The organism is Mycolicibacter hiberniae (genome assembly GCF_010729485.1).
Taxonomy (GTDB): domain Bacteria; phylum Actinomycetota; class Actinomycetes; order Mycobacteriales; family Mycobacteriaceae; genus Mycobacterium; species Mycobacterium hiberniae.
The window spans coordinates 1,488,304-1,545,250 of the sequence record NZ_AP022609.1; the positions used below are offsets into that span (position 1 = coordinate 1,488,304).

Consider the following 56,947-nt stretch of genomic DNA (forward strand, 5'->3'; position numbering starts at 1 on the left):
ATGGGTCCGCATGCCCGGCGTGCACTTCGCCCCCCAGGCCTGCACATACCTGGGCGAACCGGCGGATTTCGTGGCCGACATCGCGTTGAGCTACCTCGGCGACATGCAGTTGGAGCTGATCGCGCCGGTGCGCGGCCGCAGCCTCTACGACGACTTCCTCCAGGACGGCCGCGGGCCGGGCCTGCACCATGTCTGCATCGAGGCCGCCGACCCCGACGACTTCGAGGCTATGCTTAACGACGCCGCCGAGCAGGGCGCCCAGCTGGTCGCCCGGGGCGTGATGCCCGGGGGCATGTGTTTCGCCTATGTCTCAGCTCCGGACGCCGGCATCCCCTATCTGGAGATCGCCTACATCCCCGCCGAGATCCGGTCGGTCTTCGACTACATCAAACAGCAGCAACGGTGAGTACTGCGTCAGTGACGAGGAGGAAGCGGCGCCCATGAGCACCCAGATCCCGGAACCCACGAGGGCCGAGGCGGTTTCGGCGTGGTCCGACGAAGTCGATGTCGTGGTGATCGGCTTCGGCATCGGTGGCGGCTGCGCGGCGGTCAGCGCGGCGGCGGCCGGGGCCCGGGTGCTGGTGCTGGAACGGGCGGCCGAGGCCGGCGGCACCACCGCCATGGCGGGCGGGCACTTCTACCTCGGCGGAGGCACCGCCGTGCAGGAGGCCACCGGGCATGCCGACTCCGCCGAGGAGATGTACAAGTACCTGGTCGCGGTGTCTCGCGAGCCCGAACACGACAAGATCCGGGCCTACTGCGACGGCAGCGTCGAGCATTTCAATTGGCTTGAGGACCTGGGCATCGCGTTCGAACGCAGCTATTACCCGGAGAAGGCGGTGATTCAGCCCAACACCGAGGGGCTGATGTACACCGGCAACGAGAAGGTGTGGCCGTTTCTCAACGAGGCTGTGCCGGCGCCGCGCGGACACAAGGTTCCGGTGCCCGGCGACACCCAGGGTGCCAAGATGGCAATCGACCTGCTGCTCAAGCGGGCCGACCGGCTCGGGGTGCAGATCCGCTACGAAACCGGCGCCACCGGCCTGGTCACCGACGACTCCGGCGCTGTCGTGGGAGTCACCTGGAAGCATTTCGGCGAAAGCGGTGCCATCAAAGCGAAATCGGTGGTGATCGCCGCCGGCGGCTTCGTGATGAACCCGGAGATGGTCGCCCAATACACGCCGAAGCTGGCGGAGAAGCCGTTCGTGCTGGGCAACACCTACGACGACGGCCTGGGTATCCGGATGGGGATGTCGGTGGGCGGGGCCACCAAGCACATGGACCAGATGTTCATCACCGCACCGGTCTACCCGCCCTCGATCCTGCTCACCGGAATCATCGTGAACAAGGAGGGTAAGCGCTTCGTCGCCGAAGACTCTTACCACTCGCGCACCTCAGGTTTCGTCATGGACCAACCCGACAGCGCGGCCTTCCTGATCGTCGACGAGGCCCACATGCGCAAGCCGCAGGTGCCCTTGGTGCCGCTGATCGACGGCTGGGAGACGGTGCCGGAAATGGAAGCCGCACTGGGTATTCCCGAGGGAAACCTGGTGGCGACCCTGGACCGTTACAACACCTTCGCGGCCCGCGGCGAGGACCCGGACTTTCACAAGCAGCCGCCGTTTCTGGCTCCGCAGGACAGCGGCCCGTGGGGGGCGTTCGACCTGTCGCTGGGAAAGGCGATCTACGCCGGCTTCACCATCGGCGGGCTGGCGACATCGGTGGACGGCGAAGTGCTGCGCGGCGACGGCCGGCCCGTACCGGGCCTCTACGCCGCGGGGGCGTGTGCGGCCAACATCGCCCAGGACGGCAAGGGCTACGCCAGTGGGACCCAACTGGGCGAAGGGTCGTTCTTCGGCCGGCGCGCCGGGGTGCACGCGGCGACTCGCTAGCGTTTTGTCTCGCGAGCAGACGCAGAATCGCCCTGTCGGAACAGATTTGGGGCGATTCTGCGTCTGCTCGCGGTGGAGTGCGGCTGGCGGGCTACACCGGGACGAGGTCCCACCGGCCCTGGCCGCGCAGCTCCAGCACATGGTGATGGTGCTGGCGCAGCGTGTGCCGATGGCTGACGCTCACCACAATGGTGTCGGGCAGTTCGGCGCGCAGCAGGCGGTACAGGGTCATCTCCAGGCCTTCGTCGAGCGCCGACGTCGACTCGTCGAGGAACGCCGCTTTGGGCCGGGTCAACAGAATCCGGGCGAAAGCCACCCGCTGCTGCTCACCGGGGGAGAGCACCTTGACCCAGTCTTCGACGTCGTCGAGCCGGTCGAGCAGATTGGGCAGTGACACCTTGACCAGCGTCTCGGCGATCTCGGCGTCGGTGACCTCGCCGGCGGCCAGCGGGTAGCACACCACCGAGCGCAGATCGCCCAGCGGGATGTAGGGCAGCTGCGAGATGAACATCGTGGCGTTGGCCGCATCCGGACGCCGCAGGGTGCCCGACGCGTACGGCCACAGTTGGGCCAGGCTGCGCAGCAGCGTGGTCTTGCCGCTGCCCGACGGACCCGAGATCATCAGCGCGTCGCCGACAGCCAGGTGCACATCGAGCGCTTCGACCAGGGGAACTCCGTCGGGCTTGCGCACCTCGACGCCCTCGAGGGTCACGGTGTCGTCCGGGCTGGGTTTGACCAGCAGCTCGGGAAGCCCGCGCGCCTCGCGGTTGGCCTCCACCAGCCCGTGCAGACGGATGATCGAGGCCCGGTAGCCCGCGAAGTTGTCGTAGGCGTTGCGGAAGAACGACAGCGAGTCGGAGATGTTGCCGAACGCCGTCGCGGTCTGCGCCACACCACCGAACATGATCTGCCCGGAGAACAGCCGCGGTGCCTGGATCACCCAGGGCAGCGGCACGATCGCCTGGCTCACCGACAGGTTCCAGCCGGCGAATCCGATGGTGCGGTTCACGAACTGCAGATAGTTGGCGATGATCGCGCGGAACCGGGTCCGCAGCTGGATCCGTTCCGCGAGCTCGCCCCGGTAGAACGCCACGGACTCGGCGGCGTCACGCACTCGCACCAGCGCATACCGGAAGGCGGCGTTGGTGAGCTCGTTGCGGAAGCTCAGCCGGATCAGGGGACGGCCGATCCAGAACGCGACGATGGTCGCGACGGCGACATAGACCAGGACGATCAGGAACATCGCGCGCGGAATGTCGACCCCGAAGACCGTCAGGGTGCCCGACAGATTCCACAGGATGGCCGTGAAGGACACCACCGTGACCATGGACTGCACGGCGCCGAACAGCAGGGTGCTGCCGGTGCCGTTGGCCGGTGCGTTGGCGTTCGCGCCGTTACCCGCGGTGAAGATGTCGATGTCCTGCTGAATCCGCTGGTCGGGGTTGTCGACGGCGCCTTCGAGGGCTTCTCCCACGGCGGGGTCCAGCGGGGGCTTGATGAAATGCGCCCGGTAGTAGGCGCGGCCGGACAACCAGTCCCCGGTCAGCCGTTCGGTGAGCCAGATGCGCCAGTTCACCATGAAGTGCTGGGTCAGGTAGATGTCGAGCATCACCCGTGCCACGTGCAGCACCGCCATCAGGCTGAAGATGCCGATCGACACCCAGAAGCCGTGCACGCCGGACTGTTTGACGGCCTCGTCGTTGCCGGCGGCGCCCTGGAACGCGGTCTGCAGCGACGAGTACATGTCGTTGCCCTGGTAGCTGAACAGCACGTTGAGCCGGACGGCGGTGATCACCGAGAGCAGCAGCACGCCCAGCATCAGCCAGACCCGCAGGCTGTCGCGGCCGGTGAAGTACGCGCCGCTGATCTCCCAGAACTGGCGTCCCCACCGGGTGGTGACGCGCAGTACGGCCGCCACCGCCACAACACCGATGGCGCTGATGGTCCAGGCCAGGGCGATCCACACCAGCGATTCGGGCAATGCCTGCGCCCAGTCGATGGATGGAGTGAACAGCTTCGAATCCACTGCTGAAGTCTCCTTGCCGCCCCTACCGCCGCAACCGCGTCGGGGCCGGTATCCGAATCGAGAAATCCCGTGCGAAACCTACCCCAGCTGTGCCCCGTCGCGCCGGATAAGCAATGCCGCACCCCCGGTGCCCCCGGCCTCGCGGCGACGGCCACCGCGTACCGTTGTGCTGTGGCTAACACCTCCAAGACTGTCTCCGGAACGCGATCCAAGTCGGGTCGGCTCAGCGGGAAATTCTGGAAACTGCTGGGCGCCAGCACTGAGAAGAACCAGAGTCGCTCGATGGCCGAGGTCACGGCGGCCGCCGAATACGCCGACAAGGCCGCGGGGCTCGACGACGAACAACTGCGCAAAGCCGCGCAACTGCTCAAACTCAAAGATCTGGCCGACTCGCCAGACATCCCGCAGTTCTTGGCGATCGCCCGCGAGGCCGCCGAGCGCAGCATCGGGATGCGCCCGTTCGACGTCCAGCTGCAGGGGGCGCTGCGGATGCTGGCCGGGGATGTGGTCGAGATGGCCACCGGTGAGGGCAAGACGCTGTCCGGTGCGATCGCTGCCGCCGGCTACGCCATCGGCGGCCGGCACGTGCACGTGGTCACCATCAACGACTACCTGGCCCGGCGCGACGCCGAATGGATGGGGCCGCTGCTGGCCGCGCTCGGCGTCTCCGTCGGATGGATCACCGAGGACTCCACCGCGGCCGAGCGGCGCGCGGCCTACCAGTGCGACGTCACCTACGCCTCGATCAACGAGATCGGCTTCGACGTCCTGCGCGACCAGCTGGTCACCGACGTCGAGGACCTGGTCTCGCCCAACCCCGACGTCGCACTGATCGACGAGGCCGACTCGGTGCTGGTCGACGAAGCGCTGGTGCCGCTGGTGCTGGCCGGCACCACCCACCGGGAGAAGCCCCGGATGGAGATCGTCGAGCTGGTCGGCCGCCTCACGCCGGGCCGGGACTACGACTCCGACGAGGACCGGCGCAACATCCACCTCACCGAGGCCGGCGCACGCAAGGTCGAGAAGGCGCTCGGCGGCATCGACCTGTACTCCGAGGAGCACGTGGTCTCCACGCTGACCGAGATCAACGTGGCCCTGCACGCCCACGTGCTGCTGCAGCGCGATGTGCACTACATCGTCCGCGACGGCAAGGTGCAGCTGATCAACGCCTCCCGCGGCCGGATCGCCGCCCTGCAGCGCTGGCCGGACGGCCTGCAGGCCGCGGTGGAGGCCAAGGAGGGCATCGAGACCACCGAGACCGGCGAGGTGCTCGACACCATCACGGTGCAGGCCCTGGTCAACCGGTATCCGACCGTGTGCGGCATGACCGGGACGGCGCTGGCGGCCGGCGAGCAGCTGCGCCAGTTCTACCAGCTGGGCGTCTCACCCATCCCGCCGAACATGCCCAACATCCGCGAAGACGAGGCCGACCGGGTCTACATCACCGCCGCGGCCAAGAACGACGCCATCGTCGCCCACATCGTCGAGGTGCACGCCACCGGGCAGCCGGTGCTGGTCGGAACCCATGACGTCGCCGAATCCGAGGAACTCTGCGAGCGGCTGCGCAGGCGCGGTGTCCCGGCGGTGGTCCTCAACGCCAAGAACGACGCCGAGGAGGCCACGGTGATCGCCGAGGCCGGCAACCTCGGGGTGGTCACCGTCTCCACGCAGATGGCCGGCCGGGGCACCGACATCCGGCTGGGCGGATCGGACGAGACCGACCACGACCAGATCGTCGAACTCGGCGGCCTGCACGTGATCGGCACCGGCCGCCAGCACACCCAGCGACTCGACAACCAGCTGCGCGGCCGGGCCGGCCGCCAGGGTGACCCGGGGTCGTCGGTGTTCTTCTCCAGCTGGGAGGACGACGTCGCCGCGACCAACCTGGAAGCCAACAAGCTGCCGACGGAGACCGACGAGGACGGCCGGATCCTGAGCCCCAAGGCCGCCGGGCTGCTCGATCACGCGCAGCGCATCGCCGAGGGCAAGCTCCTCGACATCCACGCCAACACCTGGCGCTACAACCAGCTGATCGCCCAGCAGCGCGCCATCATCGTGGAGCGCCGCAACACGCTGCTGTCCACCCCGGCGGCCCGCGAGGAGCTGGCCGAGCTCACCCCGAAGCGTTACGCCGAACTGACCAAGCAGCTGGGGGAGGACGCCGAGGCCAAGCTGGAGAAGATCTGCCGGCTGATCATGCTGTATCACCTGGACCGCGGCTGGGCCGACCACCTGGCCTACCTGGCCGACATCCGCGAGAGCATCCACCTGCGCGCGCTGGGCCGCCAGAACCCGCTCGACGAGTTCCACCGGTTGGCCCTGGACGCGTTCGCCTCGCTGGCCGCCGACGCCATCGAGGCATCCCAGCAGACCCTGGAGACCTCGGACGCGATCGAGTCCGAGCCCGGTGTCGACCTGTCGAAGCTGGCGCGGCCCACCTCGACGTGGACCTACATGGTTCGGGACAACCCGCTCAGCGACGACAGCATGGATGCGCTGAGTCTGCCCGGGATCTTCCGCTAGGGGGCCGGGATGCCTGCCGCGTCGGGCTCCGAGCAAACCCAAGACCGGGTGCTGACGGTCCCCAACGTCGTCAGCCTGGCCCGTCTGGTTCTGATCGGCGTCTTCCTCTACCTGCTGCTGGTCGCCCGTGCGGACGGACCGGCGGTGGCGATCCTGATGCTCAGCGGTGCCTCGGACTGGGTCGACGGCAAACTGGCTCGGCTGCTGAATCAGTCCTCGGCGCTGGGCGCCCTGCTGGACCCGGCCATCGACCGGCTCTACATGATCGCCATTCCGCTCGCCTTCGGGGTGCGTGGACTGGTGCCCTGGGCGGTGATCGCCACGCTGCTGGTCCGCGACCTGCTGCTGGCCGCGACCCTGCCGGTGCTGCGCAGCCGCGGACTGACGGCGCTGCCGGTGACCTATGTCGGCAAGGCGGGCACCTTCGCGCTGATGTCGGCGTTCCCGTTGATCCTGCTGGGGCAGTGGGACACGCTGGCCAGCCGGGTGGTGCTCTCGGCGGGCTGGGGTTTCCTGATCTGGGGTCTGGGCATGTACCTGTGGGCTTTCGTGCTGTACCTGCTGCAGGTGCGGCTGGTGGTGCGCACCATGCCGAAGGTCTCCGGTGGCTGAGCCGTTCTTCGCGCTCAGCGGCTACGACGCCCAGGGCGCCTCGGGCGCCCACGCGGCGGGGCCGCAGCGGTTCGCGGTGCCGTCCCTGCTGCGCTCGCTGCTGTCCGAACACCTCGATCCGGGCTATGCCGCGGCGGCCGCCCGGCGCCAGCACCGTGCCGGGCCCGCCACCGCCGGCACCCGGATGGCCGGCTGGGTCTGGGAGGCCGTGGCGGCGCTGCTGCTGGCGTCGGTCTTCGCCCTGGCCGTCGCGCAGGCCCGCCTGGTGGCGCCCGGCGAGCGCGATGCCCAACAGGTGCTGGCGACCAACGTGCGGGCAGCTGAGGGCGCCACCGGCAAGCTGGTCGACAAACGCGACGGCTACGCCAACCGCGTCGACGAACTGCGCCGGCACCGGCTGGCCGACGACGCCCAGGGACGCGGCGTGCTGGCCGGTCTCGACGCGCTCAGCCTGGAAAGCGGGAGCACCCGGGTGACCGGTCCCGGGGTCACCATCACGGTGACCGATCCCGGCGCCGGGCGAAACCTCTCCGATGCCTCCAAACAGCGGGTGTCGGGCAGCCAGCAGATCATCTTGGACCGCGACCTGCAGTTGGTGGTCAACTCGCTGTGGGCCAGCGGCGCCGAGGCGATCGCCGTCGGCGACGTGCGCATCGGCCCCAATGTCACGATCCGGCAGGCCGGCGGTGCCATCCTGGTCGACAACAAGCCCATCAGCAGTCCCTACACCGTGCAGGCCATCGGAGCGCCCCGGGAACTGCGCAACGCCTTCGACCGCAGCCCCGGGCTCTACCGGTTGCGGCTGCTGGAGGCGTCTTACGGGGTGGTGGTTCGCGTCGACGGCCGCAGCACCGGCGACATCACCCTGCCGGCCGGATCGGTGCGAGATGTCCGGTTCGCCCGACAACTAGGGGCGTCGTGACGCAAGCTTGCGCTGCGGGATGCGGTGTCGCCGGAGTGGTTGCCCGTCAGGGGCGGGGTCGGGAGGCTGGAGTGATTCTTCGATGATCGGTATCGCGGCGCTGATCGCCGGCATCGTGCTGGGTCTGGTCTTTCACCCCAGCGTTCCCGAGGTGGTGCAGCCGTATCTGCCGATAGCCGTCGTGGCGGCGCTCGACGCCGTGTTCGGCGGCCTGCGCGCCTACCTCGAGCGCATCTTCGACGCGAAGGTGTTCGTGGTGTCGTTCGTGTTCAACGTGCTGGTCGCGGCCCTGATTGTGTATCTCGGGGACCAGCTGGGGGTCGGCACCCAGCTCTCGACGGCGATCATCGTGGTGCTGGGAATCCGCATCTTCGGCAACGCCGCAGCGCTGCGGCGGCGACTGTTCGGGGCCTGAGGTCCATGAGTAGCACCGATCCGGCGCCGCACGGCAGGCACGAGTTGCCGCAGCCGGCCCACGGGGATGGCGGACCGCCCGGGCGCGGCCGCTCCGGACCACTGTTCAGCGTGCTGGGGTTGCTGCTGTGCCTGCTGCTGGGAGTGGCGATTGCCACCCAAGTCCGGCAGCACGACTCCGAGGACGCCCTGGAGGCGGCCCGGCCCGCCGACCTGCTGGTGCTGCTGGATTCGTTGCGTCAGCGCGAGGCCACGCTCAACACCGAGATAGCCGAATTGCAGCAGACGCTCGACGCGCTGCAGGAGTCCGGCAGCAGCGACCAGGCCGCCATCGAAAACGCCCAGGCCCGGCTGTCGGCTCTGGCGATCATGATCGGCACCGTGGGAGCGGTCGGGCCGGGAGTGGTGATCACCGTCGACGATCCGGCCCGCGGTGTTGCCCCCGAGACGATGCTCGACGTGATCAACGAGCTGCGGGCGGCCGGCGCTGAGGCGATGGAGGTTCGCGACGCCACCAGGGCGGTGCGCATCGGGGTGGACTCGTGGGTGGCCGGCACGCCCGGCGCGCTGGAGTTCGACGGCACCGCGTTGACGCCCCCGTATTCGGTTCTGGCCATTGGAGATCCCCCGACTTTGGCCGCCGCCATGAACATTCCCGGCGGGGCCGTCGACAGTGTCAGGCGGCTGGGCGGCGCCACGGGAGTGCAGCAGACCGAGCATGTGGAGGTGACCGTGTTGCGGCAACCGAAACCGCGCCAATACGCTCAGCCAGTCAAGTGAGCCCGACCGCGCAAGGAGCACGATCACTGTGAGCTCGGAAAGTTTAGTTCCCGCCGACCTGTACTACACCGCTGAGCACGAGTGGGTCCGCCGCACCGGCCCGGACACCGTCCAGGTGGGCATCACCGATTTCGCGCAGGCCGCCCTGGGTGACGTCGTCTTCGTGCAGTTGCCCGCCGCGGGCACCGGGGTCAGCGCCGGCGAGCCGTTCGGCGAGGTGGAGTCCACCAAGTCGGTCTCGGACCTGTATGCCCCGATCACCGCGTCGGTGAGCGCGGTCAACGCCGAACTGGACGCCAACCCCCAACTGGTGAACTCCGACCCCTATGGCGCCGGCTGGCTGGTGGAACTTCAGGTGGCCAATGCGGATTCGGCGGCGCTGGAGCAGAGTCTGTCGGGATTGTTGTCCGCCGACGCCTACCGCGCGACGCTGTCGGAATGACGATTGTTAACCTGCCTGCCGGGACGCGCCGGGTATCCGGCGACACGATCCCGCGGTGCGGGGGACATGACGGTCCGCTGCGCGGTACGGTCGACTCAACGATTCAGGGTTGGGCGCAAGAGATGTCCGGCGGGCGCGACCAGGTAGCCACAACAGCGGCCAGTGAGGAGTAGCGGGTGACGCAGAAGGACCCGGCGACGGGGCAAGACCAGGCAGGCGACGAGGTCACGGTGGAAACCACATCGGTTTTCCGTGCTGACTTCCTCAGCGAACTCGACGCCCCCGCGCAGACGGGCGGCGAGAGCCTGACCTCAGGCGTGGAGGGGCTGCCTGCGGGTTCGGCGCTGCTGGTCGTCAAGCGGGGTCCCAACGCCGGATCGCGGTTCCTGCTCGACCAGCCGGTCACCGCGGCCGGCCGCCACCCCGACAGCGACATCTTCCTCGACGACGTCACGGTCAGCCGCCGGCACGCCGAGTTCCGGCTGGAGGGCAACGAGTTTCAGGTCGTCGACGTCGGCAGCCTCAACGGCACCTACGTCAACCGGGAGCCGGTCGACTCGGCCGTGCTGGTCAACGGTGACGAGGTGCAGGTGGGCAAGTTCCGTCTGGTGTTCCTGACCGGCCCGAAGACGGGTGAAGCCGAGGCCGGGCCGGGCAGCTAGTGGGCGCGCCCGACAGCCCTGAATTGGCCGGGATGTCGATCGGAGCGGTGCTCGACCTGCTCCGGAAGGATTTTCCCGATGTCACGGTCTCCAAGATTCGCTTCCTGGAAACCGAGGGGCTCGTCATGCCGCAGCGCTCGGCGTCCGGCTACCGCCGGTTCAGCGCCTATGACTGCGCCAGGTTGCGGTACGTGCTGACCGCGCAACGCGACCACTACCTGCCGTTGAAGGTGATCAAGGCGCGGCTGGACTCCGAACCGGACGGCGCGCTGCCCGCGCCGGACTCGCCCTACCCCGCGCCGCGCCTGGTCGCGGCGGACGGTTCGGCCGCCGGTCAGGCCGCGCTGCCCACGCCGCCCCGGCAGGTCCGGCTGAGCCGCGAGGATCTGCTGACGCGGTCGGGCGGCGATGACGCGCTGCTGACAGCTTTGGTCCGGTCCGGTGTGATCACCGCCGGGCCGGGTGGGCTGTTCGACGAGCACGCGGTCGTCATCGTCCAGTGCGCGCGGGGCCTGGCCGACTTCGGCGTGGAACCGCGGCACCTGCGGGCTTTCCGGTCCGCGGCCGACCGGCAATCCGACCTGATCGCCCAGATCGCCGGACCGCTGGTCAAGGGCGGCAAGGCGGGCGCCCGCGACCGGGCCGACGATTTGGCGCGTGAGGTCGCGGCGCTGGCGATCGCCCTGCACACCGCGCTGCTCAAGTCTGCGGTACACGACGTACTGCACGGCTGAGGACTAGACTTCCCTGGGCGGCTCGTTGCGCGGCACGCGGTTCTGGCGACCGGAGGTTTCGCGGCGAGTCATACTGGGACGCATAAGGACTTGGGACACCGGCGAGCGCGGAGGGCGACTGGAGATGGGTGAAGTACGCGTGGTCGGCATCCGCGTCGAGCAGCCGCAGAACCAGCCGGTGCTGCTGCTGCGTGAGGCTGACGGTGACCGATATCTCCCGATTTGGATCGGGCAGGCCGAAGCTGCCGCCATCGCCCTGGAGCAGCAGGGTGTGGAGCCGGCCCGGCCCCTGACCCACGACCTGATCCGTGACCTGATCGGCGCGCTCGGACATTCCCTCAAGGAGGTCCGAATCGTCGACCTGCAGGAGGGCACCTTCTACGCCGACCTGATCTTCGACCGCGACATCACCGTTTCGGCGCGCCCGTCGGATTCGGTGGCGATCGCGCTGCGGGTGGGCGTGCCGATCTATGTCGAGGAAGCGGTGCTGGCCGAGGCCGGCCTGCTGATTCCCGACGAGGGCGACGAAGAGAGCTCTGGCGCGGTACGCGAAGACGAGGTGGAGAAGTTCAAGGAATTCCTCGATAGCGTGTCGCCCGACGATTTCAAAGCAACCTGACCCGGCGCGGCGGCCTCAGCCTCGTCACAGATACGTCTCATCTCTCCGCGTCAACACGACACGCCCATCTGGAAGCGACGCGCGGAAATCGCAAGCGCCATACTTGAGCCACGGCGGGAACAACTGCACGGCAGCTCGTCGAACGGCGTATGCTCACGACCAACTCGGGCAAGAGCAAACGCGGCCACCGGCCAGCCAGTGGCAACGAGCGCGATCGGCGAGAGGAAGCATCGTGGGCGACCAACCGGGGCAGGATCAGCTGGACTTCACAGGTCAGTCCGACACGGGTGACCGCGACGTCCCCGCGGCTCCGGCCGCCGTCGAACAACCCGTTCAGGGCGGTCTGTTCCCCGACGACTCCGTTCCCGACGAGCTCGTCGGCTACCGCGGTCCCAGTGCCTGCCAGATCGCCGGCATCACCTACCGCCAGCTCGACTACTGGGCCCGCACCTCGCTGGTGGTGCCCTCCATCCGCGGCGCGGCCGGCTCGGGCAGCCAGCGGCTGTACTCGTTCAAAGACATCCTGGTGCTCAAGATCGTGAAGCGACTGCTCGACACCGGAATCTCGTTGCATAACATCCGGATCGCCGTCGACCACCTGCGGGAGCGCGGGGTGCAGGATCTCGCCAACATCACGCTGTTCTCCGACGGCACCACGGTCTACGAGTGCACTTCGGCCGAGGAAGTCGTGGACCTGCTGCAGGGCGGCCAGGGCGTGTTCGGCATCGCGGTATCCGGGGCGATGCGGGAGCTGACCGGGGTGATCTCGGAGTTCCCCGGCGAGCGCGCCGACGGCGGCGAGTCGATCGCCTCGCCGGAAGACGAGCTGGCCAGCCGTCGCAAGTTCCGCGACCGCAAAACCGGCTAGCGCCCCGCGGGCCAGGTTTTATCCGACGGCGCGTTCGGCCATCGGCGTGAGCACTTCGTGGGCGAAGCGGCGCAGGGCCGCGTCATCGCGAAAGTCCGGGTCGGTGGACGGCATCGAGACATAGGTGAGGAACAGCCGGGCGAATACGTCGGCCACCCAGCGCACCGACTGGCTGGGCCTGCCGGGGGAGTCGCCGTGCAGGTAATTGGCGATGAACGCCGACCCCATCGCCAGCAGGTCCGCGGAGTCGCCGGCCGGCGGCGACCCGAACTGCCCGGCCCGGCTCAGCATCGGGTGCTCGCGGGCGAAGGCCACGGCGGCCACAAAGGCCTCCGCGACACCATGCGGTTCGGGCGTGCTGTCGATGGCATGGGCCACCGTCGCGAGAAAGCGCTGCGTCTCCCGGTGGATCAGCGCCTGGATCAGATCCTCGCGCCGCGGATAGCGGCGGTAAGCCGTCATGCGCGACACGCCCGCGCGCCGGACCACATCCTCGATGGTGATGCGCCGCAGTCCCACCGTCGCGGCCTCCTGAACCGCCGCGTCGAGGATGCGCTCGGCGGTCGGGTCGGTGGCGCGCTCGCCGGGCGATCCGGCTACCGCCTGGCCGATCACGGTGACGAACTGCGACTCGATCATGGCGTGGCCGCGGTCGCGGCGCCGACACCATGGGCGCGCTCGACGGCCAACCGCGCGTAGGGCGGCGTCCCGAACGCCCACCGGATGCGGCGGGCGTCGAACTGCAGTGCCGGGCCGATGAGCCGCCGCGACAGCGCCGACGGGCGGTCGAAACCGATGAGTTCGCGCGCCCAGCTCGGCGCATAGCTCATGCCCGAATACATGGTGAATCGGTGCAGGCCGCGGTCGAGCGGGCCGGGCAGTTCGGGGAAGAAGGGGGAGGTGAGCAGGAATTCGATGAACTCACGGGTCTGGGAGTTGACGCTCAGCTGCGGGCGCATCCGGCGGACGTAGTCCTCGAGTTCCGGCATGGTCGAGGGCACCCACTCGGCGCCGGCCATCAGACCGATAGTGGCCTGCTCGGTCAGATAGCGATCACGCTCCTGCGGGCTCAGCTGCCGATTCGTGCGCTCGAAGGCCCGCATGATCATCCAGGGAATGCAGGTGTGCACCCAGGCCAGCAGTTCGGGGTCCAGTGCCCGGTAGGCCACCCCGTCGGGCCGGTTGCCGGTCACGTGGGCGTGAATGGACTTGACCTGCGCGATCAGTTGCGTTGCGGCGTCGGTATTGCCGAAGGTCGTGGTCAACACGTAGCCAAGGGTGGTGCGGGCGCGGCGGAACGGATCCTGGCGGTAGCTGGAGAGGTCCTGCACGCCGGCGATCACCGACGGATGAAGAATCTCCAGCACGATCGCGGGCATCCCGGCCTGCGCCACCGCGGCCAGGTCGGCGTTCACCTCCCAGGACACGCTGCCCGGACCGATCAGACCCGGGTCGCCCGGGCGGCCGCCATAGACCCGGGGATCGTCGTGGCGACCGACGATTCCGGTGAAATCGTCGACGATGCGCTGTCGCAATGTGCCCATGACGGCCCCCTTTGGTAGTGATGTGACAAACCTGGTCTTAGTCATACCACCCCGGGCGGTACGGGCACAGTCCTTTCCGGGGGCAAGGCCGCGGCCGTCGGCTCGCCGCATCTCGGGCTGCGATGCCCGGCGGGTAATATGAGGCCCGCATCAGCCTCGCGCGGGAGAGTTCCGCGGCAGCCAGCCGCGGACGCCGAAGGAGCAATACCTCTCCGACAACCTCTCAGGCACCCGGACCGCGCCGGCATTGATGCCTCTGGAAAGCGGTGGCGCCCGTTCGGGCTACACCCGCCCATGGGGAAAGGCGCCTGCACCGGCGCCGAATCTCTCAGGCGCCCGGGCCGGGCAGACGACAGAGGGGGAGGACACGAAATCGTCTAGCGCCCAGGAGTCCCACGTGTCCGAGCACACCGCATCCACCTTCGTCGACCGGCACATCGGCCCGGACAGCGCGGCGATCAGCACGATGCTCGCCACCATCGGCGTCGCCTCGTTGGAGGAGCTCGCCGGCAAGGCCGTCCCGGCCGGCATCCGCGACGCGCTGAGCGCCGACGGCATCGCCCCGGGACTAGACGTGCTGCCGGCCCCTGCGGGCGAGGCGCAGACCCTGGCCGAACTGCGGGGACTGGCCGACGCCAGCACCGTCGCGGTGTCGATGATCGGCCAGGGCTACTACGACACGCTCACCCCGCCGGTGCTGCTGCGCAACATCATGCAGAACCCGGCCTGGTACACCGCGTACACGCCCTACCAGCCGGAGATCAGCCAGGGCCGGCTGGAAGCCCTGCTGAACTTCCAGACCATGATCGCCGACCTCACCGGGTGCGAGATCGCCAACGCCTCGATGCTCGACGAGGGCACCGCAGCCGCCGAGGCCATGACCTTGATGCACCGCGCGACCCGCGGCACCTCGCACCGCCTGCTGGTCGATTCCGACCTGTTCACCCAGACCGCCGCGGTGCTGGCCACCCGCGCCGAGCCGCTGCGCATCGAGATCGTCACCGCGGATCTGCGGGACGGACTTCCCGACGGCGACTTCTTCGGGGTGATCGTGCAGTTGCCGGGGGCCTCCGGCCGGATCACCGACTGGTCGGGGCTGATTGCCGCCGCCCACGAGCGGGGCGCGCTGGTGGCGGTCGGCGCCGACCTGCTGGCGCTGACGCTGCTCACCCCGCCCGGCGAGATCGGCGCGGACGTGGCATTCGGCAGTGCGCAGCGTTTCGGCGTGCCGATGGGTTTCGGCGGCCCGCACGCCGGATACCTGGCCGTGCACCCCGGCCACGCCCGTCAGCTGCCCGGCCGGCTGGTCGGGGTGTCCCGGGATCGCGACGGCGCCGAGGCCTACCGGCTGGCGCTGCAGACCCGCGAACAACACATCCGCCGGGACAAGGCCACCTCCAACATCTGCACCGCGCAGGTGCTGCTGGCGGTGATGGCAGCGATGTACGCCAGCTACCACGGCCCCGAAGGCCTGACCGGCATCGCGCAACGCGTGCACGCACAGGCGGAGAAGATCGGCGCCGCGCTCGGTGACGCGCTGGTCCACGACCGCTACTTCGACACCGTGCTGGCCCGCGTACCGGGCCGCGCCGACGAGATCATCGCCGCCGCCAAGGCCCGCGGGATCAACCTGTGGCGGGTGGACGCCGACCACGTCTCGGTGGCCTGCGACGAGACCACCACCGACGCGCACGTCGCGGCGGTACTCGAGGTGTTCGGGCTGGCGCCGGTCGAGTCCACCGGCGTGCCGATCGCCACCCGCACCGCGCCCTTCCTGACCCACCCGGCATTTTCGCGCTACCGGACCGAAACCGAGATGATGCGCTACCTGCGTTCGCTGTCGGACAAGGACATCGCCTTGGACCGCAGCATGATCCCGCTCGGGTCGTGCACCATGAAGCTCAACGCCGCCGCCGAGATGGAGTCGATCACCTGGCCAGAGTTCGCCCGCCAGCACCCGTTCGCGCCGGCCGGCGACGCCGTGGGCCTGCGCACGCTTATCGGGCAGTTGGAGACCTGGCTGGCGGCGATCACCGGATACGACGCGGTGTCGCTGCAACCCAACGCCGGCTCGCAGGGTGAGTACGCGGGCCTGCTGGCGATCCACGCCTACCACGCCAGCCGCGGCGAGTCCCACCGCGACGTCTGCCTGATTCCGTCCAGCGCACATGGCACCAACGCCGCCTCGGCGGCACTGGCCGGGATGCGCGTGGTGGTGGTGGCCTGCCGCGAGAACGGCGACGTCGACCTCGACGATCTGCGCAGCAAGGTCGCCGAACACGCCGCGGCGCTGTCGGCGTTGATGATCACCTACCCGTCCACGCACGGGGTCTACGAGCACGACATCGCCGAGATCTGTGCCGCCGTCCACGACGCCGGCGGCCAGGTCTACGTCGACGGCGCCAACCTCAACGCGCTGGTCGGGCTGGCCCGGCCCGGCAGATTCGGCGGCGATGTCAGCCACCTCAACCTGCACAAGACCTTCTGCATCCCGCATGGCGGCGGCGGACCCGGGGTCGGGCCGGTGGCGGTGCGCGCACATCTGGCGCGGTTCCTGCCCGGGCACCCGCTGGCCCCGGAGTTGCCGGCCGGTCCGCCGGTCTCGGCGGCCCCGTACGGGTCGGCATCGATCCTGCCGATCACCTGGGCCTACATCCGGATGATGGGGGCCGACGGCCTGCGCGCGGCGTCACTGACCGCAATCGCGTCGGCGAACTACATCGCCCGCCGGCTCGACGAGTACTACCCGGTGCTCTACACCGGGGAGAACGGCATGGTCGCCCACGAATGCATCCTGGACCTGCGGGAGATCACCAAGCGCACCGGAGTGACCGTCGATGACGTCGCCAAGAGGCTGGCCGACTACGGCTTCCACGCCCCGACCATGAGTTTCCCGGTGGCCGGGACGCTGATGGTGGAGCCCACCGAAAGTGAGAGCCTGGCCGAAGTCGATGCGTTCTGCGCGGCCATGATCGCCATCCGCGGCGAAATCGACCGGGTGGCATCGGGCGAATGGACCGCCGACGACAACCCGCTGCGCGGCGCCCCGCACACCGCCGAGTGCCTTCTGGTGCAGGACTGGGAGCACCCCTACCCGCGGGAGCAGGCCGCCTACCCGTTGGGCCGTGGCTTCCGCCCGAAGGTGTGGCCCCCGGTGCGCCGGATCGACGGTGCGTACGGCGACCGCAATCTGGTCTGCTCGTGCCCCCCGGTGGAGGCCTTCGCGTGAGCGGCGGCGCTCGCACGCCCTTCGGCAAATAGCCAGCATTGTCTCAGCGCAACCAAACGAAGCGTCTAGGATCGCCCTGACCCGAATTCTGGCTGAGGTGTGCGTCGAGGAGGACCCATGACGGAGCCCATGACCCGCTCCTGTGTCGCGGGAATCGCCCTCCTGAGCGCCGGGATCGTCACGGCCGCACCGGTTCCGGCACCGGCGCCCGCCGTGGCGCCCAGCGTGGCGCTGGCCGCCTCCTACGGCGACCTGTTCGCCAACACCGTGGACAACATCGAGCGCATCGGTGCCCAAACCGACTGGTCGGCCCTCGCCCAGGTGTTCACCACCCTGTTCACCAACCCGCTGGGCCTGATCGATGCGGCCAGCAGCTTCACCCTGGCGGTCGACACCGACACCGCGTCGCTTCCCGCGACGCTCGCGGTGCAGCTCTCGCCGGGGCTGGAACTGCTGATCGCCGGCCTGACTTCGCACGTGGCGACCCTGGATGCGCTGTTCGGCGTGATCGAGGATCTGGGCGACCCCAAGACCGCATGGACCGCGTTGGTCAACGCCCCGGCCACCCTTCTCGACGCCTACCTCAACGGCCAGCGCGATGTGAGCCTGCTGGGCGGCGCGATGAGCGTTCCGATGTACAACGGGGTACTTGCCCCCGAACAGAACCTGGAACTCAACCTCGACCTGTCCCGGGTGCTGGACATGCTGGGACTGCAGATGCCCGATCTGGGCAGCATGGACCTCGACACCGTGATCGAGCACGTGCGGCTGGGCACCCTGACCGTGGGCACGCTGCTCAGCGGCCTCGGGCTCAGCGACGAAGGCATGGGCGACCTGCTGGCGTGGGCCACCGGCGTCGGCACGCTCGGCGACCTGCTGGAGTCACTGGGCCTGGGCGATCTGGGATTGAGCCAGTACAGCCTGGCCGCTCTGTTGAGCGAATGGGGTGGCACCGACTTCTACCGCGACCTCGATCTCGACCTTGCGCTCGGCGACTTCCGGTTCGCCGACGTGGTGAGCGCCTTCGGGGTCGACGCCGCGATTCCCCTCGCCGTGGGCCACCTGCTCGTCGGCCTCGGCGAGGGCGACCTGTCCAGTGCCTACCTCGGCAGCCTGCTCTCGGACATTGGGCTGCTCGGCCAGCTGAGCGGTTGGCTCCAGGAGGGCGCGGCCGACCTGTTCGACCCCATTCCGCTCATCGGGCCGCTGTTGACCGGCCTCGCCGACGAGTTCCTGGGATCCGGTGGTCTGGAAGCCCTGCTCAACACTCTGCAAGTCGGTGACCTACTGGGCGATCTGGCGATCGATGACTCCATCGGTTCGGTCCTGGGCAGTGTGGGCGAGGCGCTGCTGTCGCTGGGCGAACTGACCATCGGTGGCGTCCTGACCGACCTCGGCTTCGCCGACTCGGTCGCCGACCTGACACTGCGGGACCTGGTGAGCGACCTCGTCGGCCCATTGGGCGCGGTGCTGACCGACGGCCCGCTCGGCCTGGACCTGACCTGGTTGCTCAACGGCCTCGACCTCGGCGATGTACTCGCCTACGTGGGAGTCGACACCTTCTCGCTCAACCTCGGCGATCTGGTCGGCGACTGGGTGAACCCCTACCTGGCCGACCTGCTCGAGGGATTCGTCGCCGGGCAGCTGACCCTGGCCGGCGCCAGCGTCGGCTCCTTCGGCGGCACGTTCACCGAACTGCTGGTCAGCATGCCCCAGCAGATCCTCGACATGCTCGACGGTTAACCCAGCAGCGAGTTCAGCGCTGCGCCGAGCTCGGGGGAGTTCCCGGCGCGCACGTTCTGGTAGGTGCCGCCCGACAGCTGTGCCACCGCCTGCCACGTCGCCTGATCGGCGTCGGCACCGAAGTCGATGACGTTGACGGCGACGGGGCGTTGCGGGTCGGTTGCGGACCGAATGAACTCCTCGAGCCCAGGTCCGTCCAGGCTCCGGTCGGTGTGCGGACCCGCGGTGATGACGAGCACCGAGTTGGACTGTCCCGGGCGGTAATTGGCCAGGGCCTGGTTGTACACCATGCGCAGCGTCGTGAAGGACACCGCACCGCCGGGCGTCGAACTGAGCTCGTTGAGCTCGCTGATCAAGGTGTCCGCCCGGGTGGCGTCGTTGAGCGGCTCGTCCAGCGGGCCGGCGGTGACCAGACTGTGCCCCTCGGTGCCGTCGAAGGTCCACAGGCCAACGGTCGAATTCGGGGCCAGCTCCTTGATGCGCCGATCCAGTGCGGCGATCACGTGCGCCAAACGGCTCTTGCCGCCCTCGTCGGTGGTCATCGACTGGTCGAGCATGAGCGTGACCGCGGCGCTGCCCGGCAGGGTGGTCAGGGCGTTGGCCAACGCGGCGCGCGTCGCGTCGTCACCGACCGAAAGAGTGTCCGGCACCGCGGGGAACCCGGTGACGTCACTGCTCGGGGGTGCGACGCCCTCGACCCGGAAGCCGGCCTTGGCCAGCTCGGCGAGCTGGTCGGGTTTACGGGCGAAGCGGGCGAATTCGCTGGCGGCACTGACCTGTTCCTGAGACAACCCTGAGCCGGCCAGCAACACGGTGGGGTAGTCGGCGACCGGCACCGGCCCCGGCGGCCGCCACGAACCCAGCGCGGTGGCCGGGTCGGACAGCGACTTGCCCCGGGTGAACAGCTGCTGTTCGGTGGTCACCACCGCATGCACCGGAGAGGCCGCCGGATTTCCCGGGCGCAGAAGGACGTTCATTGCCTCGGCAAGTGATGCGTCGACAAGTTTCGGCTGTCCGCCGGCAAGCCGGTGCACCGCCCCGACACCATCGGTGGCAGGAGCGCCCTTGGGGACGGCGCCGGCTGCCACTGCCTCGCCGGCCAGGAATGCGGCGTCGCCGTTGCCGCCGAGGGGCAGCGCCAACCGCAGCGAGCCCCACCCGGCCAGGCCGAGTGGGCCCAGCCCGTCCGGGTCGGTCTGCAGGTCCGGCAGGCTTGCCCAACTCTGCTTCTGCAGAGCGCTTTTGAGCTGCGGAGTAACCGCCAGCAGCACCGGCGAGGTGACCAGCGACCGGCTGTCGCTGACCGTCTCGGCGCCGGCGGCGGTCTTCAACCGGGCCGCGGAGATGGAGCTGCCGGGGATCCACAGCGCCGGACGCTGGCCGAGCTGGGCCGGCCAGTCGCCGAGGAAGCCGCTGACCACGGCATCGGAATCGGCCGGCTTGACCTGCACCGACACACAGCGGTCGCCGATCGGCTTGGCGGTCTTGTTGAACAGGTCGGCGAACCCCTGTACGTGGTCGGCGATCGACGGATCCGCCACGACGGCAACGGCCAGGTCGCCGGCGGCGCAGTTGCGGGCGGCGATCGCGGAGCGATGCGACAGCGAATTGCCGAAGAAGCGCCACAGGATCACCGCGCCCACCACGACGACCACGGTGACCAGCGCGGCGATCACGCCGACGCTGACACCGCGCGTTCCGGAGTCGTTACGATGCCGGCGCCACCGGTCGAGATTGCGGTGCCCACCGCCCGGGTCTTCGTCGGCCTCGGCAACGGGCTGGCCGGCGATGGCACCGAAAGGCCCGGTCCGATACCGCGACTGCTCCTCGGCGGCGCCGCGGCGCATGTACTGGGCCGGGTCGGCATCGCCGGGTTGCGGCCCGGCGTCATAGCCGGTCTCGCCGGAGAAGGGCTCGTCGAAGTACGCCTCGTGATAGTCGTCGACGTAGTCGTCGTCGTCCGGATCGGCGTAACTGTCGAACGAATGGTCCGAGAACCCGGCGTCGTCGCCGTAGTCGTCCGAACCGGCGGGTCCGAAGGGCTCGTCGTCGGAATCGTCCGGGCCGGGCAAACTGTGCCTACCCACAGTGGCTGCGTCCTCTCCGCCTGGCCGGTTGTCCGGCCACGGTCATTCGGATCGGTGTCGGGTCAGACACCGGCCTGGGCTTTGAACTCCCGCCGGCGCCGGTGCAGGATCGGCTCGGTGTAGCCGTTGGGCTGAGTGGTCCCGGACAGGATCAGCTCGCGGGCGGCCGCGAAGGCGATGCTGGATTCGAAGTCCGGTGCCATCGGCCGGTAGCTGGCGTCACCGGCGTTCTGGCGGTCCACCGCGGGGGCCATCCGCTCCAGGCTCGACTGCACGTCTTCGGCGGTGATCACCCCGTGCCGCAACCAGTTCGCCAGCAACTGCGACGAAATCCTCAGGGTGGCACGGTCTTCCATCAGCGCCACATCGTGGATGTCGGGGACCTTCGAGCAGCCCACGCCCTGGTCGATCCAGCGCACCACGTAGCCCAGGATCGACTGGCAGTTGTTGTCCACCTCTTCGCGGATCTCGTCGGGCGCCCAGGCCAGGCCTTCGGAGAGCGGGATGGTCAGCAGCTGATCCAGCGTTGCCCGCCGCTTTCCGGCCAGTTCCCGCTGCACCTCGAAGACGTCCACCTGGTGGTAGTGCATCGCGTGCAGGGTGGCGGCGGTGGGCGAGGGCACCCATGCGGTGCTCGCCCCCGAGCGGGGGTGGGCGATCTTCTGCGCCACCATGTCGGCCATCAGGTCGGTCATGGCCCACATGCCCTTGCCGATCTGGGCGTGGCCGGGAAGTCCGGCGGCCAATCCCGCGTCGACGTTGTTGTCCTCGTAGGCCAGGATCCACGGCTGGGACTTCATGTTGGCCTTGCGCACCATGGGCCCGGCCTCCATCGAGGTGTGGATCTCGTCGCCGGTGCGGTCCAGGAAGCCGGTGTTGATGAACACCACCCGGTCGGCGGCGGCTTTGATGCACGCGCGCAGGTTGACCGTGGTGCGCCGCTCCTCGTCCATGATGCCGATCTTGAGGGTCTTCTGCGGCAGACCCAGGACATCTTCGACCCGACTGAACAGCTCGGCGGTGAAGGCCACCTCGTCCGGTCCGTGCATCTTCGGTTTGACGATGTAGATCGAGCCGGTGCGGCTGTTGGTCAGCGGTCCGTTCTCTTCGGACGCGGTCAGCCCGTGCACGGCGATGAGCCCGGTGAACAACGCGTCCTGGATACCCTCGAACACCTCGGTGTTTTCGCCGTCGGCGGTGTTGATGATGGCGTCGTTGGTCATCAGGTGACCGACGTTGCGGACGAACATCAGGCTGCGGCCCGGCAGGGTCACCGTGCCCCCGTCCGGGGCGGTGAACTCGCGGTCGGCGGCCAGGGTGCGCGTGAAGGTCTCGCCGCCCTTATCGACCTGCTCGGCCAGGTCGCCGCGGTTGAGGCCCAGCCAGTTGCGGTAACCGAGCACCTTGTCCTCGGCATCCACCGCGGCCACCGAATCCTCGAAGTCCATGATCGTGGTGACCGCCGACTCCAGCACCACGTCTTTGATGCCGGCGGGGTCGGTGGACCCGATCGGCGACTCCGGGTCGATCAGGATCTCGACCCGCAGGCCGTGGTGGGACAGCAGCACCGACGACGGCGTCTCGGCATCCCCGGTGTAGCCGATGAACTCGGTGGGCGCGCCGACGGTGGTGGCCACGTCGTCGGCCAGCGTGACCACCAGCTCGGCGTCTTTGACCGCGAAGCTCTTGACCTCGGTCCAGCTGCCGGTGGTCAGCGGCACGGCATGCTCGAGGAACTTCCGGGCATAGGCGATCACCTTCTCGCCGCGCACCGGGTTGTAGGACGTGCCCTTGTGCGCCCCGTCCTCCTCGCTGATCACGTCGGTTCCGTACAGCGCGTCGTACAGCGATCCCCAGCGTGCGTTGGCGGCGTTGAGCGCGAACCGGGCGTTGAGCACCGGCACCACCAGCTGCGGGCCGGCCTGCACCGCGATCTCATCGTCGACACCGGCTGTCGTGACCGTGAAGTCCTCGGGTTCGGGCAGCAGGTATCCGATCTCGGTGAGGAAGGCCCGGTACGCCTCGGTGTCGAGCGGTTCGATCACCCGATGCCGATGCCATTTGTCGATCTGGGCCTGCAGTTCATCGCGACGTGCCAGCAGCTCCTGGTTCTTGGGCGTCAGATCGGTGACGACCTTGTCCACGCCGGCCCAGAAGCTGTCGGGGTCGACACCGGTGCCCGGCAGGGCCTCATCGGTGATGAAGTCATACAGCACGCGTGCGACCCGTAAGCCGCCCACCGACACCCGTTCTGTCATGATTTCCTCCCTCTTAGCCGATCTACCACCTTACCGGCAGGTAGCGAGGCTATTCGCATCTGTCGATCAGCTGCTCGCAGCGGGCCAGCAGCGTCGCCCGCAACGGTGCGGCGCGCTGGGCGATCTCACCTTGGCGACGGACATATTCAGCGCGGCCCGCCGCGTTTTCGATGGTGATCGGCGCATAGCCGTAGTCGCTCAGGTCATACGGGCTGGCCCGCATGTCGATTTCGCGCGCCGCCGCTGCCAGCGCCAGGCAGTCCAGCAGCAGGTCGGATTCGATCAGCGGCCCCAACTTGTAGCACCACTTGTAGAGATCCATATTCGCGTGCAGGCAGCCCGGTTGTTCCCAGTCGATCTGTGTGGGCCGGGTCGGCGTCCCGGCATTGCGCGGTGCTGCCGCGGGGGTGAAGAAACGGAACGCGTCGAAGTGAGTGCAGCGCAACGGTGTTGCCTCGACAATCCGGTCCACCTCCACGGCGGGCAGCCGTAGCGGAACGTGCTCGTGCCGGACGGACTGGTGCACCGCGCGGCGATACACCATCGCCCACTCGTGCAGCCCGAAGCAGTTGAGCTGCGCGGGCCGCTGCGCGGAGGCGCGCAGCAGGCGTGCGACGAACCGCACGGTGTCGGCGCGCTCACGCAGGTACTCGGCGGCCACACCGACCCCGCCGCCGTGCGCCGCGTAACCGCGGCGCCCGCGGTAGGTCTGCAGTGCCGCCGGCCCGGCCAGCCGCACCCCGTAACCGGGGTTCCACCAGCGCAGCTGAGCCGGCCGCAGGCTGTAGTAGCTGAACAGGAAAGCGGGCACCGGGTCGCCGGTCGCGATCCGCTGCAGCAGCGGAGGCAGGAAGTGGTCCAGGCGCTGCCGGTAGGCCTGGGCGCGGGTCTGCCACTGCACCGCCTCCAGAGCCGGTTCGGCCAGGTCAAACACGGTGCGTCCCGTCGCGGACGGTGCCGACGACGTCCTGCACGAGGTCTTCCAGCGTCACCATGGCCACCGCGGCACCGGCGTCGTTGACCGCCAGCGCCAAGTGGCTGTTGCTGCGGCGCAGCCGGGACAGCGCATCGGCCAGTGGCAGGGAGGCGGGGACGCGCGGCAGCGGCCGAATGGCGGTGACGTCGACGACGGCGCCGCCGCCGGTCCCGGGCGAGGTCTCACTGAGCAACACGTCCTTGATGTGCAGGTAGCCGACGAATTCACCCTGGTCGACGATCGGGAACCGGGAGTAACCGGTCGCGGTGAAGGCCTGCTCGATCGCGGCCACCGTGGGGCCCTGGCCGGCGGCCGCCACCGGCACGGCACGGACGTCGCCGATCGGCAGCGCTACATCGGCCAGCACCCGGGTGCGGATCTGCAGGGCGCGCGTCAACCGGGTGTACTCCTCGAGGTCGAGCAGTCCGGCCGAGACCGATTCAGCGATCATCTCGCTCAACTCGACGGTGGACACCGTGATCTCCAGCTCATCCTTGGGCTCGATCCGCATGGCCCGCAGGGTGACGTTGGCGCACCAGTTGTAGAAGACGATGAAGGGCCGGGCGGCCGCCATGTAGACCAGGTACGGCGGGATCAGCAGCATCGCCGCCGTCTCGGGCCCTGCCAGGGCGATGTTCTTGGGCACCATCTCGCCGAACAGCAGATGCAGCATCACCACGATCGTCAACGCGACGATGAACGCCACCGTGTGCAGCAGCGCATCGGGGATTCCGGCCAGCCGGAATGCGGGCTCGAGCAGGTAGGCGACCGTCGGCTCACCGATCCGGCCGAGCAGGATCGAGCACACCGTGACGCCCAACTGCGCCCCGGCCAGCATTCGGGACAGCTGCTCACCGGCCCGGATCACCGTGACCGCGCTCTGCCTGCCCTGCTCGGCCAGCGCCTCGAGCCGGTCGCGTCGTGCCGATATCAGTGAGAACTCGGCGGCGACGAAGAAGGCGTTGGCCGCGATCAGCAGCACGGTCAGCGCGATGTTGAACAGATCAGCCATCGGCACGCCCCAGTCGGGTGAGCACCAGCAGGTCGATGCGGCGGCCCTCCATGCGGACCACCCGGGCCAGCCAGCGCGGCGGGTGGGCGGAGAGTTCGTCGGGCTCGAACGCGGTCAGCTCGACGGTCTCGCCGACCGCCGGGATGTGACCGAGTTCCTGCAACACCAGTCCGCCGATGGTCTCGTAGGAACCTTCCGGCGCACGGTAGCCGGTGGCGGCGGCCACCTCGTCGATCCGCAACAGTCCCGAGACCTGCCAGCCGCCGCCGGCGGCCACGACGTCCGGGGTGGCATCGTCGTGCTCGTCGCGGACATCGCCGACGATCTCTTCGATGAGGTCCTCGACGGTGACCATGCCGGCGGTGCCGCCGTATTCGTCGACGACCATGGCCACCTGTTGGCCGTTGGCCCCGATCTGTTCCATCACCGCGTCACCGTCGAGGGTCGACGGCACCACCGCGACCGGCTTGGTCACGGCCCGCAGTGGAGTCGAGGCCCGGTCGGCGACGGCCACCGCCAGCACCTGCTTGACGTGGACGATGCCGACCGTGGCGTCCAGGTCGCCGTCGACCACCGGAAACTTCGAGAAACCGGTGTCGATGGCGGCTGCGGCCAGATCGGCGACGCTGTCACCGGCCTGCAGGCTCACGATCTTGGACCGCGGTGTCATCAGCTCTTCGGCGGTCAGGGCTCCGAACCGCAGCGAACCCTCCACCAACGCGGCCGTGGCGGGGTCGAGCGCGCCGCTGCGCGCCGAATTGCGCACCAGCGAAGCCAACTCACGCGCGGAACGCGCCGACGCCAGCCGGTCGGCGGGTTCGATCCCCAACCGCCGCAGGATGCGGTTCGCGGTCCCGTTGGTCACTTTGATCGCGATCGCGAACACCCGGGAGAACAACAGCTGGGGACCGGCCGTCGCCCGGGCGGTCTGCAGCGGTCGCGCCACCGCCAGGTTCTTGGGCACCAGCTCGCCGAAGACCATGGACACCGACGTCGCGATCACCAGGGCCGCGACCAGCGCGACGCCCGACGCCGTCCGGTCGGACAGCCCCACCGCCGTCAGCGGGGGGCGCAGCCACCGGGCCAGCACCGGTTCGGCCAGGTAGCCCATGGCCAGCGTGGTGATCGAGATGCCCAACTGCGCACCGGACAACTGGAAGGACAACGTGCGGTGGGCGTCTTGGATGTAGGCGTCGCGGCGGCCACCACGCGCGGCGTTGGCGTCCACCACGCTGCGTTCCAGGGTGGTCAGGGAGAACTCGGCGGCCACGAACACCGCGGTGCCCAGGGTCAGGACCGCGAACGCCAGCAGGCTGGCCAGTGTGACGGCGAGGCTCACGGCGGCGTCCCCGCGCCGTCGCCGCCGCGCGCGCCGTGCGGTGCGCGGCAGCCTAGGTGTGTGCCCGGGCCCATCGGTCTCACCAGCCGAACGGTAGCGGATGGCCCTCGGCGAAGCCCGCTGCCGACTGCACGCCGAGCACCACCCGCTCGTGGAGCTCGGCGAGATTGGCGGCCCCGACGTAGGTGCAGGTGCTGCGCAGGCCGGAGGTGATGTGGTCCAGCAGATCCTCGACGCCGCCGCGCTCGGGGTCCACCGCCATGCGCGATGTCGAAATGCCCTCCTCGAACAGTGCTTTGCGGGCGCGGTCGAACGCACTGTCGGCAACGGTGCGCGCGGCGACCGCCCGCTTGGACGCCATTCCGTAGCTTTCCTTGTAGGGCATGCCGTCGCGATCGAACATCAGCTCGCCGGGGGATTCGTAGGTGCCGGCGAACCAGGAACCGATCATCACGTTCGACGCGCCCGCGGCCAGGGCCAGCGCGACGTCGCGGGGATGGCGAACGCCGCCGTCGGCCCACACATGGGCACCGAGTTCGCTTGCTGCGGCGGCGCATTCGACGACAGCCGAGAACTGGGGGCGGCCCACGCCGGTCATCATGCGGGTGGTGCACATGGCGCCGGGACCGACGCCGACCTTGACGATGTCGGCTCCGGCGGCGATCAGGTCGCGGGTGCCCTGCGCCGACACCACGTTGCCGGCCACCAGTGGCACCGCCGGCTTGAGGGCCGCGACGGCGCGGATGGCCTGCATCGCCTTCTCCTGATGGCCGTGGGCGGTGTCGATGACCAGCAGATCCACCCCGGCCGACAGCAGCGCGGCGGCTCGGGCGGCGACGTCGCCGGTGATGCCGACCGCCGCGGCGACGCGCAACCGACCGGCCGCGTCGGTGGCGGGGGTGTAGATCCCGGTCCTGATCGCCCCGGTGCGGGTCACCACGCCGGCCAGGGTGCCGTCGGCACGGGTCAGGACCGCCACGCCGACCGGCGCGTGCTCCAACAGGTCGAACACCGTGCGGGCATCGGTGCCGACCGGTGTCTCGACCAGATCGGACACCGCGACGTCGCGAACCCGGGTGAAGCGATCCACCCCCTCGCAGCACGCCTTGGTGACCAAGCCGGTCGGCCGGCCGTCGACCACCACCACCGCGACGCCATGGGCGCGTTTGGGGATCAACGCCATCGCGTTGGCCACCGAGTCGTCGGGGGACAGCACCACCGGGGTGTCGGCGACCAGGTCGCGGCTTTTCACGAAAGCCACGGTGTGGCCGGCGGCGTCGAGCGGCAGATCCTGCGGCAGCACCACGATCCCGCCCCGCCGGGCCACCGTCTCGGCCATCCGCCGCCCCGCCACCGCGGTCATGTTGGCCACCACCACCGGGATGGTGGTGCCCGAACCGTCACGGGTGGACAGGTCCACGTCGAGGCGTGAATCGACCGACGAGCGGTTGGGGACGATGAAGACGTCGTTGAAGGTCAGGTCGTGGGACGGGTCGTATCCACTGGCAAACCTCATCGGGTTGCCACCACCGGATTATCGGGTTCCGACGAGCCCATCTGTTCGCCTCCACACGTCGTGCGCCGGACTCCGGCACCCGCCGGGCCACAGCGTATCGGTCCGGTCAGCCACGCTACCGCCAGCGCGAGCACGCGCACCACCTGACGGTCGGCGAACGCGTCCGGCGCGTCGCTCGCCGATCTGCGGGTGCCGGTCCGGCAGGTATCGCAGAATGACCGCGATGAGGAATACGGCGTTGCCCGCCGGTGTGCGGGAGTGGCAGGACGGCGGCCGCTGGATGACCGGTGCCGCGGGGCGGGTGTTTGTCCGGTCAGGGGAGGGGGACGGGCCGACCGTGCTACTGCTGCATGGTTTTCCGTCCAGCTCGTATGACTACCGCGCGATGGTGCAGCGGCTGGCCGGCCGGTCCTGGCTGACCATGGACTTCCTCGGGTTCGGGCTGTCGGACAAGCCGCGACCGCACCGCTACAGCCTGTTCGAACAGGCCGACCTGGTGGAGCAGGTGGTGGCATCGAACACCACCGGTCCGGTGGTGCTGCTCGGTCACGACATGGGCACCTCGGTGACCACCGAACTGCTGGCCCGCGACATCGACGGGACGCTGAGCTTCGATCTGCGTCGCGCGGTGTTGGCCAACGGCAGTGTGATCCTGGAGCGGGCCAGCTTGCGGCCGAGCCAGAGGCTGCTGCGCAGCCCCATCGGGGCCATCGCGGCCCTGCTGCCCAATCAGCGCGGCTTCGTCCGCGGCTTCGGCCGGTTGTTCAGCCCGGACCATCCGCTGAGTGCGGAGGAAGGCGCCGCGCAGTGGGCGCTGTTGGCGCACAACGGCGGAAACCGGATCATGCACCTGCTCTCGGCCTATCTCAACGAACGGGTGCGCTACGCGCAGCGCTGGCATGGCGCGGTGCGGGACTGGCCCAAACCGCTGGGCTTCGTGTGGGGCCTGCGCGACCCGGTCGCGACCACCAACGTGCTGGACGGGCTGCGCGAGCTACGCCCCGCCGCCGAGGTCGTCGAGTTGCCCGGGCTGGGCCACTATCCGCAGATCGAGGACCCGCAGGCCTTCACCGAGGCGGTACTGCGGCTGCTGGTTCAGCCCGCCTAGACCGGCACTTCACTGCGGTCGCCGCTCCACAGGGTGTGGTACTTGCCCGGCGCATCCACCCGGCCGTAGCTGTGGGCGCCGAAGAAGTCGCGCTGGGCCTGGGTCAGGGCGGCCGGCAGCCGTTCGGTCCGCAGCCCGTCGTAGTACGACAGCGCCGAGGCGAAGCCCGGGACGGGGATGCCCAGCTGTGTCGCGGTCACCACCACCCGGCGCCAGCAGTCGATGGCGTCCTCCACCGCGCTGCGGAAATACGGCGCGGCGAGCAGGCTCACCAACTCGGGATCGGTGTCGAACGCCTCTTTGATCCGGTTGAGGAACTTGGCGCGGATGATGCAGCCGCCTCGCCAGATCGTGGCGAGGTCGCCGGGCGCGACGTTCCAGCCGTACTCGGCGCTGCCGGCCTGAATCTGGTTGAAGCCCTGCGCATAAGCGACGATCTTGGAGGCGTAGAGAGCCTGACGGACGTCTTCGGTGAACTGAGCCGCGTCCGACGGGCGCGCGCCCAGGGTGCCGGCGGCCAGGCCCACCGCGGCGCGGCGCTGGGCGACCGAGCCAGACAGCGCCCGGGCGAACACCGCCTCGGCGATGCCGGTGACGGGCACTCCCAGGTCCAAAGCGGACTTCACCGTCCAGCGCCCGGTGCCCTTCTGCTCGGCCTCGTCGACAATGACATCCACCAACGGCTTACCGGTCTTGGCGTCCACCTGCCGCAGCACCTCGGCGGTGATCTCCACCAGGTAGCTGTCCAAATCGCCGGCGTTCCAGTCGGTGAACACCTCGGCGATCTGCGGTGCGGAAAGCCCGAGACCGTCGCGCAGCAGCTGGTAGGCCTCGCCGATCAGCTGCATGTCGGAGTATTCGATGCCGTTGTGCACCATCTTCACGAAGTGTCCGGCGCCGTCGGGCCCGATGTGGGTGCAGCAGGGCACCCCGTCGACGTGGGCGGAGATCTCCTCCAGCAGCGGGCCCAGCGACTCGTAGGACTCCTTGGGGCCGCCCGGCATGATCGACGGTCCGTTCAGCGCGCCCTCCTCGCCGCCGGAGATACCGGCCCCGACGAAGTGCAGGCCGCGCGCGGCCATCGCCTTCTCCCGCCGGATGGTGTCGGTGTAGAGCGCGTTGCCGCCGTCGATGATGATGTCGCCGGGCTCCATGGCGTCGGCGAGCTCGTTGATAACCGCGTCGGTGGCGTCGCCGGCCTTGACCATGATCAGCACACGGCGGGGCTTCTCAAGGGCGGCAAGGAATTCCGGAATCGTCTCGCTGCGGACGAAGTTGCCCTCGGACCCGTGGGCCCCCAGCAGGGCGTCGGTTTTGGCGACCGAACGGTTGTGCAGTGCCACGGTGTAGCCGTGCCGGGCGAAGTTGCGCGCGATGTTGGATCCCATGACGGCCAGTCCGGTCACGCCGATCTGGGCGGTGCCGACAACGTCCGACGCGCTCATATGTTCGCCTTTCGGTGGTTGGTGAATGCGATGCCCGGTTTTCGGGGCGGCGCGGGTTACCCCACGATCAGTCGGTGCAGCTCGGTCAGCCACGGTACCGCCAGGGCCGCCGTGGGCACCGTCAGCACCCCTGCTGCGGCCGAATAGGCGGCAGCGGCCAGGGCCGGACTGTTGCCTCGCCCCGACAACCGTTGGACCCGCAACACCGTGTTGGTGCCCCCGGCCGCCAGTGCGCCGGCCGGGACGTTGGCCGACGCACAGGTCACCAGGGCCCGGGCCAGGGGAGGAGCGCCCGCCACCCGAACGGCGGCGTCGTCGGCCAGCAGTTCGATCAGCAACCGCACCGCGTCCAGCGCGCTGCCGCTGCGGACGAACCGGGGAAAGGCGGTGTGCACGGCGGTGAATGCCTCGAGCACCAGGTCGTGCCGGGCACGCAGGTGTGCCCGCTCGTGGCAGAGCAGGGCGGCTAACTCGGTGTCGGTGAGCACTTCGAGCGTGCCCGAACTGAGCACCACCCGGCTGCGCACTCCGGGCAGGCAATAGGCGAACGGCTGCACCACCTGCAGAATCCGCAGACCGCTGGTGCGCACCGCGGGCGGCCGGTCGGTGACGCCCACCAGGTCCACGAGCATGCGGTGGCGAGCGCGGCGCTGCCGGGTGCGGATGGCGACCCGCAGCACGGTCCAGGCCAGCCGCAGGCCCACCATCAGCGTCAGGGCGAAGACCGCGACGTAGAACGTCCACAGCGGCCACCCCAGGCGGTCCAGCGAGCCCAGGATCGTCGACGTGGGCCGGCTGTCCGGGCCCGGCATCAGCAGCCGGGTCGCGGTGGCCAGGCCCGCGCTGAAGGCCGACAGCACCGCGGCCAGGGCGACGGCCTGCCAGAGCACCAGTGCGGCCCGCGGGGCGCGTAGCGGCCAGTCAGCGCGCGCCAACAGGGCCGGAAACGGACCTATGAGCAACAGCGCGAGAAGGGAAAAGGCCAGCGCGGACACGCTGCCAGTCTCCCTCAGGAGGCGGGTCGGCCGCCACCGGGGAGGCGGCCGCGGTCCTTGGCCTCGAGTTCGTCGAGCGCCCGCCGCAGTGCCTGGGCTTCGTCCACGCCGACGCGCTCGACGAAATGCACCAGCGCGGCCCGGCGGTCGCCGGAGTCGGCAGCCTGATCGAGGGCTTCGACCATCAGGCCGGCGACCAGTTCGTCGCGGCCGCGGACCGGTGTGTAGCGGTGGGCGCGGTCGTCGCGGATCTGCGACACCAGATTCTTCTTGGCCAGCCGCTGCAGGACCGTCATCACGGTCGTATAGGCCAACTCGCGCTGTGCCGACAGCGCCTCATGGACCTCGCGCACCGTCTGGGACTCCGGCGACGACCACAGGTGGTCCATCACCGCTCGTTCCAAGTCCCCTAGATGGGTCTGCTTCGCCATGTCTGTTATCAACTCCCCGGGCAACGGAGCAAGCCTACCTTCAATTACTACCGCGTGTCGTATCCCAACCTGAGGGCCTGCTGGGAGCCGCCGGGAGGGGAACGGGCCGCCGGGGCGCCGTCGTGTACAACGATCACATGGCTCCCACCGGATTCCCGCCCACCTTCTCCGCGCCGTTCGACAGCGAGATCGGCCTGGTCTACACCGATGTCGGGCCGGACGGCGCGCGCGCCAGCCTGGAGCTGCAACCCAAACTGTGCCAGCCGGCGGGCATCGTGCACGGCGGTGTTTACTGCTCGATGATCGAAAGTGTGGCCAGTGTGTCCGCACACGCCTGGCTCAACCGCGATGGCGGTGAACCCATGGCTACGGTCGTCGGGGTCAACAACAACACCGACTTTCTCCGGGCGGTCTCCTCCGGGACGGTCTACGCCGCCTCGACTCCGATTCATCGCGGCCGGCGTCAGCAGCTGTGGCTGGTGACGATCACCGACGCCGACGACCGGGTGGTCGCGCGCGGTCAGGTCCGGTTGCAGAACCTGCCGAGCTAAGCCGGCTGAGCCGATGGCGCCGGCCCGGTTCGCCCGGCTCCGCCGCGCTTGCGACCACCGCTGAGCCGATGGCGCCGGCCCGCTTCGCCCGGCTCCGCCGCGCTTGCGACCACCGCGGCTAGCTGACCGCGCGTTCGGTGCCGCGTTGCGCCTCAGCCGCCAGCACTTCCAGCTGCTCGAGGCGCGTGCGGGCGAAGGCCTGCTGCTCGGTGATGGTGAGCTGGCCCCGGCGGGTGCTCAGGAATGTGACATTCCAGGACAGCAGGGTGCTGACCTTGTTCTTGAACCCGACCAGGTAGATCAGGTGCAGCCCCAGCCAGGCCAGCCACGCCAGGAAGCCGCTGAACTCCAGCGGGCCGATCTTGGTGACCGCGGAGAACCGGGACACGGTGGCCATGGAGCCCTTGTCCAGGTACTGGAAGGGTTCCCGGTCGGTGGGGTTGGCGCCGCCCAGTTCGGCCTTGATGGTGCTCGCGACGTGCTTGGCGCCCTGGATAGCGCCCTGAGCCATCCCGGGAACGCCCTCGACGGCGGCCATGTCGCCGACCACGAACACGTTCGGGTGACCGGGTACGGACAGGTCGGGCAGCACCTTGACCCGGCCGGCGCGGTCGAGTTCCACCGCGGACTGCTCGGCCAGGTCGCGGCCCAGCGGGCTGGCGGAGACACCGGCGGACCACACCTTGCACTGGGATTCGATCCGCCGGATGACGCCGTCGGAGTCCTTGATGGTCAGGCCGTTGCGGTCGACATCGGTCACCATGGCGCCGAGCTGGATCTCCACGCCCATCTTCTCCAGCCGCTCGGCGGCTTTGCGGCCCAGCTTCTCGCCCATCGGCGGCAGCACGGCCGGAGCGGCGTCCAGCAGGATCACCCGCGCCTTGGTGGAGTCGATGTTGCGGAACGCGCCCTTGAGCGTGTAGTTGGCCAGTTCGGCGATCTGCCCGGCCATCTCCACCCCGGTGGGGCCGGCGCCGATCACCGTGAAGGTCAGCAGCTTCTCTCGCCGGGCGGCGTCCCGGGACCGCTCCGCCTGCTCGAAGGCGCTCAGGATGCGGCCCCGCAACTCCAGGGCGTCGTCGATGGTCTTCATGCCGGGCGCGAACTCGGCAAAATGGTCGTTGCCGAAGTAGGACTGCCCGGCGCCGGCAGCGATGATCAGGCTGTCGAACGGGGTGTCGTAGGTGTGGCCGAGCACCTCGGAGGTGACGAACTTGCCCGCCAGGTCGATGTGGGTGACGTCGCCGAGCAACACCTGCGCGTTGCGCTGCTTGCGCAGCACGACGCGAGTGGACGGCGCGATTTCGCCCTCGGAGAGGATTCCGGTCGCAACCTGGTACAGCAGGGGCTGGAACAGGTGGTGGGTGGTGCGGGCGATCAACTTGACGTCGACGTCGGCGCGCTTGAGTTTCTTGGCCGCGGTCAACCCACCGAATCCTGAGCCGATGATGACGACCTGGTGGCGTCGGCTCTGCGGCGCAGTGACTTCAGGCTGGGCGCTCATGGGAATCCGGTTGCTCCTCGACGGTGACTGCGTTCCACTAATACGCTAGTCGACCTAAAAGGCGGTCACCTCATCTGCTGGTTGTGGGATTAACCACTCCGGTTGCGGTCAGCCGAAGCAGGCCAACGCTCCGCGGCCGACATGCAGGGTCTGGCCGGTGATGTGCCGAGCCGCTGGAGAGGTCAAAAACACCGCAAGACGGGCGATTTCGGCCGCGCCGCTCGGAGGCACGCGGGTCAGCCCGTCATAGCCGGGCCGGGCGCCGTCGCCGGCAGCGACCACGTTGACAGTGATTCCGCGGGTGCCGAAAGCGGTGGCCTGCCCGGCGGTCCAGTTCGACAGCGCGGCCTTGACGGCGGCCTCGGCACTGCCGTCCGGCGGGTTCTCCGGCAGCACCGAAATGATGGATCCACCCGAGCGCAGATGATCGCCGACGGTCCCGACGGTCAGCACCGCGGACAGCACGGTGGCGTCGAGCGCGCTACGCCACGCGGTGGCCTGATCGGCCAGCGAATAGCCGCGCGGATCGCCGCCCTGCCACTGGGGCGCCGGGACGTGGACGATGGTGTCGAGATGGTGTGGGAACAGCCCGCGGGCCTGCACCATGCTGGCCGGGTCGGTGGTGTCGCAGACGACGGCTTGGGCGTCGAGTTCCTTGGCGGCCACCTCGAGTTCGGTGCTCCGCAGGCCGGCAAGCGTCACATTGTGGCCGGCCTCGCTGAATCCTTCGGCGATGACGCGACCCAATTCGGTGTCACCACCGGTGACCAGCACATCCATCGGTAGGTCCTCCTCGTGTTCGCAGCTATGTTACTGGACAGTAGCGGGTTGGTGGTGCTGTGCCGAAACTCGGCACAGACACAATCCGGCCACAGTCCGGCAGCGTGCGGTGCAGCGGGCGCAACGACCCACGTCGCGGTGGCGCGTCATGCTTGCTGTCGCCGTTAGGCTGCGTGCTATGCGACGTTGCAGGTCGGTGTGCGGTGCGGTGGCCGCCATGCTGGTGGGGGGCCTGACCGCCTGCAGTTCCGGCCCCGCGGGGTCGTCGATCACGGTGTTCGCCGCGGCTTCGCTGGAGCCGGTCTTCATCGAGCTCGCCACGCGGTTCGGCGCCGATCACCCGGGCGTGACGGTTGCCTTCAACTTCGCCGGGTCATCCGACCTAGCCACCCAGCTGGTGCAGGGCGCTCGCGCCGACGTCTTCGCCTCGGCCAACACCACCCAGATGGACAACATCGCGCAGGCCGATCTGCTGGACGGCGCGGCGGTGCCCTTCGCCACGAACACGCTGGTGATCGTGACGGAGCCGGGCAACCCGCATGCCGTGGGCTCCTTGGCCGACCTGGCCGCTCCCGGGCTGTCCGTGGTGGTGTGCCAGGTGCCGGTGCCCTGCGGGGCGGCCACCCGCACCGTCGCCGAGGTCGCCGGGGTCGCGCTGCATCCGGTCAGCGAGGAACCCTCGGTCACCGACGTCCTCAACAAGGTCACCACCGGACAGGCCGACGCCGGTGTCGTGTACCGCACCGAGGCGCAGCACGCCGCGGACAAGGTGACCACCGTGGAGTTCCCCGAGGCCGCCAGGGCGGTCAATACCTATCCGATCGCCGTGCTGCGGGAGACATCCCATGTGGGGCAGGCCCGCGCTTTCGTGGATCTGGTCACCGGCGAGACAGGACGCACGATCTTGCGCGCAGCCGGTTTCGGTAGGCCCTGAGCGGCATGGTCGGCCGGCCTGATGACCTGCCGCGCTGGGTCTATGTGCCCGCCGCCCTCGGCGCGGCATTCGTGGTGTTGCCGCTGGCCGGGATCGCGGTCAAAGTCGACTGGCCGCATTTCTGGTCACTGATCAGCAGCCCATCGGCCACCACGGCACTGCAACTGAGCCTGCGCACAGCGGCGGCCAGCACCGTGCTGTGCGTGCTCCTGGGAGTGCCGATGGCCTTGGTGCTGGCGCGCAGTCGCGCGGCGGTGGTGCGGATCCTGCGACCGCTGGTGCTGCTGCCGCTGGTCTTGCCGCCGGTGGTGGGTGGCATCGCGCTGTTGTACGCCTTCGGCAGGCTGGGGCTGCTGGGCCGGTACCTGGAAGCGGCCGGGGTCCACATCGCCTTCACCACCACCGCGGTGGTGCTGGCACAGACGTTCGTGTCGCTGCCGTTCCTGGTGATCGCCCTCGAAGGTGCGGCGCGGACGGCCGGCGCCGATTACGAGCTGGTGGCGGCCACGTTGGGCGCCCGGCCCAGCGCCGTCTGGTGGCGCGTCACGCTGCCGCTGTTGACCCCCGGCCTGGTCTCCGGATCGGTGTTGGCGTTCGCTCGCTCCCTCGGAGAGTTCGGGGCGACGCTGACCTTCGCCGGATCCCTCGAAGGTGTCACCCGGACCCTGCCGCTGGCCATCTACCTGCAGCGGGTGTCCGACGCGGAGGCCGCAGCGGCCATGTCGCTGTTGTTGGTGGCCGTTGCCGTAGTGGTGGTGGGGGTGCTGGGCGCCCGGCAGTGGGGCCGCATCCGATGAGCGCCGACGCGGTGGGGCTCACCGTGCGGGCGGTGGTTCCCGAGCGCGGCCTGGACGTCCGTCTGAATCTGGCGCCGGGCGAGATTCTGGCGGTGCTGGGGCCCAACGGGGCGGGAAAGTCCACGCTGCTGCACGTGATAGCGGGTCTGGTGCAGCCCGATGACGGGCTGGTGCGGGCGGGGGACCGGATTTTGACCGATACCGGAGCCGGGGTGCGGGTGGCCACCTTCGCGCGGCGGATCGGTCTGCTGCTGCAGGACCCGCTGCTGTTTCCGCACCTGAATGTGGCGGCCAACGTGGCGTTCGGCGCGCAGCGCCCCCGGTACCGCCCGCCATGGCGACGGGCGGGTGCGCATGCGGTGGCGGCGCCGTGGCTGCGAGCGGTCGGCGCCGAGGGACTGGCCGGGCGGCGGCCCCACCAGCTGTCCGGGGGACAGGCGCAGCGGGTCGCGATCGCGCGGGCCCTGGCCGCCGAACCGGAGGTGCTGTTGCTCGACGAGCCGCTGTCCGGTCTTGACGTCGGCGCGGCGTCCGCGGTGCGCAGGGTGTTGCGCGATGTGCTCGGCGCCGCCGGCCGCACCACCGTGCTGGTCACCCACGACCTGCTCGACGTCTTCGCGCTGGCCGACCGCGTGCTGGTCCTCGAATCGGGCCGGGTCGCCGAGGTCGGCCGTACCGCCGACGTGTTGGCCGCGCCGCGGAGCCGGTTCGGCGCCCAGATCGCGGGATTCAACCTGGTCGCCGGGGTCCTTGACGACGCCGGCGTGTTGCACACCGGCTGGGGGGAGACCTGGCGCGGGAAACCCGGCGATGGTGTGGAACCGGGCCGGCCGGCGGTCGCGGTGAGTGCACCCCAGGCGGTAGCGGTCTATCGCGAGCGTCCGGGACCCGGCAGCCCGCGCAATGTCGTCCAGGTGACCCTGGCCGGGCTCGAGGTCCGGGGCAGTACGGTTTCGGTCCGCGGTGTCGAACAGCCGGATGGAGCGCCGGGATTGGCCGCGGACATCACCGCGGATGCGGCCGCCGAACTGCGCCTGGCGCCGGGGGAGACCGTCTGGTTCGGGGTCAAAGCCCAGGAGGTGACGCTGCGCGCGACACACCCTGGTGCGGCGTAACTTGCGTACCGATGGCAACACGGTAGTTTTTCTGCCATGAAGCAGGTGGACCTGACCTCACGGGGCATCCGGGCGATGGCAGCGACCGCGCTCGCCGGTGCATTGGCATTTGCGGTCGCGGCGCCGGTACACGCGGATCCGGTCCCGCCGCCTCCCGCCCCACCCAGCGCGGAAACCGCGCCCGCAGACCCGAACGCCCCCGCGCCCGCCGCCGAGCCGGCCGCCCCTGAGTTGGGCCGAGTCGACGACGTCGCGGGCGGTCTGAGCTTCGTGCTGCCGGCCGGTTGGGTGCAGTCCGACACCACCCACCTCGAATACGGCTCGTCGCTGTTGAGCAAGAAGACCGGTGACCCGATGCTGCCGGGCCAGCCGGCGCCGGTGGCCAACGACACCAGGATCGTGCTCGGAAAGCTCGACCAGCGGCTGTATGCCAGTGCCGAGACCGACAACGCCAAGGCCGCCACCCGCCTGGGGTCGGACATGGGCGAGTTCTTCATGCCGTACCCCGGCACGCGCGCCAACCAGGTGAGCGCCCCGCTCAACGGGGGCGGCCTGACCGGCAGCGCCTCCTACTACGAGGTCAAGTTCACCGATCCCGCCAAGCCCGTCGGCCAGATCTGGAGCGGCGTGATCGGTGTACCGCCGGCCGGCGACGCCGCCGGTCCGCAGACCGAGCGCTGGTTCGTGGTGTGGCTGGGCACCGCCAACAACCCGGTGGACACCAACGCGGCCATCGCGCTGGCCGAATCCATCCGGCCCCTGGCGCCGCCGCCCGCCGAGCAGGTTCCCGGCTCGGTTCCCGGCCCGGTTCCCGGCCCGCCGGACGCCGCCCCACCGGCTGGTCCCGCGCCTGCTGCGGGGCCCGCGCCCGCAGCCTGATCACCGCGGCTTACTGCCACGACCTGAGGATCCCGCTATGGCCGGAAGCTACCTCGCTGCTGCGCTGGCCCCGCCGACGTCGGTCAGCTGGCTGGCCTACGTTCTGATCGGCGGCATCGCCGGCTGGCTGGCGAACCGCATCATGAAGCGCGGCGAATCGGGCATCCTGCTCAACATCGCCATCGGAGTGATCGGCGGTTTCATCGGCGGGATGCTGCTCGGCTGGTTCGGTGTCGACGTCGAGGACGGCCGCCGGTGGTTCACCTTCTTCGTCTCCCTCGGCGGGGCCATTGTCTTGTTGTGGCTGGTCGGACTGATCCGCCGCAGGTAGCCGTGAGCGCGTTCCAACGCGCACCATAGGACTATGGCGTCGAGGGTGGCCGGGGAGATGCTGGGCTGGCGCGTGCAGCGGCCCGGCCCGATAGACAGCAAGCCACTGGAGCGGGTCAGCACCGCGGTGCCGCGACCGCAGCCCTCGGAGCTGTTGCTGGCCGTCCACGCCTGCGGCGTGTGCCGCACCGACCTGCATGTCGCCGAAGGCGACCTTCCCGTGCACCGTCGCGGGGTGATCCCGGGCCATGAGGTGGTCGGCGAGGTCGTCGAGGTGGGGGCCGACGCCGGGACCGACTTCGCGGTGGGCGACCGGGTCGGAATCGCCTGGTTGCGGCATACCTGCGGCTCCTGCCGTTTCTGCCGCCGAGGCGATGAGAACCTGTGCCCGCGCTCCCGCTACACCGGCTGGGACGACGACGGAGGATATGCCGAATTCGCGACTGTACCAGCGGCTTTCGCGCATCACCTGCCCGCCGGATACCGCGACACCGAGTTGGCGCCGCTGCTGTGCGCGGGGATCATCGGGTATCGCTCGTTGCAGCGCGCGGACCTGCCGCCCGGCGGTCGGCTGGGCATCTACGGGTTCGGCGGCAGCGCGCACATCACCGCCCAGGTCGCGCTCGCCCGCGGCGCCGAGGTGCATGTGATGACGCGTGGCGCGCGGGCGCGGGAACTGGCGCTCGAGCTCGGCGTCGCCTCGGTGCAGGGCGCCGCCGACCCGCCCCCGGTGCCGCTGGACTCGGCGATCCTGTTCGCCCCGGTCGGGGAGCTGGTGTTGCCGGCCTGCGAGGCTCTGGATGCCGGCGGCACCTGCGCGATCGCCGGAATCCACCTCAGCGACATTCCGCCGCTGAACTACCAGCGCCATCTGTTTCGGGAGCGTCAGATCCGCTCGGTCACGTCCAACACCCGCGCGGACGCCCGCGCCTTTCTGGACTTCGCCGCGGAGCACCATATCGAAGTCACCACGCCGATATACGCGCTGGACGCCGCCGACCGGGCGTTGGAGGACCTGGGCGCGGGCCGGATCGCGGGGGCAGCGGTATTGGTGGTGTAGGGCCGCCGGGCTAGGGCTAGGACGACACCTGCCAGACAAGGGCGGCGGCAAGCGCGCCGACCCCGTTGAGCGACCAGTGCAGCGCGATCGGTGCGATCAGGCTGCCGCTGCGCCGCCGCAGCCAGCTGAACACGAATCCTGCGACCGCGGTGGCCAGCACCGCCAGCGTCACTCCGGCGAGCATTCCGAGGAAACCGCCCCCGAAGATGCGGGTGAGGCCCACGTTGTTACTGGTCAGCCCGAGCGATGTGGCCACATGCCACAGCCCGAACAACAGCGAACCGGCCGCCGCCACCCCGCGAAAACCCCAGGCCCGGTGCAGCGCGCCGTGCAGTGCGCCGCGGAACGCCAACTCCTCGGGAATGACGGTCTGCAACGGAATGACCACCATCGATGCCACCAGCGCGCCCGACAGCGTGGCGTAGTGGTTGTTCAAGAACATCGGCCGGGTCACCGGCAGCAGCACCCCGACCGCGATCACCGATACCACCACCAGCACGGCGGCCAGCGCGTAGCCGAGCCCCGATCGCCAGTGCGCGCGCCCCAGGCCGAGTTCGGTCCAGGTCAGGCCGCTGTAGCGGACCAGCGCGATCAGGCCGACGGCGGTCGCCGGGACGGTCGCGACCGCTGCCCAGGGGGTGGTGAAGTGCGCGACCACATTGGCCAGGGCCAGCACCACCACCACAACGGCGACGTCGACGAACGCACGAAACCGGTTCAGCGCCGACAAATCCCCCACCAGGGGGTGCCATCCCCCCGGCGCCGCGAATTCGTGAGCAGACATTGGTCGAAATTCTACCCGCGGCGGCGCGGACGGGGCGGCGTCGTGACGCGCGGTACTACTTGGGGCCGTGGGTCTCGCACAGCACCCGCGCCGGAGCCCCGCTGGCGCTGTTCTGGCTGACGACCTTGCCGTTGACGCTGATCGTGCAGGTCAGCGAGCCGGGTCCGGCGCTGTGGGCGCTCAGTGAGTAGGACGAGGGGCTGGTCGCATTGGTCATCGATCCGGTCAGCTGGATCGACCACGGCAGCGCGGCGTTGGTGGTGTGGGCCTGACCGCTTTGGCCCTGGTAGGTGATGTAGCCGGCGACACCTGTGCCGGTGAGGTCGTAGCGGACCGGCACCCGGGTGTGGTCCGGCGTGGCGCCCGCCGCCCCCGCACCGGCGATGGCGGCCGACGCGACGAGGGCGCCGAACAGCAACGACGTCGCCTTGCGGAGCATCCGGACGGGTGCGGGGTGAGCGGTCATGGCCGTCACCTTATCTCGCCGCCTTCGCGCTCTGCGCCCGATCGCCAGGTCCAGTTGGTGATGCCCGGATCGTCCTCGCCGTGTTCGCGGGTGTAGCGCCGAGCGGCCAGCCGGGCGTCGACCATCTGCTGGCGCAGCACCGCGCAGCGGCCGCCCAGGCTGGGCACCCGGTCGATCACGTCCATCACCAAGTGGAAGCGATCCAGGTCGTTGAGCATCACCATGTCGAACGGCGTGGTGGTGGTGCCGCGTTCGCGGTAGCCGCGCACATGCATCTGATCGTGGTTGGCCCGTGAGTAGGTGAGCCGGTGGATCAGCCACGGGTAGCCGTGGTAGGCGAAGATCACCGGCTTGTCGCAGGTGAACAAGGCATCGAACTCGTCGTCGGGCAAGCCGTGCGGGTGATCGGACGGCGGTTGAAGGCGCATGATGTCCACGACGTTCACCACGCGCACGGCGAGGTCGGGCAGCTCGCGGTAGAGGATGTCCGCCGCGGCCAGCGTCTCCAGGGTCGGGATGTCCCCGGCGCAGGCCAGCACCACCTCCGGCTCGCCGACGGTGGTGCCCGCCCACTCCCAGATCCCCAGCCCGCGGGTGCAGTGCGCCACCGCCGCGGGCATGTCCAGGTACGCCAGTGCCGGTTGCTTGCCGGCGACGATGACGTTGACGTAGTCGCGGCTGCGCAGGCAGTGGTCGGCGACCGACAGCAGCGTGTTGCCGTCCGGCGGCAGGTAGACGCGCACCACCTCGGGCCGTTTGTTGGCGACCAGATCGATGAACCCCGGGTCCTGGTGCGACGCCCCGTTGTGGTCCTGACGCCAGACATGGGAGGTCAGCAGATAGTTCAGCGAGGCGATCGGCCGGCGCCATGACAGCTCGCGGCTGACGGCCAGCCATTTGGCGTGCTGGTTGAACATCGAGTCGACGATGTGCACAAATGCCTCGTAGCAGTTGAACAGCCCGTGTCGCCCGGTCAGCAGGTAACCCTCGAGCCAGCCCTGGCACAGGTGCTCGGAGAGCACCTCCATGACCCGGCCGTCGGGGGCCAGATGGTCGTCGCACGGTTCGGTCGGCGACAACCACACCCGGTCGGTTTCGCCGAACACCGCCGAGAGCCGGTTGGACGCGGTCTCGTCGGGACCCATCAACCGGAACCGATCGCGGTTGCGGTCGATGACGTCGCGCAGGAACGTGCCGAGCACGCGGGTGGCTTCGTGGATCTCGGTGGCCGGTCGGTTCACCGGCACCGCGTAGTCGCGGAAGTCGGGAAGGTCCAGGTCGTGAAGCAGCAGCCCGCCGTTGGCGTGCGGGTTGGCGCTCATCCGGCGGTCGCCCCGCGGCGCCAGCGCGGCCAGCTCCGGCCGCAGGCGGCCGGCGGCGTCGAAGAGCTCCTCCGGCCGGTAGCTCTGCATCCACTGCTGGAGCTGGCGGCGGTGCCCGGAGTCGGTACGGGTCTGCGCCAGCGGCACCTGATGGGCCCGCCAGGTTCCTTCCACCTGCTGGCCGTCGACCGTCTTCGGCCCGGTCCAGCCCTTGGGGGTGCGCAACACGATCATCGGCCAGACCGGCCGCGTCGGCGTGGAGCCGGCGCGCGCGGTGTGCTGGATCGCCGCGATGTCGTCGAACGCGTCCTCGAGGGCGGCCGCCAGTGATCGATGCACCAGGGCCGGATCGTCGCCGGCGACGGTGATCGGCCGATACCCGTAACCGCGCAGCAGTGCCTCCAGCTCCGGGTGCGGAATACGGGCCAGCACCGTGGGATTGGCGATCTTGTAGCCGTTGAGATGCAGGATGGGCAGCACGGCGCCGTCCACCGCCGGGTTCAGGAATTTGTTCGAGTGCCAGCCGGCGGCCAGCGGACCGGTCTCCGCCTCGCCGTCGCCGATCACGCATGCCACCACCAGGTCCGGGTTGTCGAAGGCCGCGCCGAAGGCGTGCACCAGCGAATAGCCGAGCTCGCCGCCCTCGTGGATGGAACCCGGCGTCTGGGCGGCCACATGGCTGGGGATGCCGCCGGGAAAGGAGAACTGTCGGAACAGTTTCCGCAGCCCGTCGGTGTTGTGGCCGATACCGGTGTACACCTCGCTGTAGGTGCCCTCCAGATAGGCGTTGGCGACCAGCGCCGGCCCGCCGTGGCCGGGGCCGGTGATGAAGATGACGTTGGCGTCGCGCTCGCGGATGATCCGGTTCAGGTGCAGGTAGAGCAGGTTCAGGCCCGGTGTGGTGCCCCAGTGCCCCAGCAGCCGGGGTTTGACGTGCTCGGGCAGCAGCGGTTCGGTCAGCAGCGGATTGTCGAGCAGATAGATCTGGCCCACCGACAGATAGTTCGCGGCCCGCCAGTAGGCATCGAGGCGGGCCAGCTCATCGTCGGGGAGTGCAGGTGCGGATGGAGTGACGTCGGTTGCACTCATCTTGTCGATTGTCCCGCCGAACCCGGACCCCGGCAACCGGTTCATTACCCTGTCAGCGTGTTGTTGGACGCTGTTCGTGTATTGGATCTGGCCGGCGGAGACGCCGACGCGGTAACCCGGCTGCTCGCCGACCTGGGAGCCGACGTGCTCAAGGTGGAGCCGCCCGGCGGCAGTCCGGCGCGCAGCGCTGCGCCGCTGCTCGGCGGCGTGAGCATTCCGTTCGCGCTGCACAACGCGAACAAGCGCAGCCTCGTGCTGGATCCCGCCGAGGACCGAGACCGCCGCCGGTTCGCCGAACTGGTGGCCACCGCCGACATCGTGGTGGACAGCGGCCGGCCCGGACGGGCCGCCGACTTCGGCACCTCGTGCGCAGAGCTGGCCGATCGCTTCGCCCACCTGGTGACGATGTCGGTCACCGATTTCGGGCAGACCGGGCCGCGCTCGTCGTGGCAGGCCACCGACGCGGTGCTCTACGCGCTCTCGGGAGCTCTGTCACGGTCGGGTCCCACCACGGGGACCCCGGTTCTGCCGCCCGCGGGGATCGCCTCGGCGACCGCGGCGGTGCAGGCCGCCTGGGCAGTGCTGGTCGCCTACTACAACCGGTTGCGCTGCGGAACCGGGGACTACATCGACTTCTCCCGGTACGACGCGGTGGTCACTGTGCTCGACCCGGTGTTCGGGGCGCACGGCCAAGCCGCGGCTGCGCAACGCGCCTCGAGCCGGTGGCGTGGGCGGCCCCGCAACCAGGACGCATACCCCATCCTGCCGTGCCGCGACGGCTACGTCCGGCTCTGCGTGATGTCGCCGCGACAGTGGCGCGCGCTGTGGAGCTGGCTGGGTGAGCCCGCCGAGTTCGCCGATCCCAAATTCGGAGTGATCGGCGAACGGTTCGCCGTCTGGCCGCAGATCAGCGCCTTGATCCGTCAGCTGTTCGCCGACCAGGACATGGTGGATCTCGTGGCAGCCGGGCAGTCGCGCGGTGTGCCGATCGCCGCCGTGGGGGACCCGGCGCAGGTGCTCGAGCAGGAGCACTTCGTGGCCGCCCGGGCGGTCACCCGGGCGGAGCTGGCGCCGGGGCTGTCCGCGACGATACCCACCGGCTACTACGTGGTCGACGACCAGCGGGCCGGCTTCCGGTCGCCGGCGCCGGCCTGCGGCGACGCCGACGCCGAATGGCTGACGGGTCCCTCCATCGGGCCGGCGTCCGACGCCGCCGTCGGCGGCCGGCCCTTCGAGGGAGTGCGGATCGTCGACCTGGGTGTCATCGTTGCCGGCGGCGAGGCCAGCCGGCTCTTCGGCGACATGGGCGCCGAGATCATCAAGGTGGAGAGTCCGGCCTACCCGGACGGGCTTCGGCAGGCGCGGCCGGGCGAGGCGATGAGCGAGTCGTTCGCCTGGACACACCGCAACAACTCCGGATTCGGTCTGGATCTGCGCAGTCCGGCCGGCAAGGAGCTCTTCGCCCGCCTGGTCGGCACGGCCGATGCGGTGCTGGCCAACTTCAAACCGGGCACGCTGGCCGCCCTCGGCTTTTCCTACGAGGTGCTGCGCGAACTCAATCCACGGATCGTCCTTGCCGAGAGCAGCGCCTTCGGCGAGACCGGCCCGTGGAGCGACCGCATGGGTTATGGCCCGCTGGTGCGGGCCACCACCGGAATCACCGCGCTGTGGACCGCCACCGACGACGAGGGCGACGCCCAGCGTCACCCGTTCTACGACGCGACCACGGTCTTTCCCGATCACGTGGTGGCCCGGGTCGCGGCCATCGGGGCGCTGGCGGCGCTGATCGGGGCCCGGCGCACCGCGACGGGCAGCCACGTCCACGTGTCGCAGGCCGAGACCGCGGTCAATCAGCTCGACACCAGCTACGTCGCCCGTGCCGCGGGCCCGGCGGTGCAGCCCGACAGCGCGGTGGACCTGGTGTGCCCGTGTGCCGGTGATGACGAGTGGTGTGTGATCTCGATTCGCACCGACGCCGATATGGGGGCTGTCGCCACCGCCTTCGACGATCCGGCGCTGGCCGCCGACGGCCGTTACGGCACCGGGGCGGCGCGGGCTGCTCACCACGCCGAACTGGCGGCCGCGCTGGGCCGCCACACCGCGACCCGGCCCGCCGCGGCGGTAGGGGAGCTGTTGCAGGCCGCCGGGGTGCCCGCCGCGCCGATGAACCGGCCGCCCGATGTGGCCGATGATCCGCAGCTGGCTCACCGATCGGTGTTCGCGCCCATGACCCACCCGCTGATCGAGCACGCGTTGCCGGCCGAGACCGGTCCGGCGCCGTACCGCAACATTCCGCCGGCGCTGCAGCGTCCCGCGCCGCTGCCCGGGCAGGACACCCGGGAGATCTGCCGCTCGATTCTCGGGCTCGAGGACGACGAGACCGACAAGCTGATCGCCGACGGAGTGCTGTTCGCCGCCGATTAGCCACCGCAACGACCGGTTCGGACGCCGAGCGGTTGCGTCCCGACTTGTTTCCTCACTGGGTGGGGACCGCCACGTAGTGGAGTGCGAATACATCTGCCGGGACTGGCCATTGCTCTCCCGCTTCGCCCTTGACGACCCAGTCGCCGTCGTCGGCGGCAGTAGGCCCCTCGGCGGTCTCGATCGTTTCGCCGGGGTGTGCGCGTCGCGCGAGAACCGTTCCGCATCGTTGCCATTCGTTGTTTCTGATATGCAGGTAGCTGGAGCGGAAGATTTCGTTGCGCACCGACCAGGTCGCACCGCCGTCGTGGACCCGCCAGTCGCCGGCGTCGGCCTGCATCGTCGCCCCGGATGGCGACGTCCACGTCCAGGGCGAGTCGTGCTGCTCGGCGCGCACGGTCCCCGCGCGGGTGTATGCCCGCCACACCGGGTGCGATCGATAGCCGAGCTGGCGCAGGCTCCACAGGGTGTTCGCCACGCCCACGAGCACTCCGTTCAGCAGCTGCGGGTCAGCCTGGACGACAGGCCAGTCGACAAGCTTGTCGTGTATTCGGTGTTTGTCGTCGCGACTCAGGCCGTATCTCCAACCGTTGTCGCGGTAGTAGCGGCACCAGTCCTGGTGTTCGGCTCGGGCCATCTCCATCGCTGAAGTGCGGTCAAAGCCCATCCTCTCGAGCTGCCTGAGCGGTGGCAGGCCCGCGATGTCGCGTTCTGCCAGCGGTGTCGGGACATCGCCCCAAGGGTTCCAGGTGTGCCCGGCAATCTGCTCAACCATCGATAGGGCGTTGCGGACCTGTCGTCGATTGGACCCGCGATAGAACTCGTCGAGTTCGGCCCACGGCAGTCTCGAGGGAAGCGGTGTGGTCTCGGGGCCCAGTGTGGACAGGTAGCGCTCGTGGATGAGGCTGGCTGCCCGCTCCCAAGCGTCTGGGGCTTGGCCGTCAGGAAACTCCAGCATCAGCCGATAGGTGCGTAAGCGCCCGACGAGGGACATCGGCCTGTCGCTCACGTGGCTGTCCGGATCCCAGCTGTACACCGGCATGGTGGGGAATCGGGCAGCCAGCCGGCTACCCAGAGTCGCGGCTCCTCGGGGAGCATGCTTCCAGTCGTCGACGAATATCACGGCGCTGGTGGCCGGGTCGCCGGTTTGGATCAGACGTTCCAGTACCGGGACCGACGGCGCACTCGGCACGACGTCGATGGTGGGCCCTGTGGCCGTAAGCCCGAACTGCTCGCGGTGGAACTCCTGGTCGCGGTGACATTCGTCGGCGTCTTCGCCGACCAGGGTGAATGCCGGCAATTCCGTTTCGGTCGGGGGGCTGTAGTAGTCGCGCTCCAGTTTGCGGCGATTCAGATCTGCGCAGAGCGCCAGGGTCAGCTGCGAGGTACCGCAGATGAACACGCGGCGGACGATCTTGGCCGCGATGATGTTGTCCAACAGCCAACTGGCGGTGATCTCATACTTTCCGATGGTGTCCACGGCCCATCGGGATTCGGCTCCACCGAGTTGCTGATTTCGCCACGCCTCTGCTTGCCAAGGGTCGTCTACGCGAACGACCAGTGGCAGCCGGATGTGGGGATCGCCCGCCCGTGCGAGGGCTCCGGTGACGGCATCCAGCCACATTCGGTTGTTGGAGGGTTCGCCGGAGAGCAGGTACAAACGCTCAAGGCGCCGCCACAAGGAGAGTGCGACCAGCGACGTCGGGTCATTGAGATCGACCGTCAGGACTCGGGCACCTTGCGCGCGGGCGCCCTGGGCGCTGTGCTCATCGGCCTGGTCGACGATGACCACGAGGGTGTCGCGTCGGCTCAGCGTCCGCGCTATACCTCCGATCATCGCGCTCGAATCGGCGTCGACGCCGATGACGGCGGTGACTGACGATGCGTGGTTTGCCTGGAGCAGGTCGACTTGGGATCGGAAGAGTGCGAGGGCAACGCCGGAGAGCCCTGTGAAGATTGCTCCCAGAGCTGCGAGTTGTGCCACCACCAGGGCGACCGGGGTGGTGGCCGGGCACACCTGCCCGTTCATCGAAAACTCGGTCATGCCGCCCTTGAGCAGCGCTGCGGTCCAGATCAGCGGCTGGAAGAAGGGCGGGTGAGCGTCGTCGTGGCAATCCCAAAAGGCACTGATGCCCAACAGCGCGCTCGTGGCCGCCAGCCCGGCCGCAACTGCGGCGGTGGCGCTTCCGGGCCGTCGGTCGCCACGTGCGCGCAGCACCAGGACGCACACCGAGACCAGTAATACCGCGGTGAGCACGACTGTCGGCCACGACCCGGGCCTGCCGAACCAGCTCAGCCACGGAGGCAGGCCGCGCGCTGCCGTCGGCCACCGGGCGAGCACGCATAGCCATGCCAGCGGCGGAACCATGCAGGCAACCGCGAAGCGCGCAAGGCGGCGAGGGGCGGCCAGGGCCTTCACCCGCCCTATCAGATGCCCTTGTGTGCACTGCGCCGGAATTGGGATCACCAATCTGTCTGTCAGTATTGTCTTACGGAGTTTACTGGGCATGCTAAGCCTCGAGTCGATCTTTCCGGAGGCGATGATGCTTTTTGTAAGTCACGCCAGCCAAGACAGGTCGGCAATAGAGGGTCTGCTGGCGGTATTGCGGCGCACTCGCCAGGAAGTGTGGCTGGACGACGAGCTCGGTGGCGGTGAGGCCTGGTGGCAAGCCATTCTGGAGAAGATCCGCGACTGCAGCGTATTCATCATCGCCCTGTCGAATAACGCGCTGGCATCCAAGCCCTGCGCGGCAGAGCTGCGGTACGCGCAGGCACTTCGGCGTCCCGTTCTTCCGGTTCAAATCGGTGCGGTCCACAGTGTGCGGGTCACGCCGCTTGCAGCGACGCAGATCATCGATTACCGCAATCCGCTCCACGAAACAGAAATCCGACTGCTCGCCGCCGTGCGGAAATGCCAAGCGCAGTGCGGTCCACTACCGCCGACCCTGCCCGATGAGCCGGAGGTGCCCTTCGCCTACTTGATGCGGATGGCCTCAGTACTGTCCCACCCAGCGCTGAGCCACCACGATCAAGCCGGGCTGGTGTCGGAGCTCAGACACAAGCTCGCAGAGGACTGCGCCGATCCTGCAGCACTGCGCGACATTGTTCGGCTGCTGTACCTGCTGCGCGATCGTCCGGACGTCACCTGGCGCATCCGCGGCGAGGTCGACGCCTTGTTGGCCGCGTGCGACTCTGACCTCTCGCCGTCGGTCGGGCTGGCTACGGTGCCGTTCTCGCGCCCCCATCGGGTCGAGTTGCCGTCGGCGCAGTTGCCCGTGGAGCGGCTGCGATCGAGTCGAGAATCCGCAACGGAGCGACCTCCCTCCGAGCCGCGATCAGTCATCGCGCTGACCCCGTCGTCGAAAATGCTCTCCCCTGCGGAGCCACCGCCGACACGTGCTCGGCCGGTGGCCATTGCCTCCCGCATCACCAAGGCAGGGCGGACCGGCTTCGCGCACAGCAGATGGATCCTTGCCTCCGCGGTCAGCCTGGCGGTGATCGCCGCGGTAGTGGTGGCGGTGCTGCACAGCCAGGCAGAACCGTCGGGGCCCGACGTCGCTCTACTCGACGACAGCACCTTGGACACCATCATGGGAGCCACCGGGATGAAGACGGCGGAAGGCGGCGTCCTGAAGGCCAAGCACATGCGCGGCACGGTCGAGGTGTCGCCGCCTGAGTGTGCGAGTGTGCTTTATCCAGGCCTGGATCGGACGTACCGGGACAGCGGGGGCGGGCAAGTCACCTGGCGGGTATCCGAGGACCGCGGCGGCATGGGGCGCGCGGGAGTCGACGGCAATTTCTTCGTCGACCAGGATGTGGCGTCTTTTCCCGCCGACACTGATCGGCCGACGGCGTTCGTCCGGGCTTCGGCGCTGCCGTGGAGGGCCTGTGCTGGGCAGACAGTCAGTGCGACCTACCCCGGACCAGAGACGTATACGTGGAATGTCGGGGAGGTGGTCGGGGATGTTCCGCAGATCGGCCAGTCATTCACCCGGGTCGGCGGTGCGCCTTATGCGTGCCAGCGTGTGATGCGGGTGGTCTCCAACCTGGTCCTCGATATCAAGGCCTGTGGTGATCACGTCGATGATGAGGCCAACAAGATCGCAGGCAGGCTGGCCGCGGTTATGACGGATGCGCCACCCTTTTGATTTTGATCTGGCTTCGCTGCGCCGCCCCCCCGTTCCGGGGCTGTCGTCAGAACCGCGCATGCCGGGCCGGCGCCGACTTCAGGCCAGCGCGCCTGATCGCCGACGGAGTGCTGTTCGCCGCCGATTAGTCTTACGGCCATGTCTGTCGACCCCCGGACCCCGGTGCTCATCGGCTACGGCCAGATCAACCATCGCGACGACTCCGACCCGGTGGAGCCCGTCGACCTGATGGCGGCGGCGGCGCGGCGCGCCGCGACCGATCGAGTGCTGCGCGCCGTCGACTCGATCCGGGTGGTCAACCTGCTCTCGGCCCGTTATCGCGATCCGGGCGCTCTGGTCGGCCAGCGGATCGGTGCGCAGCGCGCCGCCACCCGGTACAGCCCGGTGGGCGGCAACGTGCCGCAGTCCCTGGTGAATCAGGCCTGCCTGGATATCCAGCATGGCCGCGCGGGAGTCGTGCTGGTGACCGGCGGTGAGACCTGGCGTACCCGGACCAGGTTGCGGCGGGCCGGCGAAAGGCTGTCCTGGACGCAGCAGGACGACACGGTCCCGCTGGCCGAGTGCGACGGCGAAGACGTGCCGATGGTCGGCCCGGACCAAGAGCGGATCGGGCTGGACCGGCCCGCCTACGTCTACCCGCTGTTCGAGCAGGCGTTGCGTATCGCCGCGGGGGAGAAGGTCGACGACCATCGCCGGCGAATCGGTGAACTGTGGTCGCGGTTCAACGCGGTGGCGGTCGACAACCCGCACGCCTGGATCCGTCACCCGGTCAGCGCCGAGGAGATCTGGCAGCCCGGTCCCGCCAACCGGATGATCAGCTACCCCTACACCAAGCTGATGAACTCCAACAACATGGTCGACCAGGCGGCCGCACTGGTGCTGACCTCGGTCCAGACCGCCACCGATTTGGGCGTCCCCTCCGAGAACTGGGTTTTCCCGCACGCCGGTACCGACGCCCACGACACCTACGCCATCGCCGAGCGCGCCGAACTGCACCGATCACCGGCGATCCGGATCGCGGGGGCTCGGGCACTGGAGTTGGCCGGTGTCGCGGAGATCGGCGAGATCGACTACGTCGACCTGTACTCATGCTTCCCGTCGGCGGTGCAGGTCGCCGCCCGCGAACTGGGCCTTCCCACCGATGACCCCGCCCGGCCACTGACGGTGACCGGCGGCCTCACCTTTGCCGGTGGGCCGTGGAACAACTACGTGATGCATTCGATCGCCACGCTGGCCGAGCTGCTGGTGGCCAACCCGGGGCGACGCGGCCTGATCACCGCCAACGGCGGCTACCTGACCAAGCACAGCTTCGGTGTCTATGCGACCGAACCGCCGCAGGCCGGGTTCCGCTGGCAGGATGTCCAACCCGAGGTGGACGCACAAGCCACCCGGGCGTCGCTGGTGCAGTGGCAGGGAACCGGCGAAGTGGAGTCGTGGACCACACCGTTCGATCGCAACGGCCGCCCCGAGCAGGCGTTCCTGGCGGTTCGCACCCCGGAGGGGGCGCGCACGCTGGCGGTGGTCCGGGATCCCGATGCCGCCCAGACGACCGTGGACGAGGACATCGCCGGTGCCGCGGTCGACGTGCACGAGGACGGTACGGCGACGCTGCGATAGGCGGCCCGGCGGCGGGTTTTCGCCGCACCGTCATTCGTCGAGTTGTGCCCGGATGTCTGGGTCGCTGCAGTAGCGCACCAGTGCCGCAGCGAGTTCGGCGTTGCGGCCCTGGGCCAGCGCACCGAGTTCGTTTGGGTCAGTGGGGAGTCCGAGTTCGCGTGCCCCTTCCAGTGCGCGCTCGTCGAACGTGTATCGCGCCCACGGCCAGACGTCCTGGGCCTCTCGGAGAAAGATGCTCGCGCCCACGTCGCCGATCCCCTTGTAGGCCTTCAGCGCCTCGGTGGCCGCCTCGACGTCGCGTCCGCTGCGTTCGGCGAGCAGCCGAAGATCGCCTCCGTAGTTCGTTTGTGTCGCCTCCGCCAATTCGACGAGCATGGTGGCCGAACTCTCGTCGTAGCGGCGGTAATGAGCCCGTCCCATGGCGTCGATCAAGGTCTGCCGGTCGGCTTCGAGCACTTTGTGCGGGGTGCGCAAGCCACTCCTGAACAGTTCCCGGGCTGCGCGGGCCGCCACGGCCGAGTCGATCGGCTTGCTGGCAAGCATGCACAGCATCAGCAGCTGGAACAGCGGCATCGGCTGATTGCGCAGCCGGATACCGGCCTCCTGGGCGTAGGTGGTGCCCGCCCGCCGCAGCAACCGGCGCACAAGCTCCTTGTGAGTGGTCACGGCTGCGGCTATACCCGGGCTTGAGACCCCAGAAACCCGGCGGGACCCGCCCCGGTTCGCGCATCACCGACATGATCGGCGCGCTGGTCATGCGCGCCCCCGCGTTCTAAAAGGGCGGCCCGGCGGCGTTACCGGCGGGGTACCAGCCGTTGCAGCTGGGTCACATGCTGCGGGGACAACTCCGCCAGATCGCGGACGCCGAGCAGTCGCATGGTGCGTCGGATCTGTTCGGCCAGGATGTCGATCACCCGGTGCACGCCGGCCTGTCCGCCGGCCATCAGGCCATAGAGGTAGGCCCGGCCGATCAGGGTGCACCGGGCCCCCAGCGCGACCGCCGCGACGATGTCGGCGCCGCTCATGATGCCGGTGTCCAGCAGGATTTCGGTGTCGCGCCCGACGTCGCGCGCCACCTCGGGCAGCAGCTGAAACGGCACGGGTGCCCGGTCCAGCTGGCGGCCGCCGTGGTTGGACAGCACGATGCCGTCTGCGCCCAGGTCGACCACGGCGCGGGCGTCGGCGACGGTCTGAATGCCTTTGACGACGAATCGGCCCGGCCATCGGGATTTGATCCACGCCAGGTCGTCGAAGGTCACGCTCGGGTCGAACATCGAGTCCATGTACTGCGCGACGGTGCCCGACCATCGGTCCAGCGAGGCGAAGGACAGCGGCTCGGTGGTGAACAGGTCGAACCACCAGGCCGGATGCAGCGCGGCGTCGGCGACGGTCCGCGGCGTCAGTGCCGGGGGAATCGACATGCCGTTGCGGGTGTCGCGCCGCCGCGCGCCGGCGACCGGGCAGTCGACCGTCACCATCAGGGTGTCGTAGCCGGCGTCGGCGGCGCGGCGCAGCAGCGCCATCGACCGATCACGGTCGTGCCACATGTAGAGCTGAAACCAGCGCCGCGCCGCCGGGGCGGCCTGGGCGACGTCCTCGATGGAGGCCGTGCCGAGGGTGGACAGCGAGAACGGGATGCCCGCGGCAGCGGCCGCGCGGGCCCCGGCCAGTTCGCCCGCGGTGTGCATGAGCCGGGTGAAGCCGGTGGGTGCGATCGCGAACGGCAACGCCACCGGCGCCCCCAGCACGCTGGCAGTGGTGTCGACGTCGGTGACGTCGCGCAGGATGGCGGGATGGAACTCGATGTCGCGGAAGGCCTGTCGGGCGCGGCCCAACGAGATCTCGTCCTCGGCGGCGCCGTCGGTGTAGTCGAACGCTGCCCGCGGTGTGCGCCGCTTGGCGAGGTCCCGCAGGTCCTCGACGGTCAGCGCACGCTCGAGGCGGCGCGCGGTGCGGTTCAGCCGCGGGCTGCGCAGCCGGATCAGGGGGGCGAGCTCGCCAATTCTGGGGAACCGCCGTGGTATCGCCGACATCGCTGACTCCTTTACTGCCGCACTCGAACTGTGCCACGGTTGGTGCATGGCCGACACCTTCGGGCTACAGCGTTTCGTCGACGCGCAGGCCGGGGTGTATGACACCGTGCTCACCGAACTACGCGCCGGCCGCAAACGCAGCCACTGGATGTGGTTCGTGTTTCCGCAGTTGTCGGGGTTGGGCACCAGCGCGATGGCCCGCCGTTACGGGATCCGGTCGGCGGCCGAGGCACGGGCCTACCTGGCGCACGACGTGCTCGGGCCGCGGCTGCGGGAATGTGCGGGCCTGATCGGCGCGGTGCGCGGCCGGTCCATCGAGGAGATTCTGGGCCGGCCCGACGATCTCAAGCTTCGGTCGTCGATGACGTTGTTCGGCCGGGCTTGCGCGGGCGGAGGGCACGTCGGCCGGTGCGCGTGCAGTGAGGTTCGCGCGGTGCTGGACCGCTATTTCGCCGGGCAGGAGGACCCGGTGACGGTGGAACGGTTGGCGCGGCTGGACAGCTGAGGCCTACGGCGCGCGCCGGGTGCTTACCCGGCGCGCGCCGATCGGCATCAGCCCGCCGGCGAAGCTGCCGGGTCGGCGCCGGCGGCAAAGACCGCCTGCCCGACCCCGGCCACGATCGAGGCGACCTTGAGGGCTTCGAGCACCGCCTCGCGGCCGATACCCGCCTCGCGCACCGCGTGCTCGTGCGAGGCCACGCAGTCCGAGCACCCGTTGATCGCCGAGACCGCGAAACTCCACAGCTCGAAGTTCGCCTTGTCGACCCCCGGGTTGCCGATGATGTTCATCCGCAAGCCGGGCCGGAGGTCGTCGTAGCTTCCGCCCAGGAAGTGCCGGCCACGGTAGAACACATTGTTCATGCCCATGATCGACGCGGCACCCAGGGCAGCCTGGTAGGCCTCCGCCGACAGGATGTCGGCGGCCTCGGCGCCGATCTCGGCCAGCACCGTGGCGTTGCGCGTAGCCGCGGCGCTGGCGAGCAGGCAGCCCCAGAGCTGCTCTTCGTTCAGGACAGTGCTGCGGGCGATCGAACCCAGGTTGAGCTTGAGGTCCTTGGCGTACTCCGGAATCGCGTTCTTGAGGTTCTCAATACTCATCGGCGCTGCTCCTTCTTGTCGTGACGCTCGGCTGCGATCTAGAGAGATTCTTTGAGCAGCTCGCCGACGTTCAGGGTCGCCTCGCCCTTCTTCCAGTTGCAGGCGCACAGCTCGTCGGACTGCAGGGCGTCGAGCACCCGCAGCACCTCGTCGACGTTGCGGCCCACCGATCCTGCCGTCACCGAGACGAACTGGATCTCATTGTTCGGGTCGATGATGAAGGTGGCCCGGTCGGCGACCCCGTCGGAGTTGAGCACGCCGGTCGCCGTCACCAGTTCGCGGTTGAGGTCCGAGAGCATCGGGAACGGCAGGGTCTTGAGGTCTTCGTGCTGGGCGCGCCAGTTGTAGTGCACGAACTCGTTGTCGGTCGAGACGCCGAGGACCTGGGCGTCGCGGTCGGCGAACTCGTCGTTCAACTTGCCGAACGCCGCGATCTCGGTCGGGCAGATGAAGGTGAAGTCCTTGGGCCAGAAGAACACCACGCGCCACTTGCCGGCGTGGTCATCGTTGGTGATGGTGGTGAAGAAGTCGTCGGGCCCGCTCGCGTCGACCTTCGACAGGTCGCCCGGGATCAAGGCGGTGAGCTTGTAGGGCGGGAACTGCTCGCCAATAGTCAACAGTGCTGCCATGACACTCCTTGGTAGGTGAGTTTTCTGCATTCGGGGCGCGTTCGACACCCGCAGTCTCCATCGTGCCCTATCTGAATTAAAAATGAAAGGTGATGCCACGCACTATAATTATCGGCATGACCGATGCAAGCTATCAGCCCACGCTGGCGGGCCTGCGGGCCTTCGCCGCCGTGGCCGAGAAGCACCACTTCAGCCTCGCCGCGGCGGGGCTGGGCCTGAGCCAGTCCACCCTCTCGCAGGCCCTGTCGTCGTTGGAGGCCGGGTTGGGGGTGCAACTCATCGAGCGTTCCACCCGGCGGGTTTTCCTGACCGCCGAGGGGCAGCAGCTGTTGCCGCATGCTCATGCGGTGCTCGACGCGGCGGCGCAGTTCTCCGCGGCGGCTGCCGGGGTGGCCGACCCCTTGCAGGGCGCGGTCCGGCTGGGCCTGATCCCGACGGTGGCGCCGTACGTGCTGCCCGCAGTGCTGGCCGGCCTGGCCGAGGAACTGCCGGAGCTCAACCTGCGGGTGATCGAAGACCAGACCGAGCGACTGCTCACCGGGCTGCGCGAGGGTGCCGTCGACGCGGCCGTGATGGCATTGCCGGCCGACGTGCCCGCAATGACCGAAATCCCGATATACGACGAGGATTTCGTGTTGGCCCTGCCGCCGGGGCATGCGCTGGCCGGCAAGCGCCGACTGCCTCCGGCCGCGCTGGCCGACCTGCCGCTGTTGTTGCTCGACGAGGGTCACTGCCTGCGGGACCAGACGCTGGAGATCTGCCGCAACGCCGGGGTGCGCGCGGAATTGGCGACCACGCGCGCGGCATCGCTGGCCACCGCCGTCCAGTGCGTGAACGGCGGGCTGGGGGTGACCCTGATCCCGCAGACGGCGGTGGCGGTGGAGGCCGAGCGCAACGGCCTGGCGCTGGCCCGTTTCGCGCCGCCGCAGCCCGGCAGGCGCATCGGGCTGGTCTTTCGTTCCTCCAGCGGCCGCGAAGAGTCCTATCGGCGACTGGCGCGGATCGTCGGCAAGGTGGTGGCCGCCGGTCATCGGGTCGATCTGCTCTAAGCGCAGTGGCGGGCGCGGGCCGTTTAGGCTGCACGGGTGATCCTGACGATCGAAGACCAGAACCGGGTACGCACCCTGACGCTGAATCGTCCCGAGGCGCTCAATGCGTTCAACGAGGCGCTCTACGACGCCACCGCCGAGGCGTTGCTGGCCGCCGCGGACGA

The 56,947-nt window shown here is 69.3% G+C and carries 50 protein-coding genes, 1 pseudogene and 1 riboswitch (2 of these 52 running past the window's edge); of the genes and pseudogenes, 29 read left to right on the forward strand and 22 right to left on the reverse strand.

What is annotated here, in order from left to right; all coding sequences use genetic code 11:
- Window positions 1-406, forward strand: the 3' portion of a protein-coding gene (locus G6N14_RS06935; RefSeq protein WP_085136841.1) for a VOC family protein. It extends 98 nt beyond the left edge of the window; only the last 406 of its 504 coding nucleotides appear in the window; its start codon lies off the left edge, out of view; the stop codon is at window positions 404-406.
- Between the two features lie 34 nt (window positions 407-440).
- Entirely contained in the window at window positions 441-1,892 is a 1,452-nt protein-coding gene (locus G6N14_RS06940; RefSeq protein WP_085136840.1) for an FAD-binding protein, read from the forward strand.
- Between the two features lie 91 nt (window positions 1,893-1,983).
- Here G6N14_RS06940 and G6N14_RS06945 read toward each other — a convergent pair whose 3' ends face one another.
- Entirely contained in the window at window positions 1,984-3,918 is a 1,935-nt protein-coding gene (locus tag G6N14_RS06945; RefSeq protein ID WP_085136839.1) for an ABC transporter ATP-binding protein/permease, read from the reverse strand.
- A 171-nt stretch (window positions 3,919-4,089) separates the two neighbouring features.
- Here G6N14_RS06945 and secA2 point away from each other — a divergent pair, with 171 nt between their 5' ends.
- The 10 genes from secA2 to G6N14_RS06995 all read left to right on the forward strand — a co-directional run bounded on the left by secA2 (window position 4,090) and on the right by G6N14_RS06995 (window position 12,494).
- Entirely contained in the window at window positions 4,090-6,441 is a 2,352-nt protein-coding gene (gene secA2, locus G6N14_RS06950) for an accessory Sec system translocase SecA2 (protein ID WP_085136838.1), read from the forward strand.
- 9 nt (window positions 6,442-6,450) lie between these two features.
- The gene (locus G6N14_RS06955; protein ID WP_085136837.1) at window positions 6,451-7,053 is read left to right on the forward strand and encodes a CDP-alcohol phosphatidyltransferase family protein; all 603 of its coding nucleotides are present in this window, start codon (window positions 6,451-6,453) and stop codon (window positions 7,051-7,053) included.
- Entirely contained in the window at window positions 7,046-7,975 is a 930-nt protein-coding gene (locus G6N14_RS06960) for a DUF881 domain-containing protein (protein ID WP_085136836.1), read from the forward strand. Before G6N14_RS06955 ends, G6N14_RS06960 begins: the two co-directional genes overlap by 8 nt.
- Window positions 7,976-8,057: 82 nt before the next feature.
- Window positions 8,058-8,390, forward strand: a complete 333-nt coding sequence (locus G6N14_RS06965) for a small basic family protein (protein WP_013828851.1) — start codon at window positions 8,058-8,060, stop codon at window positions 8,388-8,390.
- A 5-nt stretch (window positions 8,391-8,395) separates the two neighbouring features.
- Window positions 8,396-9,169, forward strand: a complete 774-nt coding sequence (locus G6N14_RS06970; RefSeq protein WP_085136835.1) for a DUF881 domain-containing protein — start codon at window positions 8,396-8,398, stop codon at window positions 9,167-9,169.
- A gap of 28 nt (window positions 9,170-9,197) precedes the next feature.
- The gene (gene gcvH, locus G6N14_RS06975; RefSeq protein ID WP_085129235.1) at window positions 9,198-9,611 is read left to right on the forward strand and encodes a glycine cleavage system protein GcvH; all 414 of its coding nucleotides are present in this window, start codon (window positions 9,198-9,200) and stop codon (window positions 9,609-9,611) included.
- Window positions 9,612-9,787: 176 nt separating this feature from the next.
- Entirely contained in the window at window positions 9,788-10,273 is a 486-nt protein-coding gene (gene garA / locus G6N14_RS06980; protein ID WP_085136834.1) for a glycogen accumulation regulator GarA, read from the forward strand.
- On the forward strand, window positions 10,273-11,007 hold the full coding sequence (ftsR, locus tag G6N14_RS06985; RefSeq protein WP_085136833.1) for a transcriptional regulator FtsR: 735 nt from the start codon (window positions 10,273-10,275) through the stop codon (window positions 11,005-11,007). The genes garA and ftsR overlap by 1 nt, the downstream gene beginning before the upstream one ends.
- Window positions 11,008-11,131: 124 nt before the next feature.
- On the forward strand, window positions 11,132-11,626 hold the full coding sequence (locus tag G6N14_RS06990; RefSeq protein ID WP_085136832.1) for a bifunctional nuclease family protein: 495 nt from the start codon (window positions 11,132-11,134) through the stop codon (window positions 11,624-11,626).
- A 232-nt stretch (window positions 11,627-11,858) separates the two neighbouring features.
- A complete protein-coding gene (locus G6N14_RS06995; protein WP_085136831.1) occupies window positions 11,859-12,494 on the forward strand; it encodes a MerR family transcriptional regulator in 636 nt (211 codons plus the stop codon).
- Between the two features lie 18 nt (window positions 12,495-12,512).
- On the opposite strand, the gene G6N14_RS07000 is transcribed toward G6N14_RS06995, so the two are convergent.
- A complete protein-coding gene (locus tag G6N14_RS07000; RefSeq protein WP_085136830.1) occupies window positions 12,513-13,133 on the reverse strand; it encodes a TetR/AcrR family transcriptional regulator in 621 nt (206 codons plus the stop codon).
- On the reverse strand, window positions 13,130-14,038 hold the full coding sequence (locus tag G6N14_RS07005) for an oxygenase MpaB family protein (protein ID WP_234809002.1): 909 nt from the start codon (window positions 14,036-14,038) through the stop codon (window positions 13,130-13,132). Before G6N14_RS07005 ends, G6N14_RS07000 begins: the two co-directional genes overlap by 4 nt.
- Window positions 14,039-14,189: 151 nt before the next feature.
- A riboswitch (glycine riboswitch) is annotated at window positions 14,190-14,287 on the forward strand.
- Between the two features lie 148 nt (window positions 14,288-14,435).
- Between G6N14_RS07005 and gcvP the strand changes: the two genes are divergently transcribed.
- Both gcvP and G6N14_RS07015 read left to right on the forward strand, forming a co-directional pair.
- On the forward strand, window positions 14,436-17,267 hold the full coding sequence (gene gcvP / locus G6N14_RS07010) for an aminomethyl-transferring glycine dehydrogenase (protein WP_085136828.1): 2,832 nt from the start codon (window positions 14,436-14,438) through the stop codon (window positions 17,265-17,267).
- A 117-nt stretch (window positions 17,268-17,384) separates the two neighbouring features.
- Window positions 17,385-19,010 (forward strand): hypothetical protein, encoded by a 1,626-nt coding sequence (locus G6N14_RS07015; RefSeq protein WP_133054944.1) that lies wholly within the window; start codon window positions 17,385-17,387, stop codon window positions 19,008-19,010.
- Here the strand turns inward: G6N14_RS07015 and G6N14_RS07020 are convergent.
- From G6N14_RS07020 to G6N14_RS07045, 6 genes are all read right to left on the reverse strand, one after another.
- Window positions 19,007-21,097 (reverse strand): vWA domain-containing protein, encoded by a 2,091-nt coding sequence (locus tag G6N14_RS07020; RefSeq protein WP_085136826.1) that lies wholly within the window; start codon window positions 21,095-21,097, stop codon window positions 19,007-19,009. The genes G6N14_RS07015 and G6N14_RS07020 overlap by 4 nt on opposite strands.
- A gap of 62 nt (window positions 21,098-21,159) precedes the next feature.
- The gene (locus G6N14_RS07025) at window positions 21,160-23,355 is read right to left on the reverse strand and encodes a malate synthase G (protein ID WP_085136825.1); all 2,196 of its coding nucleotides are present in this window, start codon (window positions 23,353-23,355) and stop codon (window positions 21,160-21,162) included.
- A gap of 49 nt (window positions 23,356-23,404) precedes the next feature.
- Window positions 23,405-24,289 carry a 3-methyladenine DNA glycosylase gene (locus G6N14_RS07030; protein ID WP_085136824.1) on the reverse strand — a complete coding sequence of 295 codons (885 nt, stop codon included), beginning with the start codon at window positions 24,287-24,289 and terminating at the stop codon, window positions 23,405-23,407.
- Window positions 24,282-25,343, reverse strand: a complete 1,062-nt coding sequence (locus tag G6N14_RS07035) for a hemolysin family protein (RefSeq protein WP_085136857.1) — start codon at window positions 25,341-25,343, stop codon at window positions 24,282-24,284. Before G6N14_RS07035 ends, G6N14_RS07030 begins: the two co-directional genes overlap by 8 nt.
- A complete protein-coding gene (locus G6N14_RS07040) occupies window positions 25,336-26,682 on the reverse strand; it encodes a hemolysin family protein (protein ID WP_085136823.1) in 1,347 nt (448 codons plus the stop codon). Before G6N14_RS07040 ends, G6N14_RS07035 begins: the two co-directional genes overlap by 8 nt.
- A gap of 79 nt (window positions 26,683-26,761) precedes the next feature.
- Window positions 26,762-28,198 carry a GuaB1 family IMP dehydrogenase-related protein gene (locus G6N14_RS07045; protein WP_085136822.1) on the reverse strand — a complete coding sequence of 479 codons (1,437 nt, stop codon included), beginning with the start codon at window positions 28,196-28,198 and terminating at the stop codon, window positions 26,762-26,764.
- 214 nt (window positions 28,199-28,412) lie between these two features.
- On the opposite strand from G6N14_RS07045, the gene G6N14_RS07050 reads away from it, so the two are divergent.
- A complete protein-coding gene (locus tag G6N14_RS07050; protein WP_085136821.1) occupies window positions 28,413-29,306 on the forward strand; it encodes an alpha/beta fold hydrolase in 894 nt (297 codons plus the stop codon).
- Here G6N14_RS07050 and gndA read toward each other — a convergent pair.
- From gndA to G6N14_RS07065, 3 genes are read right to left on the reverse strand one after another with little or no spacing between them, the layout of a single operon-like run.
- Complete coding sequence (gene gndA / locus G6N14_RS07055; RefSeq protein WP_085136820.1) at window positions 29,303-30,751, reverse strand: NADP-dependent phosphogluconate dehydrogenase; 1,449 nt, start codon at window positions 30,749-30,751, stop codon at window positions 29,303-29,305. The genes G6N14_RS07050 and gndA overlap by 4 nt on opposite strands.
- Before the next feature lie 56 nt (window positions 30,752-30,807).
- The gene (locus G6N14_RS07060; RefSeq protein WP_085136819.1) at window positions 30,808-31,746 is read right to left on the reverse strand and encodes a M56 family metallopeptidase; all 939 of its coding nucleotides are present in this window, start codon (window positions 31,744-31,746) and stop codon (window positions 30,808-30,810) included.
- Between the two features lie 14 nt (window positions 31,747-31,760).
- Window positions 31,761-32,177: a BlaI/MecI/CopY family transcriptional regulator gene (locus G6N14_RS07065; RefSeq protein ID WP_085136818.1), complete on the reverse strand. Its 417-nt coding sequence runs from the start codon at window positions 32,175-32,177 to the stop codon at window positions 31,761-31,763.
- Window positions 32,178-32,314: 137 nt separating this feature from the next.
- Between G6N14_RS07065 and G6N14_RS07070 the strand changes: the two genes are divergently transcribed.
- Complete coding sequence (locus tag G6N14_RS07070; RefSeq protein WP_046322394.1) at window positions 32,315-32,728, forward strand: PaaI family thioesterase; 414 nt, start codon at window positions 32,315-32,317, stop codon at window positions 32,726-32,728.
- A 118-nt stretch (window positions 32,729-32,846) separates the two neighbouring features.
- On the opposite strand, the gene G6N14_RS07075 is transcribed toward G6N14_RS07070, so the two are convergent.
- Window positions 32,847-34,232, reverse strand: a complete 1,386-nt coding sequence (locus tag G6N14_RS07075; RefSeq protein WP_085136817.1) for a type II NADH:quinone oxidoreductase Ndh — start codon at window positions 34,230-34,232, stop codon at window positions 32,847-32,849.
- Window positions 34,233-34,340: 108 nt separating this feature from the next.
- Window positions 34,341-35,012 (reverse strand): SDR family oxidoreductase, encoded by a 672-nt coding sequence (locus tag G6N14_RS07080; protein WP_085136816.1) that lies wholly within the window; start codon window positions 35,010-35,012, stop codon window positions 34,341-34,343.
- 178 nt (window positions 35,013-35,190) lie between these two features.
- Here G6N14_RS07080 and modA point away from each other — a divergent pair, with 178 nt between their 5' ends.
- From modA to G6N14_RS07110, 7 genes and pseudogenes are all read left to right on the forward strand, one after another.
- Entirely contained in the window at window positions 35,191-35,946 is a 756-nt protein-coding gene (gene modA, locus G6N14_RS07085) for a molybdate ABC transporter substrate-binding protein (protein WP_085136815.1), read from the forward strand.
- A 5-nt stretch (window positions 35,947-35,951) separates the two neighbouring features.
- A complete protein-coding gene (locus G6N14_RS07090; protein WP_085136814.1) occupies window positions 35,952-36,743 on the forward strand; it encodes an ABC transporter permease in 792 nt (263 codons plus the stop codon).
- Window positions 36,744-36,805: 62 nt separating this feature from the next.
- A pseudogene (locus tag G6N14_RS21455) lies at window positions 36,806-37,189 on the forward strand (ATP-binding cassette domain-containing protein); the annotation flags it as partial.
- A gap of 396 nt (window positions 37,190-37,585) precedes the next feature.
- The gene (locus G6N14_RS21460; RefSeq protein WP_407663163.1) at window positions 37,586-37,858 is read left to right on the forward strand and encodes a TOBE domain-containing protein; all 273 of its coding nucleotides are present in this window, start codon (window positions 37,586-37,588) and stop codon (window positions 37,856-37,858) included.
- 36 nt (window positions 37,859-37,894) lie between these two features.
- Entirely contained in the window at window positions 37,895-38,737 is an 843-nt protein-coding gene (locus tag G6N14_RS07100; RefSeq protein ID WP_085136813.1) for an alanine and proline-rich secreted protein Apa, read from the forward strand.
- Window positions 38,738-38,774: 37 nt separating this feature from the next.
- Complete coding sequence (locus tag G6N14_RS07105) at window positions 38,775-39,068, forward strand: GlsB/YeaQ/YmgE family stress response membrane protein (protein ID WP_085136812.1); 294 nt, start codon at window positions 38,775-38,777, stop codon at window positions 39,066-39,068.
- Window positions 39,069-39,101: 33 nt separating this feature from the next.
- Window positions 39,102-40,127 carry a zinc-binding alcohol dehydrogenase family protein gene (locus G6N14_RS07110; RefSeq protein WP_085136811.1) on the forward strand — a complete coding sequence of 342 codons (1,026 nt, stop codon included), beginning with the start codon at window positions 39,102-39,104 and terminating at the stop codon, window positions 40,125-40,127.
- A gap of 16 nt (window positions 40,128-40,143) precedes the next feature.
- Here the strand turns inward: G6N14_RS07110 and G6N14_RS07115 are convergent, their stop codons facing one another.
- Genes G6N14_RS07115 through G6N14_RS07125 form a run of 3 tightly spaced genes read right to left on the reverse strand, consistent with a single transcriptional unit; the run spans window position 40,144 to window position 43,788 of the window.
- Window positions 40,144-40,911 carry a CPBP family intramembrane glutamic endopeptidase gene (locus tag G6N14_RS07115; protein ID WP_085136810.1) on the reverse strand — a complete coding sequence of 256 codons (768 nt, stop codon included), beginning with the start codon at window positions 40,909-40,911 and terminating at the stop codon, window positions 40,144-40,146.
- 55 nt (window positions 40,912-40,966) lie between these two features.
- Entirely contained in the window at window positions 40,967-41,377 is a 411-nt protein-coding gene (locus G6N14_RS07120) for an MmpS family transport accessory protein (RefSeq protein ID WP_234809001.1), read from the reverse strand.
- A 5-nt stretch (window positions 41,378-41,382) separates the two neighbouring features.
- Window positions 41,383-43,788 carry a phosphoketolase family protein gene (locus G6N14_RS07125; RefSeq protein ID WP_085136855.1) on the reverse strand — a complete coding sequence of 802 codons (2,406 nt, stop codon included), beginning with the start codon at window positions 43,786-43,788 and terminating at the stop codon, window positions 41,383-41,385.
- 57 nt (window positions 43,789-43,845) lie between these two features.
- Between G6N14_RS07125 and G6N14_RS07130 the strand changes: the two genes are divergently transcribed.
- On the forward strand, window positions 43,846-46,212 hold the full coding sequence (locus G6N14_RS07130; RefSeq protein ID WP_085136808.1) for a CaiB/BaiF CoA-transferase family protein: 2,367 nt from the start codon (window positions 43,846-43,848) through the stop codon (window positions 46,210-46,212).
- Window positions 46,213-46,264: 52 nt separating this feature from the next.
- Here G6N14_RS07130 and G6N14_RS07135 read toward each other — a convergent pair whose 3' ends face one another.
- A complete protein-coding gene (locus G6N14_RS07135; protein WP_085136854.1) occupies window positions 46,265-48,577 on the reverse strand; it encodes a hypothetical protein in 2,313 nt (770 codons plus the stop codon).
- A 139-nt stretch (window positions 48,578-48,716) separates the two neighbouring features.
- Between G6N14_RS07135 and G6N14_RS07140 the strand changes: the two genes are divergently transcribed.
- Both G6N14_RS07140 and G6N14_RS07145 read left to right on the forward strand, forming a co-directional pair.
- Complete coding sequence (locus G6N14_RS07140) at window positions 48,717-50,357, forward strand: sensor domain-containing protein (protein WP_163787090.1); 1,641 nt, start codon at window positions 48,717-48,719, stop codon at window positions 50,355-50,357.
- 138 nt (window positions 50,358-50,495) lie between these two features.
- Window positions 50,496-51,974: an acetyl-CoA acetyltransferase gene (locus G6N14_RS07145; RefSeq protein ID WP_085136806.1), complete on the forward strand. Its 1,479-nt coding sequence runs from the start codon at window positions 50,496-50,498 to the stop codon at window positions 51,972-51,974.
- Window positions 51,975-52,004: 30 nt separating this feature from the next.
- Here the strand turns inward: G6N14_RS07145 and G6N14_RS07150 are convergent, their stop codons facing one another.
- Together G6N14_RS07150 and G6N14_RS07155 are read right to left on the reverse strand one after the other, a co-directional pair.
- A complete protein-coding gene (locus G6N14_RS07150; RefSeq protein ID WP_085136805.1) occupies window positions 52,005-52,640 on the reverse strand; it encodes an HhH-GDP family DNA glycosylase in 636 nt (211 codons plus the stop codon).
- Between the two features lie 128 nt (window positions 52,641-52,768).
- The gene (locus G6N14_RS07155; protein WP_085136804.1) at window positions 52,769-54,007 is read right to left on the reverse strand and encodes an alpha-hydroxy acid oxidase; all 1,239 of its coding nucleotides are present in this window, start codon (window positions 54,005-54,007) and stop codon (window positions 52,769-52,771) included.
- 46 nt (window positions 54,008-54,053) lie between these two features.
- On the opposite strand from G6N14_RS07155, the gene G6N14_RS07160 reads away from it, so the two are divergent.
- The gene (locus G6N14_RS07160; RefSeq protein ID WP_085136803.1) at window positions 54,054-54,512 is read left to right on the forward strand and encodes a DUF1810 domain-containing protein; all 459 of its coding nucleotides are present in this window, start codon (window positions 54,054-54,056) and stop codon (window positions 54,510-54,512) included.
- Between the two features lie 47 nt (window positions 54,513-54,559).
- On the opposite strand, the gene G6N14_RS07165 is transcribed toward G6N14_RS07160, so the two are convergent.
- The gene (locus G6N14_RS07165; protein WP_085136802.1) at window positions 54,560-55,105 is read right to left on the reverse strand and encodes an alkylhydroperoxidase, AhpD family; all 546 of its coding nucleotides are present in this window, start codon (window positions 55,103-55,105) and stop codon (window positions 54,560-54,562) included.
- A gap of 38 nt (window positions 55,106-55,143) precedes the next feature.
- Window positions 55,144-55,734, reverse strand: a complete 591-nt coding sequence (locus tag G6N14_RS07170; RefSeq protein ID WP_085136801.1) for a peroxiredoxin — start codon at window positions 55,732-55,734, stop codon at window positions 55,144-55,146.
- A gap of 116 nt (window positions 55,735-55,850) precedes the next feature.
- On the opposite strand from G6N14_RS07170, the gene G6N14_RS07175 reads away from it, so the two are divergent.
- A complete protein-coding gene (locus G6N14_RS07175) occupies window positions 55,851-56,783 on the forward strand; it encodes a hydrogen peroxide-inducible genes activator (RefSeq protein ID WP_085136800.1) in 933 nt (310 codons plus the stop codon).
- A gap of 36 nt (window positions 56,784-56,819) precedes the next feature.
- Window positions 56,820-56,947: the 5' portion of an enoyl-CoA hydratase/isomerase family protein gene (locus tag G6N14_RS07180; RefSeq protein WP_085136799.1), read on the forward strand. The gene runs 640 nt beyond the window's last position; 128 of the gene's 768 nt are visible here — the first part of the coding sequence; it begins with the start codon at window positions 56,820-56,822; the stop codon falls past the right edge of the window.

What these genes read in the sequence shown, in the direction of transcription:
- G6N14_RS07125 (WP_085136855.1), bottom strand. Translation starts at nt 43,788, where the DNA reads ATGAGTGCAACCGACGTCACTCCATCCGCACCTGCACTCCCCGACGAT.
- G6N14_RS06970 (WP_085136835.1), top strand. Translation starts at nt 8,396, where the DNA reads ATGAGTAGCACCGATCCGGCGCCGCACGGCAGGCACGAGTTGCCGCAG.
- G6N14_RS07050 (WP_085136821.1), top strand. Translation starts at nt 28,413, where the DNA reads ATGACCGCGATGAGGAATACGGCGTTGCCCGCCGGTGTGCGGGAGTGG.
- G6N14_RS06965 (WP_013828851.1), top strand. Translation starts at nt 8,058, where the DNA reads ATGATCGGTATCGCGGCGCTGATCGCCGGCATCGTGCTGGGTCTGGTC.
- G6N14_RS07140 (WP_163787090.1), top strand. Translation starts at nt 48,717, where the DNA reads ATGCTAAGCCTCGAGTCGATCTTTCCGGAGGCGATGATGCTTTTTGTA.
- G6N14_RS07035 (WP_085136857.1), bottom strand. Translation starts at nt 25,343, where the DNA reads ATGGCTGATCTGTTCAACATCGCGCTGACCGTGCTGCTGATCGCGGCC.
- G6N14_RS07070 (WP_046322394.1), top strand. Translation starts at nt 32,315, where the DNA reads ATGGCTCCCACCGGATTCCCGCCCACCTTCTCCGCGCCGTTCGACAGC.
- G6N14_RS07165 (WP_085136802.1), bottom strand. Translation starts at nt 55,105, where the DNA reads ATGAGTATTGAGAACCTCAAGAACGCGATTCCGGAGTACGCCAAGGAC.
- G6N14_RS07065 (WP_085136818.1), bottom strand. Translation starts at nt 32,177, where the DNA reads ATGGCGAAGCAGACCCATCTAGGGGACTTGGAACGAGCGGTGATGGAC.
- G6N14_RS07115 (WP_085136810.1), bottom strand. Translation starts at nt 40,911, where the DNA reads ATGTCTGCTCACGAATTCGCGGCGCCGGGGGGATGGCACCCCCTGGTG.
- G6N14_RS07160 (WP_085136803.1), top strand. Translation starts at nt 54,054, where the DNA reads ATGGCCGACACCTTCGGGCTACAGCGTTTCGTCGACGCGCAGGCCGGG.
- G6N14_RS07155 (WP_085136804.1), bottom strand. Translation starts at nt 54,007, where the DNA reads ATGTCGGCGATACCACGGCGGTTCCCCAGAATTGGCGAGCTCGCCCCC.
- G6N14_RS07100 (WP_085136813.1), top strand. Translation starts at nt 37,895, where the DNA reads ATGAAGCAGGTGGACCTGACCTCACGGGGCATCCGGGCGATGGCAGCG.
- G6N14_RS06990 (WP_085136832.1), top strand. Translation starts at nt 11,132, where the DNA reads ATGGGTGAAGTACGCGTGGTCGGCATCCGCGTCGAGCAGCCGCAGAAC.
- G6N14_RS07080 (WP_085136816.1), bottom strand. Translation starts at nt 35,012, where the DNA reads ATGGATGTGCTGGTCACCGGTGGTGACACCGAATTGGGTCGCGTCATC.
- G6N14_RS07175 (WP_085136800.1), top strand. Translation starts at nt 55,851, where the DNA reads ATGACCGATGCAAGCTATCAGCCCACGCTGGCGGGCCTGCGGGCCTTC.
- G6N14_RS06940 (WP_085136840.1), top strand. Translation starts at nt 441, where the DNA reads ATGAGCACCCAGATCCCGGAACCCACGAGGGCCGAGGCGGTTTCGGCG.
- G6N14_RS07015 (WP_133054944.1), top strand. Translation starts at nt 17,385, where the DNA reads ATGACGGAGCCCATGACCCGCTCCTGTGTCGCGGGAATCGCCCTCCTG.
- G6N14_RS07090 (WP_085136814.1), top strand. Translation starts at nt 35,952, where the DNA reads ATGGTCGGCCGGCCTGATGACCTGCCGCGCTGGGTCTATGTGCCCGCC.
- G6N14_RS07110 (WP_085136811.1), top strand. Translation starts at nt 39,102, where the DNA reads ATGGCGTCGAGGGTGGCCGGGGAGATGCTGGGCTGGCGCGTGCAGCGG.
- G6N14_RS07025 (WP_085136825.1), bottom strand. Translation starts at nt 23,355, where the DNA reads ATGACAGAACGGGTGTCGGTGGGCGGCTTACGGGTCGCACGCGTGCTG.
- G6N14_RS07120 (WP_234809001.1), bottom strand. Translation starts at nt 41,377, where the DNA reads ATGACCGCTCACCCCGCACCCGTCCGGATGCTCCGCAAGGCGACGTCG.
- G6N14_RS07075 (WP_085136817.1), bottom strand. Translation starts at nt 34,232, where the DNA reads ATGAGCGCCCAGCCTGAAGTCACTGCGCCGCAGAGCCGACGCCACCAG.
- G6N14_RS07000 (WP_085136830.1), bottom strand. Translation starts at nt 13,133, where the DNA reads ATGATCGAGTCGCAGTTCGTCACCGTGATCGGCCAGGCGGTAGCCGGA.
- G6N14_RS07135 (WP_085136854.1), bottom strand. Translation starts at nt 48,577, where the DNA reads ATGGTTCCGCCGCTGGCATGGCTATGCGTGCTCGCCCGGTGGCCGACG.
- G6N14_RS07170 (WP_085136801.1), bottom strand. Translation starts at nt 55,734, where the DNA reads ATGGCAGCACTGTTGACTATTGGCGAGCAGTTCCCGCCCTACAAGCTC.
- G6N14_RS06955 (WP_085136837.1), top strand. Translation starts at nt 6,451, where the DNA reads ATGCCTGCCGCGTCGGGCTCCGAGCAAACCCAAGACCGGGTGCTGACG.
- G6N14_RS07045 (WP_085136822.1), bottom strand. Translation starts at nt 28,198, where the DNA reads ATGAGGTTTGCCAGTGGATACGACCCGTCCCACGACCTGACCTTCAAC.
- gndA (WP_085136820.1), bottom strand. Translation starts at nt 30,751, where the DNA reads ATGAGCGCGTCGGACGTTGTCGGCACCGCCCAGATCGGCGTGACCGGA.
- G6N14_RS07005 (WP_234809002.1), bottom strand. Translation starts at nt 14,038, where the DNA reads ATGGGCACATTGCGACAGCGCATCGTCGACGATTTCACCGGAATCGTC.
- G6N14_RS07145 (WP_085136806.1), top strand. Translation starts at nt 50,496, where the DNA reads ATGTCTGTCGACCCCCGGACCCCGGTGCTCATCGGCTACGGCCAGATC.
- G6N14_RS07105 (WP_085136812.1), top strand. Translation starts at nt 38,775, where the DNA reads ATGGCCGGAAGCTACCTCGCTGCTGCGCTGGCCCCGCCGACGTCGGTC.
- modA (WP_085136815.1), top strand. Translation starts at nt 35,191, where the DNA reads ATGCGACGTTGCAGGTCGGTGTGCGGTGCGGTGGCCGCCATGCTGGTG.